Genomic DNA, 57,671 nt, shown 5'->3' with positions numbered 1-57,671 from the left:
TTGCAACGTCGTCGCGGTGTTCCCGACTCAGGTAGTACTCAAGGAAGCGCGCAGGGCTGACGCCTGCTGACTGCTCCACGATTTTCGACATGCTGCAGGCAGCCGCTTCAGCCATCAGGTCGGACTTGGACCCGAAGTGCTTGTAGAACCCGCCATGGGTAAAGCCTGCAGCGGCCATCAGATCCGCCACTCCAATCCCGTCGTACCCGTGCTCGCGAAACTGCACCGATGCCGTTTCGACAATGTGGGCGCGGTTCGCTTGTGCCTGCGCTTTGGTGACCCTCATGAGATGCCTCTATATCTGTGCGATCCAATAGGCACGCACTATAGCATTGATGTTAACCATCATTAAAGTTGTTGACGAATAAGATGCTGATCATCATCATTGCGGCAGGCCCAGGCAATCACCGTTTGGGCACCTCCATGATTCTTCTGCAAGAGAGCACTCACATGACCGCACTTCCTTCTGTTCTCATCACCGGCGCATCCACTGGCATTGGCACTGTCTACGCCGACCGTTTCGCAAGTCGAGGTCACGACCTTGTCCTGGTCGCCCGCGACAAGGCGCGTATGGAAACGCTTGCAGTACGCCTGCGTGAAGAGCACGGGGTTGCCGTCGACGTGCTGCAGGCTGATTTGACCCGCAATGAAGACCTGACCACTGTCGAAACACGTTTGCGCGATGACGCCCGCATCGGTGTCCTCATCAATAATGCCGGTGTTGCGCAGAGCGGTGGTTTTCTGGACCAGACGCCTGCCAGCATTGATCAATTGGTCACTCTCAACACCACTGCACTGACCCGGCTGGCCAGCGCCATTGCGCCACGGCTGGTGCAGGCGGGTGAGGGTGCCATTGTCAATATCGCTTCCGTAGTGGGCCTTGCGCCTGAGTTCGGCATGTCGATTTATGGCGCCACCAAAGCCTTCGTCGTGTTCCTGTCCCAAGGCATGAGTCTGGAACTGGCGGAAAAGGGCGTTTATGTACAGGCCGTGCTGCCGGCCGCAACCCGTACCGAGATCTGGGGGCGTGCCGGCATCGACATCAACACCCTGCCGGACATCATGGAAGTGCACGACCTGGTGGATGCAGCGCTGGTCGGCTTTGACCGTCGCGAACCGATCACCATCCCTCCGCTGCGTGACGACGCACGCTGGGATGCATTGCAGGCGGCGCGTCAGGGACTGCTTGGCGACATCCGTCAGGCCGAGGTTGCGCAACGGTATCAGCCCGCCTCCTGATGCCTTCTTGCTGGATAGACCCCACGTTCCATTTGCCAGCCATCAACATGTGAGTAAACAGCCATGAAGTTTCGTCATCTCGTAGTGGTCAGCGCCCTTGTGTTCTGGGCGCTTGCCGTGGCCTGGATGTTGATGGCTGAGCAGATGCTGGCGAACTGGGGTGTGGGTTTTTCCAGTGAGGCCGGGCTGGTAAGTCGTCGCGCAGCCGCTTTGTATCTGGGCGTCGGCGTAATGCTTTTTCTGGCCAGAGACGCCGGGCCTTCGGTTGCACGTTCGGCGTTGGTCGCAGGCTTCGTCACGGCCTGCCTGACGCTCGCCGCACTTGGGATCTTCGAACTGCTTTCAGGGCATGCCAATCCGGGGATTCTGGCGGCGGTAGCGATCGAAGTACTGTTTTCACTGGCCTTCCTGTTTGTTCAGCACCGTGAAAGACACCTCGTGCAATGACGCCACGTATGCAGCCGAGCCATTTGCATTTAAAGAGAACTGAACACCCATGAAAGCATTCATCATCGACGGTTATGGAAAAAAGGCAGTCGGTCGGATTGGCGAACGGCCCGACCCTGACATCGGACAAACCGACGTGTTGATCCAGATTCATGCGGCAGGCGTGAACATGCTGGACGTCAAAATCCGCAACGGCGAATTCAAACCGATTCTGCCGTACACGCTGCCACTGGTGCTGGGTAACGACGTGGCGGGCGTCGTGGTGGCGGTCGGGTCAGACGTCAAAGGCTTCAAGCCCGGTGATGAAGTGTACGCGCGTCCCGAACAGGAACGCATGGGCAGCTTCGCCGAGCTGATCTGCCTGCACGAGGAGTCTGTGGCGCTCAAACCGGCACACCTCACCATGGTGCAGGCGGCATCCGTTCCGTTGGTGGCGCTGACCGCCTGGCAAGTGCTGGTGGAAACCGCGAAGGTGAAGAAAGGCCAGCGCGTGTTGATCCACGCAGGTTCAGGCGGCGTCGGCACCATTGCCATCCAGCTCGCCAAACACCTCGGTGCCTTCGTCGCAACCACGACCAGCACTCAGAATGTCGAGTGGGTCAAGGCGCTGGGTGCCGATGTAGTGATCGACTACAAGGCCCAGCATTTCGAAAGTCTGCTGCAGGGCTATGACGTGGTGCTGAACAGCCTGGGCAGTGACGAACTGGAGAAGTCGCTCAACGTGCTGAAACCGGGCGGGCACCTGATTTCCATTTCCGGCCCGCCCACACCGGCATTTGCTGAGCAGCAGAAACTCAACCGGGTGCTGAAGCAGGTCATGCGCCTGTTGAGTTACGGCATCCGCAAAAAGGCCCGCAAACAGGGCGTTGCCTACAGCTTCGTGTTCATGCGCGCCAGCGGTGCTCAGCTCAAGGAAGTCACCAGGTTGATCGAGGCAGGGATCATCAAGCCGATTCTGGACCGTACGTTTGCGTTCCAGCAGACCGCCGATGCACTGGCGTATGTGGAGCAGGGAAGGGCCAAGGGCAAGGTCGTGGTGCAGCTGAGGTGATCAGGCCCCGGATGACGGGGCCGTCCGACTTGACTGCCGCTCAATACCGAGGCTTTAGCGCCTTCCAGTCAGGCTTGTACTTCTGCATCTGTTTCACGTCATCGCGCTGGCGGATACCGCAACTCAGGTATTGGTCGTTCAGCTTGCCGAGCTGGTCGTAGTCCAGTTCAAGCCCCAGGCCCGGTTCGCGGGTCAGTTTCACGCAGCCGTCGACGATAGGCAGTTTGCCGCCTTTGATGACTTCCTCGTCCGGCTCCTGCCACGGGTAATGCGTGTCGCAGGCGTAATCGAGGTTGGGCACGGAGGCGGCGACGTGGGTCATGGCCATAAGGCTGATGCCCAGGTGCGAGTTGGAGTGCATCGACACGCCCAGCCCGAACGTGTCGCACATTTTCGCCAACGCCTGGGTGTCGCGCAGGCCGCCCCAGTAATGATGGTCGGCGAGTACGATCTGCACGCTGTTCAACGCAACGCTGCGACGGAATTCGTCGAAGTCGGTGACCACCATGTTGGTCGCCAGCGGCAGGCCGGTCCGTTTGTGCAGTTCGGACATGCCGTCCAGACCGGGCGTGGGGTCTTCGTAGTACTGCAGATCATCGCCCAGCAATTCGGCCATGCGGATCGAGGTCTCCAGTGACCAGTTGCCGTTGGGGTCGATACGCAGCGGGCAGTTGGGGAAGGCTTTCTTCAGCGCCTTGATGCAGGACACTTCATGCTCCGGCTCCAGCGCGCCCGCCTTGAGTTTGATGCTCTTGAAACCGTAAGCCTCGATCATGCGCCGGGCCTGAGCCACGATCTGCTCTTCGCTCAACGCTTCGCCCCAGCTGTCCGGTGCATAAGGTGAGTCGGCGTGCTGTGCGTACTTGAAGAACAGGTAAGCGCTGAACGGCACCTGATCGCGAACTGCGCCACCGAGCAGGTCCACCAGCGGCACGTTTATCGAGCGTGCCTGCAGATCAAGAAACGCCACTTCGAAGGCCGAATAAGCGTTGCTGACGGCTTTGCTGGCGTGGGAGCCGGGGGCCAGTTCCGCACCGGCCAGACTCGCGGGCTTGTGGGCCGCCACAGTGGCCTGAACGATGCTGCGTAACTGGCTCAGGTTGAACGGGTCGAGGCCGATCAACTGGTTCTGTACCTGTTGCTGAATCGCCAGTGCCGGGGCATCGCCATAACTTTCGCCCAGGCCGATGTAACCGTTGTCGCTCTCGATTTCGATAATCGAGCGCAGCGCGAAGGGTTCGTGTATGCCACTGGCGTTGAGCAGAGGCGGATCGCGAAAGGCGATGGGGGTGACGGTGACTCGGATGATTTTCAAAGGGCTGTCTCCCGGTTGATCAGGGTTTGAGGCTTGAGCGGGGGCCGAGCGGGGCGTTCGTGTGCACTGTCGCCGGCTCAGCCCTGGACGGGCGGCGCGCACCACCTTTCGGCGTGGTGCGGGCAAAGAAGATCACGATGGCCGCCAGCAGCGAGGTGGCCGCCAGCCCATAAAGACCCCCTTGAATGGAGCCGGTGGTCTGCTCCAGAAAGCCAAACGCGGTGGGCGCAACGAAACCGCCCAGGTTGCCGATGGAGTTGATCAGCGCAATCACTGCGGCGGCGATGCGCGCATCCAGATAGCCCTGTGGAATGGGCCAGAACAGCGCCGACGCTGCCTTGAAGCCGATCGCAGCAAAGCAGATGGCGACGAAGGCAAAGACCGGCCCGCCGGTGGTCGACATGAACATGCCGAACGCGGCGATCACCAGTGTCACAGCGACCCACGCCTGCTGATGCTTGAAACGCGCCGCCAGGGCTGCAAAGCCGTACATGGCGACAATCGAGATCAGCCAGGGCACCGAGTTGAACAGCCCGACCTCGAAGTCGCTCAGGCTGCCCATCTTGCGAATCATGCTCGGCAGCCAGAACGTGGCGCCATAGATCGTCAGGGCCACCGAGAAGTAGATGAAGCAGAACAGCACGATCTGCCGATCCGCCAGCAATTTGAACACCGAAGGCCGTAGGGTTTGGGTGGCTTCTCGAGCGCGCTGCTCCTCGACGATGGCGTTGACCAGCGTGGTCTTTTCTTCATCTGTCAGCCATTTGGCTTCGTGAGGGTGCGACTGCAGCCAGAACCAGACGAAAACGCACAGCACAATCGAGGCAAAACCTTCGATCAGAAACATCCACTGCCAGCCATGCAGGCTCAGACCGCTGATGCCCAGTAACGCGCCGGACAGCGGGCCGGAAATCACCGAGGCGATGGCCGAACCGCTCAGAAACAGCGCCATGGCCTTGCCGCGGTCACTGGCGGGCAACCACTGGGTGAAGTAATAGATGATCCCCGGAAAGAAACCCGCCTCGGCAGCCCCCAGCACAAAACGCAGCACGTAGAAGCTGGTTTCACCTTGAACGAACGCCATGGCCATGGCGGCCGCGCCCCAGGTAAACATGATGCGGGTCAGCCAGGCACGTGCGCCGTAGCGTTGCAGCAGCATATTGGAGGGCACTTCAAACAACGCATAGCCGACAAAGAACAGACCGGCGCCCAGCCCGTAGGCGGCTGCGCCGATGCCCAGATCGGTTTCCAGATGGCTGCGCACAAAGCCGATGTTGACCCGGTCGATGTAGTTGACGATGAACATCACCACGAACAGCGGAAGTACGTGGCGCTTCACCTTGCTGGCCGCACGGGCAAGCACCGTGGGATCCGAAGCGTGAGGGACGGTATTCAAGAGGCAACTCCCGTTCATTGTTTTTTTGGGGATGAGCCGATCATGGACGCTGGGATTATTCCCGTCTAATCTAGATATTGATTTGATTGATACCTGGAATGAATCAATGTTCGAGCTGGCCCAACTGCGCTGTTTCACCACGGTTGCCACGGAATTGAATTTCCGAAGAGCGGCCGAACGTCTGAACATGACTCAGCCGCCGCTGAGCCGACAGATCCAGTTGCTCGAGCACAATCTGGGTGTCGAACTGTTCACGCGCAGCACCCGCAGCGTGGCGCTGACGGCCGCAGGGCGGGCATTTTTCCTCGAGGCGCAGACACTGCTTGAGCGTGCCCAGCAGGCGGCCATTTCGGCCCGGCGCTTCGCTGAAGGCGATATCGGCTCGGTAACCATCAGCTTCGTCGGCAGTGCGGTGTACGAATTCCTGCCCAAGGTAATCGCCGAGGCGCGGCTCAATCAGCCTCAGGTCAAGATATCCCTCACCGAAATGAATACCTATCAGCAGCATGAAGCGCTCAGGGCGCGGCGCATCGATCTTGGCATTGTGCGTGCGCCGTTGTTTCAACCGGGCTACGAGACCGAGTGCCTGGTGCGCGAGCCATTCGTGCTCGCGGTGCCGGGCAACCATCCGCTTGCCGGGGCTTCGTCGGTCGCGGTTGAAGATCTGGACGGCGCACCTTTCCTGATGTACTCGCACTCGGCCTATCCGCCGTTCAACGAGCTGCTGACCGGGATGTTTCGTTCGGCCCGCGTTGCCCCGGATTATGTGCAGTGGCTCGGCTCGTCGCTGACCATTCTGGCGCTGGTCAACGCTGGAATGGGCCTGGCGCTGGTGCCGCGCTGCGCGACCAATGTGGTGTTCAAGGATGTGGTGTTTCGCGAGATCGACCTGGGCGAGGGTGTGCAGAGTGAGCTGCATCTGGTCTGGCGGACCGACAATGACAATCCGGCCTGCATGATGTTGCTCGAAGCCATTCGGGCTGCGGTGAAGGTCGATATGAATATTTGAAGTTATTTATGCCGAAGACGCGTGTGGTTCATGGCCGTCTACTATCATTCGTTCAATCGATAGTCACCATCAAGAAAGGCAAGTTCTGTTTTTTCGGCAAAGGAGGAGGATGGCGTCATAGCCACTTGCTCCGTACAGAAGGAAACGAACGATGAATATTTTCAACCTGCTGACTTTTGTCGCTGTCTTGATCAGTGCGCCTCTGGCCATGTCGTCCGTTTCCGCTGCCACCCAACTCGATAACGCTCAGGCCTGCCACTTCCAGCCGGTAGCAGACAGCCCTGCCAGCCTTCAGCATTCGCAGTCGGTCGGCGTGCTGTACAGCGAGAACACGGTCAGTAACCTGGAGTACCTGACCAACTATCATGCCGTTGCCCAGCGCTCTGCCCGAAACCCTGCACTGGATTCCCGTATTCGCGACGCCTTCATCAACAGCTCCGACCCGAAGCTGGCCATCGACTGGCTCACCGGCTCTCTGAAGAAAGAGTTTGCCTCGGTGACCGTCTATGACAACCTCGACGCGGTGATGCAGGCGCGGCCTGACGTGGTGGTGATGCTCGACACCTATAACCAACTGGTGAGCAAGCGCAACAATCAGGTGCAAGCGCGTTATCTGGCCCGGTTCTACGATGCCAATCTGCAGTACATCGGCAAGGCAGAGGGCGCAACCGGTCAGGCAATGCCTTCGGTCTGGGTAAAGGGCAAGGCCGCCCCTGAAATCGCCGCGCAGATCGACCAGCAGCGCGAACTGCAGGTCACCGCCCTGAAGCAGTTCGATGCCTCGCTCAAGGCGCTGGTCATGCAGGCTGAGCGGGATCAGGTGGCTGCAAACTGATCCCCGCCGGATAACTCATCTCACGCGATCAAGGCTCTGTACCGTAAGGTCCAGAGCCTTTTGCATGTCCAGGCGCGCCGAACGACCCACGTCCTTGTCATGCAGCTTGAACTCCCGTTCGGACGGCAAAATCGGTGCAGTGAGGTCGTCGGCGCCCACCGGTTCGAAGTCATAGTTGCTGCCGATGGTCATGGCGCTGCGGCGCAACAGCATGCGGATCTGCTCGGGGGTGAGTCTGGGGTTGATCGACAGCATGGCAGCCACCATGCCTGTGACCATGGGCGTGGCGTAGGAGGTGCCGCAGTGCACCGCGCCCTGTTCGCCAGCCTTGGCCGTTGACGCCCGTGTACAGGCGGATGCCATGATGTCGACGCGCATATCCACGTTTGAAGACGCGCGCTTCTCGACGTAGGCCGGGTCATCCACGGCGACGTTATCGCGCTCGGTGCGCTGATGGCCGCCCACGACCAGCAGTTGATCCGTGATGAAGGAGGAGGGCAGTCGGTATTCGTCAGTGCTCGAGAAGGACGACCCATTACCCGCCGAGTTCACCACCAGCACATCGGGGTGCTTTTCGCGCAGCCAGAGAAAGAACTCCTCCAGCAGCTCTTCATAGCCGGACATCGCCAGCCCCGAACGGATCAGCGAGTCAACGTCATCCCCTTGAATATTCTTCGCTCCGATCCGGTGAATGCCCCAGCTCCAGTTCAACACCCTGACGCCGTCTTCGACCAGGTTGACCGAGGCTGCCACGTTGGCAGCGATGCCTGCGTCGGAGTTGCGTTCCACGATCACATCGAAGCCCTGGCTCGCGCCGTCCAGCGACCTCAGAAAACCCGTGTTGCCGCCTTCTGCGGTATTGGCTGCCAGGATGCCGGTCACGGTAGTGCCATGACCGTCAGGCCTGCGAGCGTCCCGGGCAAACACACAGGTGCGGGGTGCGCCGCTGTGACAGTCGCCTCGATAATCGGCAAAGTCCGGGGTGTCGAAGTCGACGTTGCGTTCGATGATACCGATGCGAATCGGCACCGGCTTGATGGGAGACACCTTGCCGGGAATCCGGCGCTGGTAGTAATTGACGGCATCCATGAAACGGTTGGCGGTCCATTGCTCACGCGTCGGTTTTTCCTGTTTGCCGTCCGAAGGCGGCGCCTCGCTTTCAGCGGCTTCGGCCTGGGACTCTTCGATGACGACGGCGTCGACACTGACTTCGCTGCCCATGCGCAGCACCATGGCATCGCGTTCCACCAGATTCTTTACCGGCAAGCGCAATTGCCAGGTATTGAGCGGTGCAATCGAGCCGACGACGGTAGCGCCGAATTTCCGGGCAATGCTCTGCGCTTCTTCGCGGCCGTCGAAACGCTCCTCGATGATCAGGCTGATCAGGTTCACATAGGTGGTCAGCCCGTCCATGTTTTTTGCGACTTCATCCGGTGTGGCGGCCAGCACATGACTGCCTGCCATGCTCAGCCAGACCGCGTTGCTGCCAGTACCACCCTGTTGCAGCCAGAGCGGGCCGCTCTGCCAGTCGGCATAGTTCAACTGCACCCGCAGACGGTCGCCGTCGCGCTGGATGGCGCTGTCGGGCAGGGTCTTGCCGCCCAGTCTGATTTCAACCGGGCCCTTGCCCATGCCTTCTGCGTCGAGACAGAACGTCTGCTGCTGGCGGTCGAGCAGGTCGTCACAACGTTGCAGGCGCTCGATGCGCAGCGTGTCATCGGCGAAAGCGGGCGATGAGCAGGCCAGGGTGGCAGCGACAAGCAGAGTACGGCTGAACATGCGGAAATCCTGAGCAGGGCGTGAAGTAGCCTTCTGACTGCCGGGCGTCTTACATGGTTCAGGGCTACCAGCGCGAGCCGATTGCCGTGCCCGTGCAGTGCGCTCGGGCACGGCGCTTGCCGTCAGCTCAGAGGAAGGTTGATCACTTGCGCAAAGTTGTTGGCGAAAGCGGTTTGCGACACGCCGGTCACGAACGAGACAGGCCTTGAGCCGCCGTCATTGACGATAACCTGACCACAGTGGTTGTCTTGATCGGAACGGGTAGTGTCGACCGACAGATACTCGGCATTGGTTTTGGTTGCGCTAATACCACCCGCCATCAGCAGGGTCGCCAGCGGGTCGAAGATAGGCACCGGCAGATTACCTTCGGCGTGCGTGCCGGACTTGGCCTCAAGCACTTTACGCACCAGTGTCGCGACCGGATCGGTCGCGGTGATCCGTGTCGAGTAGCCAGGGTCGAGGATCACCTGATTGCATGCGTCCAGCGGTACCAATGTGAGGGGCAGCGTCGAGCCGAATACCGTGTCGGCCGCCACGGCGTCCACAAATACATTCCACTCCGCATAATAATTGCTGGAATAAGCCGGACCCTGATCCCATTCAGGTTTCGCGTTGTTCAAACCTGCTACGTTGCCGTCAACATAAACGGCACCCGCCATTGCATAAATACCGTCGATGTTGGCGAAGTCGTTCGGATTTGTGCTCAGCGACAACATCTTTGCAATGTTGGTAAAGCCACCCAGCGAAAGAATCGTGACCGGCCCCGGGCTGTGCGTGATTGTTTCAAACAGAAATGTCCAGGCGGGCATTTCGCAAAGCACTGGAAGTTGTACAGGGTTCAAGGTTCCCAGCAGACCCATGACGCCGTTCATGTCGTTTTTGAAGTCCTGAGGAAACCGGTAGTCATACGCCGTCGGTCTATCCGTGCCGCAGGCAACGACAGCATCAAGCCGGTTGCCGATGCCCAGCAGATGCCGGGCGATGATCACGCCCCAGTTCAGATCGGTTTCGCCACAGCCGGTGACCGTGATGCCGACGATGTCGATATCCGGCCGTTTCATCAGGTAGGCAATGGACAGGACATCGTCCCAGCCCATATCGGTGTCGATAATAACTTTCCTGTTCATGTTACTTCTCCATGTACTTCGTAAAAGAGCCAGGAATGGCACGCAGGGACTGAAAACAGCCGGGCGCTGTAAAAACCTGTGTCATGAGTTCATTTTGGCGGTTTGGTTCAAATCATGCGGCACTTCAAGTCGGCCTGATATATACAACAGCTTCTGGTCTGCGTCGAGTGAGCGTGGCGCGGTAAAGTTGAAACCCCTTTAATTGAAAAGCCGCTTGAAAGTCGTGTTTTGTGTTAAAGAAAGAGTCGCCCTGGCCGAGAGCATGACAAGCGAGCCGCACGTTGCCCGGCCCGCATGAAATACAGCAAGCCACGTGCGCTTTGACTGTGGTAACAGAGAAGCCTTGCGATGCTGAAAAACCTGTTGGGTACTCTGCGTACCCTGATGTCAGTGCCCACCGATCACCCCCGGCTGCTCCGGGCCCAATACATCGCGTTGTCCCGTCAACTGCCGTTGATGTACTTCGTGCTGCTGGTCAACACTTGGGCGCTGGCGTTCACTCACCGTTCTGCGCCGTTGTGGCTGACCCTGCTGGTGCCGGGATTGCTGACGCTGGTGTGCGGGATTCGCGCTCGCATGTGGTTGCGTACAGTCAACAGGCTACCATCCGAAGCGACGATCCTGGCCACCTTGCGCAGCACCAATGGCCTGGCCGGAATCATTGCCGCTGCGTTCGCAGGCTGGTCACTGGCGCTGTACCCCTATGGCGATGCCTACGCACAGGCCCATGTCGCCTTTTTCATGGGCATCACGGTGATCGTGTGCATTTTCTGCATGATGCACCTGCAGCCTGCCGCGCTGACGACGGCGGTCGTGGTGAACGCGGCCTTCGTGGTGTTCTTCGCCTCGACCCACAACACGATCTTCATCGCCACGGCGGCGAACATCGTATTGGTGTCGATTGGCATGCTGATCATTCTTCGTTATCAATACCGTGACTTCACCAGCCTGGTAAATGTGCAGGTGCAGACCGAGCGACTGAGCAACGAAAACCTGCTGCTGGCCAATCAGGACAGCCTGACCGGATTGCCCAACCGGCGTCAGTTCTTCCAGACCCTGGACCTGGCCATGACCGATGCGCTGGCGCGTGGCACCGGGCTTGCGGTCGGCATACTGGACCTGGATGGTTTCAAGCCGGTGAATGATCTGTACGGTCATCGCACCGGCGACCAGCTGCTGATCATGGTTGCCGATCGCCTGAAGCAGTCGGCAAGCGACACGGTTCATGTGTCGCGGCTGGGTGGCGACGAGTTTGCGCTGGTCGTCAAAGGCGACATCAGCAGAGAAGCTTTGCTGGCCTTGGGCAAACGCCTGTGCGATCAGATGCATGAGCATTTCGAGCTGCTGGAAATGCCGATCCAGATCGGCGCGACCTTCGGTATTGCGACCTACCCGGCGACGGCCGACAACGCCACGCAATTGTTCGAGTACGCGGACTACGCGCTCTATCAGGGAAAGAATCACAACCCCGGCTCGACCTGCCTGTTTTCTGCCAGTCATCGTCAACAACTGCATGCTGATGGTGTGACTGAGCAGGCACTGCGGCGAGCCAGTCTGGAGACCGAGTTCTACGTGCTGTTCCAGCCCATCATGAACAGCCGGAGCAGGGAAACCGTCGCATTCGAAGCGCTTGCCCGCTGGAACAGCCCGGAACTGGGTGCCGTGTCGCCTGCGCGCTTCATCCCGATTGCCGAGCGTATCGGCATGATCAACAAACTGACTGCGCCGTTGCTGACCCATGCCTTGCAGAAGGCGCTGTCCTGGCCTGCACCCATCAGGTTGTCGTTCAACCTTTCGGCCCATGATTTTGCCACCTGCGAGAGTGTCAACCAGATCGTGGAGATCATCGAAAACAGTGGTTTCGACGCGTCGCGGCTGGATCTTGAAATCACCGAGACGGCCGTCATGAAGGACATCGCTCAGGTGCGGCAGGCGGTCAACCAGTTCCGGCAGTTGGGATGCGGGATATCGCTGGATGACTTCGGCACCGGTTATTCGAGCCTCAGCCAGTTGCACGCACTGGCCCTGACCAAGCTCAAGATCGACCGAAGCTTCGTGACCGGCGTTCACGACAACCCGGCCAGCTACAAGATCGTCAAATCCCTGGTGGCCTTGAGCATGGATATGTCGCTTGGTTGCGTCATCGAGGGCGTGGAGACACAGGAAGAACTCAACGCTCTGGAAACCCTTGGCTGCACGCTGGTTCAAGGTTATTTCTACAGTCCGCCGATCAGCTTTGAAGACACACTGAAGTGGATCGACACGCCGGATGGCGAACGCAGCTTCGGATGACTGTGCGATACCTCACGCCGTGCGTGAGCAAACAGCGGATCGTGTGAGGTGGCTTGCCGGCGATCTGCCGAAAACCGGCCGCAGAACCCACACGCCTGGTGTGTCAGATGAGATCCGGGCTGCCTCGTAGCCTGTCGCTGCCGTCGTAACCTCTTGGCGCTCCCATGCCCTTCGGGCTGAAGCAGGTGTCGCCGCTTCTTCCGGAGGACTCAGGTATTACGCAGCCTGGTGAGCGGTCAGTGTGCGGCCTGTTATGATGCACGCCTTCATTTCCTGGAACACCCTTTCATGAGCAGACCCGGCCAGACCGTTCTTGTATCGCTGCGCAAGATGATCGCATCAGGCGAACTGGCGGCTGGAGAGCGTTTGATGGAAGTGCCCACTGCCGAACGATTCGGCGTATCGCGTATGCCGGTGCGCATGGCATTTCGAACACTCGAGCAGGAAGGGTTGCTGGTGCCTTTTGGTGGTCGCGGGTTTCAGGTGCGTTCGATCAGTGCGCACGAAATCGCCGGAGCGGTTGAAGTTCGCGGGGTGCTCGAGGGGTTGGCGGCGCGGCAGATGGCTGAGATCGGTGTCAGTCAGCAAGCCCGGGATGAGCTGGAAATCTGTCTGGTTCAAGGGGATGCGCTGTTTGCCAAAGGCTTCGTGACCGAGGATGACCTTGAGGTTTATCACGACCTTAACATGCGTCTGCACCGGGTCATCGTCGAAGGCAGTGGCAATCCGGCGATTGCCGATGCGCTGGCGCGCAATGATCACTTGCCGTTCGCCTCGGTCACCGCACTGGCGGTGGATCGCAATGATCTGGTGCGTGAGTTCAGGCGTTTCAATTTTGCGCACATGCAGCATCACGCGGTGGTGGATGCACTGATCAATGGCCAGAGCGCACGGGCCGAAGCGATCATGCGCGAGCACGCCAACGCCACGCTGCGTTATGCCGAGATATTCGGCGCTGGCGTTCATGAGCGCATGAAGGTGATCCAGCGCTCCGACTAGTCAGAGGTCAATGACCAGCAATGGTGTTTTCGAGCGAGAGCAGCACGGGGTGAACTGATCATTGAGCGCCTGTTCGGCCTCGGTCAGAAACAGGTCGCGGTGATCGGGAACGCCCTTCAGTACTCGAGTCAGGCAGGTGCCGCAGACACCCTGTTCGCAGGAAAGTGGAATGTCGATGCCATTGCTTTCCAGCACCTGAGCGACGGTCTTGTCGGCCGGCACGCTGAACACCTGGCCGGTACTGCCGATTTCCACCGAAAAGCTGCCGTCGTTGCTGGTATCCACCGGCGCTGCGCTGAAGTATTCGCGATGCAGCTGGTGTTCCGGCCAACCCTGGGCATGAGCCGTGTCGAGAATATGCTGCATGAACCCGGCGGGCCCGCAGACATAGACTTGAGCGTCGGCATCCGGATCGGCCAGCACTGCCAGCGCATCCAGTCGGGTTTGCGGGCGATCATCGAAATGCAGGTTGACCTGATCGGCAAATGCCGACTGCGTCAGGCGCTCCACAAATGCTGCACGGTCGGCGGAGCGGGCACAGTAATGCAATTCAAAGGGTTCTTCGTGTTGCGCCAGATGTTCGGCCATGCACAGGATTGGCGTGATCCCAATACCACCCCCAAACAGCAGGGTTCGGCTGGCGCGCTCGGCAAGCGGAAACAGGTTTCGCGGTTCACTGATGCGCAGGTGAGTGCCTGGATGAAACTGTTGGTGCAGAATACGCGAGCCGCCTCGTGAGGCGGGATCGTTCAGCACGCCTATCAGGTAACGATGGCGTTCTGTGGGCGGGTTGCATAACGAGTACTGGCGAATCAGGCCGTCCGGCAGGTGCACGTCGATGTGCGAGCCTGCGGTGAAGGGCGGTAACAGGCCGCCGTCGGTCCGCACCAGTTCATAGCTGCAGATGTCCAGCGCTTCGTCCGTGCGCGATAACACAGTCACGTCGATCATGTCGCACCTCGGGTTCACTTCAGGTTGGCCACAGGGATCTGGTCGCCGTCGGCGGCCTGTTCGCTGGCGATCAGTCGCTCGATAATCTTGCGAGACTGCACGCCGCCCGCATCGATGTTTAGCTTGAGCAGCTTGCGATCAGGATGCTGGAGCAGGTTCTGCTGCTGGCGCTCGAGCATTTCCAGATCCTCGGTGAAGATTTTGCCCTGACCCTCGCGGATGCTCGCTGTCAGCGCCTTGTCCTGCGGGTTGAAGTTGCGCGCCATGCCCCAGAAGTACCAGATTGACGTGTCGGTTTCGGGGGTGATGAAGTCGACGACGATGCTTGATGCCTTGAATTCGTGAGGGGCGTTGTAGCCGCCTTTTCCGGCGTGGGCGACACCCACTTCAATGTGCACATGGCTGGGCGGTGTGAAACGGCAGATCTGCCAGCGGTCCACTGGCACGTCATCTGCCAGGTTGTTGCCGCGCAACGCCATTTTCCAGAACGGCGGCGGCATGATGTTTTCCATGTGCCGGGCAGTGACGACTTCTTCGCCTTCGACAGTGGTCACCGGCGGCGCCTCGTCGATCTCCTTCTGGCCGATGCTGGAGGCATGGACATAGGTTTCGTGGGTAAGGTCCATCAGGTTGTCGATCATCAGGCGGTAATCACATTGAATGTGAAACAGCCCTCCGCCGTACGCCCACTGATCACTGACTGCCCACTCCAGATGAGGAATCAGGGCAGGGTCGGCCTTTTTCCGATCACCCGGCCACACCCAAATGAATCCGTAGCGCTCGACGGCGGCAAAGGTCTTGTTGCAGGGGAAGCCCCGGACGCGCTGACCAGGCATGGCGACAGTCTGGCCGTCACCGCCCATCACCAGGCCGTGGTAACCGCAGACCAGTTGCCCGTTCTGGACAAACCCCAGCGAAAGCGGGGCGCCGCGATGCGGACAGAAGTCATCGAGAGCCACGACCTGTTGATTCTGATCGCGATAGAACACCATCTTTTCGTTGCAGATCTGCCTGCCGAGCGGCTGGTCAGTCACTTCATCCGCTGCACAGGCGACGTACCACGTATTTTTCGGATGCATGAGGATTCTCCACGGTTCGATTTTGTTTTTATGGATCCATCAGTTTCAGGTGGACGTGTGGCGTGGACTATTAATGCCACATAGCAAAGGAAAATAAAATGATTAAATTAATTAACTATTATTTAGTGGATCCATTGAGGCTTAGCGCGGTGCAGAGTGCCCCTATCAAAGCACTGCGTAATCTGACGCATGAACAAAACTTGTGTGATCAGACCCAACGGGACGTGAAGCGTCCCGGTCTGGATGTCCACGCTGGAGCGTGGGCATGATCAATGTGAGCAGGAGTCAGGGCTGCAATGCATCGCGCAGCAGAGGCGCGAGTTCATCCAGCAGGGTCTGGACGGAACGCAAGGCGCGGCAGTCGGGGCGGGTCAGGAGCCAGAGGTCGGTGCAGCAGCCTTCCAGCGGCGCGCTCAATTTCTCGACGCCTGGCAGCCCGCGAGCGGTGAAGTCAGTCAGCGCCGCGACACCGAGCCCGGCGGCGACCAATTGTGAAACGGCGGACATGCTGCTGCAGCGATACCGCGGTACCACGTCCGGAAATGCCTGATTGCGCCAGATCACGGAGGTGTGGTCCGGCATCGAGTCGTCAGGGCTGATCCACGGCACAGACGACGGTGTTGTTTGCAGTGCGTCACGAAATCCGGGCAACCCGCAGATGACGTATTCAGCCGTGCCGATACGCCGTCCAATCAGGTGTTCTGGCGGTGTGTTGGTCAGACGCAACGCGATATCGGCGTCCCGGCGGCTGAGGTTGGCGAAGGCGTTGGACGTTGCCAGTTCCAGCGTCAGGGCCGGGTAGTTCGGCATGAAACGGGCGAGGGCGGGCAGCAGCAGGTTGTGCAGCACGGCGTCGGTGCAGGTCAGGCGCACCGTCCCGCTCACCACGTTCTCGCCTTGTTGCAGGGCGATACGTGCAGCGTTCAACGCAAGCTCTGCGCGTTCGGCCTGTTCGGCCATCGCGCTTGCGGTATCGGTAGGTATGTAGCCTCGCCGGTTCTTTACAAACAGGGCGATACCCAGCGCAGCCTCGAGGCGTTTGATAGAGCGGAATACCGTGGAGATGTCGACGTTCAGCAACTCCGCTGCACGCGCCAGTGTGCGACCTCTGATCAGCGCAAGCACCAGAGAAAGATCCGAATGGCTGACTTCATATTGCATCGCTGCACAGTTTCCTTGCCTGAATGCCCATGTCGATTGCGTAGCTGACTATCCTAGACTGGTTTCAATGGCACTGGATAGCGGCTTTTTCACTTCAAACCCGGTGCTCAACCTTTCAAGCCAGGACCTGAATCATGTCTCGAATTCCTTTGATCGGCGTCAGCGCCTGCCGCCAGCAACTGGGCAAATATTCCTCGCACACAGCGGGCGACAAATACGTCGAAGCAGCGGGTTTTGCGGGAATACCCGTGATCCTGCCGGCACTGAATGTACCGATCGAACCAGCGCAGATGCTGGCGCATCTGGACGGTCTGCTGTTCACCGGATCACCGTCCAATGTCGAGCCTCATCATTACAACGGCACGCCGAGTATCGAAGGCACCGCGCATGATGTGTTTCGTGATCGCAACACGTTGCCGTTGCTCAGGGCCGCGATTGCTCAAGGCGTTCCGGTGCTGTGCATTTGCCGTGGGTTTCAGGAACTGAACGTGGCGTTGGGCGGCAGCCTGCACCAGCGTGTTCAGGACTTGCCGGGCTATCTGGATCATCGCGAGCCGCAGAGCGACGTGGTGGCCGAGCAATACGTGCCGCAACATGATGTTTCGGTGCAGCCGGGTGGCGTCCTCGAGTCTCTGGGCCTTGGGCCCGTCTTTGCGGTGAACAGCCTGCACAGTCAGGGCATTGATCGACTGGCGTCCGACCTGCGTGCCGAGGCCCTGGCTCCGGACGGGCTGGTAGAAGCCGTTTCCCTGCCCGGCGCTCCGGGCTTTGTACTGGGCGTGCAATGGCATCCCGAATGGGCATTCACGGAAAACCCGGTGTCACTGAAAATGTTCGAGGCGTTTCGTCAGGCGTGTCAGGTTTATGCCGGTGCACGGTCAGCGATCAACTACTGAGCCTTGCCGGCAAACGTGATTTAATATCCGACCTCATGGCTTCAGGCGCACTGCTGCGTCGAAGCCAAGTTTCTCGACCGGATATTTTTTCACATAAGGCCACTATGGATACGGGAGCACGACTCAAGCTGGTGCGTGAAAGCTACAAGCTGTCGCAACGCGAACTCGCCAGACGCAGTGGTGTGACCAATGCCACGATTTCCCTGATTGAACAGAACCGTGTAAGCCCCTCGATCAGCTCACTCAAGAAGCTGCTGGAAGGCATTCCGATGTCGCTGGCCGACTTCTTCACCTTCGATCAGCCACCTGGGCAGGATCAGTATGTGTTTCGAGGCGGCGACCAGCCCGATCTGGGGCGCAACGGCGTGCGTCTGTTGCTGGTAGGCGCGACACTGCCGACGCGTCAGATGCGCTTTCTGCGCGAGCAGTACGCGCCGGGTGCCGACTCGGGCGAAGAGCCCATCGTGCACAGCGAAGGCGAGGAGTGCGGTCTGGTCACGCGCGGTACGGTTGAGCTGACCATCAACGGTCAGATCAATATTCTCAACCCCGGCGATGGCTACTATTTCCCCACTACCTTGCCTCACCGGTTCCGCAACATCGGCCAGGATGAGGCCGAAATCATCAGCGCCAACACCCCCGCCAACTTTTGATCATTCCCTCCGGCTGCGCGTCAACGCAGACTCCAGGACACGCCCGCATAGACGCCCATGCCATCGCCGGGCGTCGAGCGCGCCACGTCGCGTCCTGCATCGTCGTAGCCCGGCGTTACCGTACTGGCATAGCGTCGATTGATCAGGTTGCGCAGGTCAAGCCACGTTTGCCAGTCATCCTTGGGCGAGGCGTAGCCGAAGGTCATCCCGAGCAAGGTGTATTGATCGGCGTAAAACGAATTGGCGTAGTCGACGGCGATCTTCGACGCGTGTTCGGTGTTCAAGCCGGCGTAAAAGCCTGTGGGATGGCTGTAACGCAACTCAGCCTGATAGTAATGGCGCGGGATGCCGGGGAGGGCGTTGTCGCCAAACCGGTCATCGTCCCGATAGTGAAAATCACTGAATGTGTACGCCTGACGCAAATCCAGCTTGCCGGCAGTCCCGTCTTGCCACAGCGGGCTGTCGAGGCTCAGCTCAACGCCGGTATGAACCGTCGGGCTGGCGTTGGATTCGGCAATCACCTGCGAAGAGGCTGTGCTCGCGGCCTGGGTTTCGACACTCAATAATTCATGCCTGACCTGCGAGTAATACCACCCCGCTTTCCAGTCACCCATCCATCCCCGGCCGCGCCCTCCGAGTTCCAGAGTAGTCGCGGTCTGGTTTTCAAGTTTCACGCCAACGCGTTGCAGTCCTGTCGCCGGGCCGCTTCCAGCGGGAAAGAACTGGTTCGAACCCCAGATCATCGACCACGCGTGAGGCGGCTCGACCGAGCGGCTCAGGTTGCCGTAGACCTGCAATTGCGGCGTAAAGTCATAGCGCAGGCCGAGGCGAGAGGCGTAGTCCCAGTCATGGGTGCTGACGGCTCCCTGGGTAGCGGGGTAGGTGATCTCGGTCTCACGACGGGTGTAAATGGCAGCAACGCCGGTGGTCAACCACAGGTCCGGAACCACTTCCAGATCGTTGCTCAACTGCAGAACGCTGTCCGACCCCAGATAGCTGTAGTCACGGGTTCTGGTACCTGGCGTGTAGTTGGCGGTGTTGCCAGCGGGTATGCGTACGAACTCTGACGCACCATTGTTCGGCAAGCCCTTGGTGGTGCGCAGGCCCAGTGTTGTGTTGCTTTGATGGCCGAACACTGTGTCCTGTCGAATGTAATTCAGCGTACCGCTGATGTCGGTGTAGGCGACCTTCAGGCGATTGGTGCCTTCGCGCAGGTCCATTGGATAGTCGTGATAGACCAGGCCGGTCTCGATTCTGGACCTGTCATCCAGGTAGATTGTGGTTTTGTTGCCCAGCCAGGTGCTGCCCGGTTGCAGGCGTTTGGAGTCACGGGCTGCGTTGAGCGCGTTGGCTGCACGTGGATCGTGGCGGATCTGCTCGCGGGTCAGGCGGCCGGGCGAATCGTTGTCGGTTTCGCGGTAACGAAAGAAGAAGCGGGTTTCCAGGTCAGGGCTGAAGCGATAGCCGACATTCGCGGCAATGCCCTTGCTGCCGCCTGCGCTGTGATCCTGAAAGCCGTCGTAGTTCGAATCAGTCAGGGCGACGTAGTAGTCCAGATTTCCCAGTGCATCGCCGGAGCTGATCTGCCGTTTGGCGTAACCGTGGCTTCCGGCTTCATAGCGTACCTGCAGGCGAGGCGCGTCATAGCCGGTGTGAGTAACGTAGTTGACCGCGCCGCCCAGTGCCAGCGATCCCAGTTCAAAACCGTTCGCGCCACGGCGCACTTCGACATGGCTCAGCCACAACGGCTCCTTGAGTTCGTACGGTGTGCCACCGGGGCCGGTGAGGGGCAACCCGTCGAGCGTTTCGAACAGTCCCGAGGCGTGCGCACCGGGTGCCCGGTTCAGCCCTGAACCGCGAACGGAAATCTTCGCGCCCTCGTTGTTGGCTGCCTTTGCGTAGACACCCGCCTGATAGCGGAATACGTCTTCGTTGGTGGCTACGTGCCCCTGATCAACCCGATTCAGGTCCACGGTGTTGGTGCCACCGGGCACGCTGCGCAAGGCATCACGCGCCGTTTCGGCAGGGCTCTGCACGGCGCTGCCGTCCACTTCGATGCTGGACAGGTTCACGGCCTGTTCCGCACGAACCTGAGTGGCGCAGGCAAGCGCCGTGGTCACGCCGAGCAGTTTCAGCACAGCGGCAAGCGGGAGGGGGGGAGTGTGTTGCACGTAAAGAGGCCTCTAGGCTGGGACCGTCACGCAATACGCTCGATGACGGTCATCGCAGAGCCGTGGCCATGCGTGTTCTGGGGACAGAGGTTTCGATGCCGGATATCCACAACGCGTCACGTCCCGTGAACGGTCAGTCACCACTGGTCGGTGTCCGGGCAAATTCCGACAACTATCCAGGCTGGCCTGTTTCGAAAATGACAGGCGCTGAATAAGGCGCGCCTTTCCAATCAGGGAGAGTTTTATGACTGATAACACCTGTGCTTGTCCGCAATGTGAATGCGCAATCGGCAAAGACACTGCGGTCGAACGTGACGGCCAGCAATTCTGCTGCGAGGCCTGCGCGAACCACCACGTCAATCATGAAAAATGCCACTCGCCGGGCTGCCATTGCGAACAGGCAGCTGAAGAAAAGCTGGATGGGGCAATTGAGGAAACCTTTCCTGCCAGTGATCCGATTTCGCCCTGATGCCCCGGCTTCAACCACCATGTTCAAAGGACACACTTGTGACTTTCTCAACGACCTGTCGCCGCCTGCGTAATCTGAACCATTTGGAGGCAGGCAAACGTATTGCTCTGTTGGCAACGCTGGCAGCGCTCTCGGCCTGCAACGCTGCCGATACACACCCGCCGGTCTCGTCTCCGGGGGCTGACAAAAAGGCCTCGACTGCTGTGCTTGAAACCGGAGCAGCGGTGCTTCAATCGCACCCGCCACTCGATGCACTGAACACCTACCTGGATGGCTTTCATTTCTACAGCGGCACGATTGAGTCGCAGATGGAGGCTCACCATTACTGCTCGATTCTCAACGAGGAGGTCATCCAGTGCGTGATTTACGACGGCAACGTCAAGGATGCGCATTTGATGGGCGTGGAGTACATCATCAGCGCCAAATTGTTCGACGGTCTGCCAACTGAAGAAAAAGCGTATTGGCACAGTCATTCCCATGAAGTGACGTCGGGTCAGTTGATCGCGCCTGGCATTCCGGGGCCTGCCGAACACGCGCTCATGAATAAACTGGTCAATACCTATGGCAAGACCTGGCACACATGGCACACCGACAAGGACAAGTCGCTGCCTTTGGGCGTGCCTCAGTTGATGATGGGTTTTACTCGCGACGGACAGGCCGACTCGCAGATGGTCAAGGCGCGTGACGAGCGCATGGGAAGGGACAGCGTTGCCGAGCGCGAATCGCGAAAGGACATCAAGCCTGAGCCGGTACTTCCCGGTGCAGATGCCTGGATGAACGGCAAGGTCATCCAGTTGCCTGATCCGAGCGGCACGGCGTCCCATCACCCGGCACCGGGGACGCAGGATAAAGGTACCAATAGCCGGTCATCCGCACCTTGAGTGGGAAGCACCCGCGCGGGTGCATTTGGACAAGGAGTTACTGCATGAATACCTTGAGTGAAGAGTTTGCGAACCAGGAGCTTTCACTGCTGGTGCCCCATGCCCTGTTCTTCGAAAGGGACGGCGCCACGCCCAACAGCCGGTTTCCGGTGCTTGTTTATGAACTTGCCGTTGACCCGGACAGGGATGTGGCGACAGCTTTCGAGCGTCTGTTCGCAAACAACGAATGGTCGCCACTCTGGCGGGATGGCGTATTCGACTACCACCATTACCATTCCACGGCCCATGAGGTGCTGGGCGTTGCCAGTGGGCAGGCCACACTGCGGCTGGGGGGTGAACGTGGCAGCGATCACCGCGTCAAGACGGGCCATGTGCTGATCCTTCCAGCCGGGACCGGTCATTGCTGCCTTGAGCAAAGTGAGGACTTTCTGGTCGTAGGTGCCTATCCCCGAGGCCAGGAAGACTATGACATTCAACGCGTCGATCCTGCTGTGTACGAACAGTCGGTCGCTCGAATTGCCAGAGTGAGCACGCCGACCACCGATCCGGTCACAGGGCAGGGCGGATCACTGATCCATACCTGGATTGATGACGAGCACGACGGAAGCTGACCCTCGCCGAATCAATGACAGCGGGATCGTCGAGCGGCAACTACCCTGATACGCGCCCGACCACTGTCTGCTCTTCAGGGGATCGTTATCAGCGCTTGGCCTCCACGTTCGGCGATTCCGAGCGACTCAGGAACGCTCTGGTAATTTCAGGCAAGTGCTCCCGCAGCCAGTCCGCCATGGCGATTTCCTGCTTCAGGATCTGCTCGCAGTCTTTGCGGATCTGAGGTTCGCCAGCTGCCTCTGCGGCCTCGATAAGCACTGTGTAGGTGGCGATTTCGATGTTCTCGAACACATAGCCACTCATGGCGCCTTTAACGACTTCATCGGACATCAGCATGCCGCCCAGTCCCTGTCCGATTGCCATCAGCTTTCCGCCGATGTCCTTGATGGTCGACGGACTGCTGTCCAGACGCGTGAGGCATGCTTCGACTTTCTGCTGTTGGCCCCGCGTTTCTTCAATGTGTTTTTCAATCCTTTTTTTGAGTACGGGATAGTGTTCCAGTCTTTCCGCCTGGGCCATCAGCATTTTTTCCGCTTGTTGCTCCATTGCGTGTGCGTCGCGAAGCCAGTCGATAAGGTTGTCCTGTCTGGTAGTTGTGCTCATGGTGCTTGACCTCTTCTGAGTGAGTGGCAAAAGGTAGAAAAATGCTGCGTTGAACCGGTTCCCAGGTTTGTCCGGCAGGGTGACGAATGGCCAGGGAGCAGGTATCAGCCCACCAAAACCTCGAGTTCCAGCCCTTGAGGGTTCATGCATTGCCAGCGCCACGCATCGGTCAACATGGCGTCAAGGTCATGTCGGGCCTGCCAGCCCAGTTCACGCCGTGCCTTGCCCGGATCTGACCAGCACTCGGCCACGTCACCTGCACGACGGGGCTCGAAGACAAGCGGCACCTTCACCCCCGAGATCCGTTCGAACGTTTTCACCACTTCAAGCACCGAATAGCCTCGACCGGTGCCCAGATTCCAGATGGAAACGCCGCGCTGATTGCCTATCCGGGCCAGCGCTTTCAAATGACCCTCGGCCAGGTCCATTACGTGCAGGTAATCCCGTACGCCGGTGCCATCAGGCGTCGGGTAGTCGCTGCCGAACACATGCAGGGCAGGGCGCTGCCGATTGGCGACCTGTAACAGGAACGGCAACAGATTGTTGGGCGTGTTGCGTGGCGATTCACCCAGCATTCCCGATGGATGCGCGCCGATGGGGTTGAAGTAGCGCAACAGGCCGATGGCCCAGCGCGGGTCCGAACTGGCGGCGCTCTTCATCACGTGTTCGGCCATGAGTTTGGAATGGCCGTAAGGATTGGTCGGCAGGCCCAATGCGCAGGTTTCATCCAGCGGCATGCGGACAGCTTCTCCATACACGGTAGCCGATGAGCTGAACAGCAGGTTGAAGACGCCAGCCTCGGCCATCGCCTGGCAGAGATTGACGCTGCCACTGACATTGGTCTCGAAATAGCGCAGTGGTTCACGCACGCTTTCGCCTACAGCCTTGAGGCCTGCACAGTGCACGACAGCGTCTATGGGGTATTCAGCGAACAGGGCATGCAGAGTGGCCTTGCTGCGAACGTCTCCAGGAATGAAGTCAAAATGTCTGCCGGTGATGTTTGCCACTCGATCAAGCGTTTCTCGCGAGCTGTTGCACAGGTTGTCCAGCACCAGCACTTCATTGCCGTGCTCAAGCAGCGCCAGCACGATATGAGCGCCAATGTATCCCGCACCACCGGTCACTAGGATCATGGTTGTCCTTCCTTTGCTTTTCGCGGCCTCGGGGAGAGGCGGGCTGACGACTCCGTCCCCTGGGATCAGGGCGTACGGTGTGTTTGCGAGCGAAAATCAGGACCCCATCGACCCAACAGCTCAGTGACGCACTGCGGGTACCAAAAAAGCATTCGCTTATGACTAGGGAAATTTCCCTGCCCACGAGTTCAACGAACTTTTCCCAGTGGCGCGTGCAGTTCATCGGGAGAAATGAACGGGTGGGTCTCAACGCTCTCAATACATTCAGTAAGGGTGGCAACAGCAGAGTCTTCATCGGGCTCAACGCGCATTGCCGCCTAGCTTTCATTAATGAATGCAGTCGAAGTTCAGCCCTCAAAGGCGCCCTTCAGATTCGTCCGGGCACTTTTTTACAAGAAGGGAAACTTCATGAACCGTGCAGAAGCGATTCATTCAGACCTGTCGACCGCATCGCAAGCCAGACACGACACACGCCCTGTTCTACTCTGTCTCTCCCATCTGAGGTGGGGGTTTGTCTACCAGCGTCCTCAACACATCATGTCTCGAATGGTCAGGGACTATGACGTGCTTTTCTTTGAAGAGCCGGTCTTCGCGGATTCCCCCGGCAATTGGCTTGAAGCCCTGCCGCAGGCCTCTGGCGTAACCGTGCTGGTGCCACATTTGTCTGGTGATCTGCCGCCTGAACAGGTGATTCGCACGCAACGTGAATTGCTTGATCGTTGGCTGGAACAGCATCCATCGAGCGAGTTGTTCCTGTGGTATTTCACGCCAATGAGCCTGGCGTTCACTGACCATCTCTGGCCGCAGGCAACGATCTACGATTGCATGGACGAACTGTCGGCATTCAAAGGCGCGCCGCCCGAGTTGATCGACATGGAGCAATACCTGCTGGAACGTGCGGACGTGGTTTTTACGGGGGGATACAGCCTTTGGAAGGCCAAGAAGGAACGGCACAACAACGTGCACTCCATGCCCAGCAGCGTGGACATCGAGCATTTTGCGACCGCGCGGCGTGGCTTGAGCGACCCGCCTGATCAGCAGGACATTCCGGGTCCGCGTCTGGGGTTCTTTGGCGTGATCGACGAGCGGTTCGACGTCGAGCTGATTCGTCAGGTAGCCAGTGCTCAGCCTCAATGGCAGTTCGTGTTGATCGGCCCTGTGGTCAAGATTGATCCGGACAGTCTGCCTCAATGGCCGAACATTCATTACCTGGGCGGCAAATCCTATGACGAGCTGCCAGCCTACCTGTCCGGCTGGGACGTGGCCTTGATGCCCTTCGCGATCAACGAGTCCACGCGCTTCATCAGTCCGACCAAAACCCCGGAATACCTGGCGGGCGGCTGCCCGGTGGTGTCGACACCTGTCACCGATGTGGTCAGTACTTATGGAGAAAGCGGCGTGGTGACCATTGCTGCTGATGCCTTGCAGTTTTGCGATGCGATCGAACGTGCACTCGGACGCGGCAAGTCCAGTGAGTTTTATGACCGTGCCGACGCCGTGCTTGCGGACAAATCCTGGGACAAGACCTGTGCAGCCATGCAGGAGCAGATCCAATGCCTGAAATAACGCTCGAGTCTGCCATCAACGTTTCGCAGCCTTACGATTTCATGATCGTCGGTGCCGGCTTTGCCGGCAGTGTGCTGGCCGAGAGACTGGCCGCAGGTCTGGGCAAGCGCGTGCTGTTGATTGATCGTCGCCCCCATATTGCCGGCAATGCGTACGACCATCTGGACAGCGCGGGCGTGCTCGTGCATCGCTACGGTCCGCATATCTTTCATACCAACGCCGAACGCATCGTGAGCTACCTCTCGCAGTTCACTGAATGGTACAGCTACGAGCACAGGGTCCTGGCGCGGGTCGATGGCAGGCTTGTACCCATTCCCATCAACCTGGATACATTGAATACGCTGTATGACCTGCAGATGGATGAACAGCAGGCCGAAGCGTTTCTGGCCGAACGCGCTGAGCCGGTGGGCATGATCAGGACCTCCGAAGATGTGGTGATCAATCAGATCGGACGAGAGCTGTACGAGAAATTTTTCAGGGGCTATACGCGCAAGCAATGGGGCCTGGACCCTTCGCAGCTGGACAAGTCGGTGACGTCAAGGGTGCCGACGCGCACCACGACCGACAGTCGCTATTTCACCGACAGCTTTCAGAAGATGCCGCTGCACGGCTATACGAAAATGTTCGAGCGCATGCTGGATCACGAACGGATCGACCTTGTGCTGGGCGTCGATTTCGCCGAGGTGCGCGAAGCATTGTCTTATCGGCATCTGGTGTACTGCGGTCCCATTGATGAATATTTCGGCCACTGCTACGGACGCTTGCCCTATCGCTCATTGCGCTTCGAGCACGAAACGGTTGATCAGGCTCAGTTTCAGCCCGTCGCGGTGGTCAATTACCCGGATGAAAAAGTCCCGTACACCCGCATCACCGAATACAAACACCTGACAGGGCAGCAGCATCCGAAAACCAGCGTGACCTATGAGTTTCCGACTGCGGAGGGCGATCCCTACTATCCGATACCACGTCAGGAGAACAACGAGCTGTACAAACGCTACAAGGCCCTGGCCGATCAGTCTGACGACGTTACGTTTCTTGGAAGGCTGGGCACTTATAAGTACTACAACATGGATCAGGTGGTGGGACAGGCGCTGGCCTTGTATCAGCGTCTTGCCGAAGTGCATGCACCTGCCGCGCCAGAGCTGAAACCGCGGCTGTTAAACGAGCAGCCAGCGGGGAATTGAGCATGCCAGGTTTGTTCAAAAGCTTTTTTATGGGCGGATTCGAGTGTTCGACTCACCGGCGTCGCGATGGCAAACGCCTCGACCTGCTGTATTCCACAGGGCATGCCCAATGGCCTGGCAAGGATTTCGCGGCCATGGAGAACTGTGCCATACGCACGGTGCGCAGTGGGCTGCGCTGGCACCTGATCGAAACGCGTCCGGGCGTCTATGACTGGGGCAGTCTGCTGCCCATGCTGCGGGCTGCGCGTGCTCAAGGTACCCAGGTGATCTGGGACCTTTGCCATTACGGTTATCCTGACGATGTGGACATCTGGCAGCCGCAGTTCGTGGAGCGTTTTGCGCGCTTTGCGACTGCTGCCGCACAGGTGATCAAGGACGAAGGCGACGCCATGCCGTTTTATTCGCCGATCAACGAGATTTCGTTCTGGAGCTGGGCGGGGGGCGATGTGGGGTATCTCAATCCTGGCGCGGAACACCGGGGCATGGAACTCAAGCATCAGTTGGTCAGGGCAAGCATCGCAGCGATTGAAGCCATACGAGGCGTGGCGCCTGGCGCCCGGTTTATACAGGCCGACCCGCTGATTCACGTTATGCCAGCCACGCGACGCAATGACGAGATCGAGGCCGCCGAGAATTACCGGCAGGCGCAGTTCGAAGCCTGGGATCTGTTGAGCGGACGCCAATGGCCGGGGTTGGGAGGGCGGCCCGAGTACCTGGACGTGCTGGGCGCCAATTTCTATCCGCATAACCAATGGATATTCAACGGTCGGCGTGTGATGCGCGGCGAGCCGGAGTACCGACCGTTCAGCGGCATGCTCCGTGAGCTGTTCGTCCGCTATGGCAGACCCATTCTGGTGTCGGAAACGGGCGCCGAGGATGAGCAGCGTGTGCCCTGGTTTCGTTACGTCACCGATCAGGTCAAAAAAGCCGTGCAGGCCGGTGTACCCGTGGAAGGCATCTGCTGGTATCCGATCCTGGATTATCCCGGCTGGGATGATGGACGATATTGCCCGGCCGGTCTGCTGGGCTACGCCGACGGCCAGGGTCAGCGTGCTGCATTTCATCCGTTGCAAGTGGCGATTCGTGAAGCGGATAAGATGTTCAAGACCCCGCACTCGTCGGTTCTGAATGCTGAAAGAGGCCGATGAAGCATGCGAAAAAGCGCTGCGACACCTCTGCCGGAACGTGCCGTACCCTTTTTGACCCGCTACGTGTTTCTGCGACCCTGGCATTTCGGCGCCATGCTTTTGTTGATCGTAGGCGCGGCCAGTTGTGCGGTGGCTGTTCAGTACGGCATGAAGATGCTGGTCGATGTGATGACCTTGGGCGACCGCAGAAGCGAGCACATCTGGTTACCGTTTTTTCTGTTCCTCGGACTGATCGTGGTCGAAAACCTGTTCTGGCGACTGGGTGGCTGGCTGGGTTGCAGTACGGTGGTCGCCAGTTGCGCCGACCTGCGGGTGGACCTGTTCAACCACCTGACCGGTCACCCGATGCGCTATTTCTCACAGCACTTCTCGGGATCGCTGGCCAATCGCATCTCATCGGCCGGTGCTGCTGCCGGTTCGATCTATGGCGGTCTGGCCTGGAAGATCATCCCACCTTGCGTCGACTTTCTAGGGGCGGTGGTTGTGCTGTACACGGTCAAGGTGGCGATGGCGAACGTGTTGATTCTATGTGTTCTTCTGGTCGCAGCGTTGATCACCGTGGTCGGAGTACGCGGTCGCTCGAAACATATCGATTTTGCCGCGCAGTCCGCCAGGGTTGGTGGCGAGATGGTGGATCTGGTCTCCAACATCTGGACCATCAAAGCATTCTCCGCCCGGGAGCGCGAACGCCAGCGGCTTGAGGCGTCCATCGGCATCGAGGCGCGCGCGCAACGACGCAGTTGGATTTATCTGGAAAAAGCCCGGGTGCTGCACGATATCTGCCTGTCGGTCATGGCGGGTGGAATGCTGGGATGGGCCATTCTGCTGTGGCGCGACAGTGCGGTCACGGCGGGTGACGTGGTGCTGGTCAGCGCGCTGACGTTCCGCATACTGCACGGCTCGCGAGACCTGGCGCTGGCACTGGTCGACACTTCACAGCAACTGGGCGTGATTGCCGATACGCTGCGCATCATCATTCAGCCTTATACCTTGAGTGATGCCAAGGCCGAGTTGAAACCCAGTCGGGGAGCAATCCGGATTATTGATGTGTCGTACCGCTATCCGGAAGGACGCCGTATATTCGAGCACTTGAATCTGGATATTCCCGCCGGGCAGCATGTCGGTATCGTTGGCTCTTCGGGCGCGGGAAAGTCGACGTTACTGAGTCTGTTACAACGTCTTGACGATGTCAGCAGCGGCGTCATTCTGATGGATGACCGCGACATCAGAGCCGTCAGCCAGGACAGTCTCAGGAAACAGATTGCTGTTGTTCCGCAAGAACCCACGCTGTTCAACCGCAGTATTTACGAAAACATCGCTTACGGGTTACCCGATGCACGTCATGAAGACGTTATTCAGGCATCGCGACAGGCTTATTGCGACGAGTTCATCCGCGCGCTACCGGAAGGTTACGACACACTGGTGGGCGAGCGGGGCGTAAAGCTGTCAGGTGGGCAGCGTCAGCGACTGGGTCTTGCCCGGGTCTTTCTCAAGAATGCACCGATCCTGATTCTTGACGAAGCGACGTCCGCACTGGACTCGCATTCCGAGGCCGTGATCCAGGCGGCTCTGGCCAAGCTGATGCACGGCAGAACCGTGCTGGTGGTGGCGCACAGGCTGTCCACCGTCGCCAATTTCGACCGGGTCATCGTCCTGCACGAAGGGAAGATCATTGAAGATGGACCGCCCATGCAACTGCGCAGACAAGGCGGTGTCTATGAATCGCTCTGGGTCGCTCAGACGCTGGTCGGCGAATGAATCAGGTTCTCCCGGCCCTATCCATATGCATATAATTCTGTTTTTTCAATACGGCATAGAACCCTTTCGAGGGTGTTGAAGTCGTAAGCGGTGAGTGCGTGCAGTCACGCTGATATTATTCTGGGAGTTCTGGCGTGTCGGAAAACAAGACCCGTGTCGACAATACGGCGAGCGGTAACATCTCCCATCAGGGAAAGGATATCTTCTTCGCAGCGGTAGAAACGACACGCATGCCGATGATCGTGACCGACCCCAACAGCGAAGATAACCCGATCATCTTCGCCAACAAGGCGTTTCTGGAAATGACCGGGTATGCCTCTGAAGAAATCATCGGTTCCAACTGCCGGTTCCTGCAAGGCCCGGAGACCGACCGCGCCGTGGTGAAGACCATTCGCGACGCTATTCATGAGCGCAACGATATTTCCACGGAGATTCTCAACTACCGCAAGGACGGTTCGTCGTTCTGGAACGCGTTGTTCATTTCTCCGGTGTACAACGACGCTGGCGACCTGATCTATTTCTTCGCCTCACAGTTGGACATCAGCCGTCGCCGGGACGCAGAAGAAGCCCTGCGTCAGGCACAGAAAATGGAAGCGCTCGGTCAACTGACTGGCGGGATCGCGCATGACTTCAATAACCTGCTGCAGGTCATGGGTGGATACATTGATCTGATCGGTACGGCGGCCGAGAAACCGACCATAGACATACCGCGTGTTCAGCGCAGTGTGCATCACGCCAAATCGGCTGTGGAAAGGGCGAGCACGCTGACCAAGCAGTTACTGGCGTTTGCCCGGAAACAGAAACTGCATGGTCGTGTGCTCAATCTCAATGGTTTGATATCCAGCACCGAGCCGCTGATCGAGCGAACCTTTGGTTCAGAAGTGACCATCGAGACCGATCTTGACCCCGCACTGAAGAACTGCCGTATCGATCCGACTCAGGCAGAAGTCGCGCTGCTGAACATTTTCATCAATTCGCGCGATGCCTTGATTGGCAGGCCAAACCCCAAGATTTTCATCGAGACGCGCAATCTGGTGGTCGATGAGCTGGCCAACATGTCTTATGACGGACTATTGCCGGGGCGTTACGTAAGCATCGCCGTGACGGATAACGGCATCGGCATGCCTGCGAGCATTCGTGACCGGGTGATGGACCCGTTCTTTACCACCAAGGAGGAGGGTAAGGGCTCAGGCCTGGGCCTCTCCATGGTGTACGGCTTCGCCAAGCAATCAGGCGGCGCTGCACGCATCTACACCGAAGAAGGCGTGGGCACCACGTTGCGCCTTTACTTTCCGGTCGATGAAGCCACTATCGCCAGTGAGTCGCCTCAGGCGTTGGAACAGCGGCAGCGGCTGGGCAGCAGCGAGCGTATTCTGATCGTGGAAGATCGCCCGGACGTGGCCGAACTGGCGAAGATGGTGCTGGATGACTACGGGTACACCTCAGATATCGTGCTCAACGCACGTGAAGCACTGAAAAAGTTCGAATCCGGCTGCACGTACGATCTTCTGTTCACCGACCTGATCATGCCGGGCGGTATGAACGGGGTCATGCTTGCTCGTGAGGTCAAGCGTCGCTATCCGAAAGTCAAAGTGCTGCTTACCACCGGTTATGCCGAGAGCTCGATAGAGCGGACCGATATCGGCGGCTCGGAGTTCGACGTGGTGTCAAAGCCCTGTATGCCTCACGATCTGGCCAGGAAAGTCAGGCAGGTATTGGACGGCCCGAATGGTATTGCCTGACCGATAATTGCCTTGTGCCCCGAAAAGCCTGATTTCGATCGGGCTTTTTCATGCGCGTTGATCCGGATCGCTGATGGATTCCTTCAGTGGAAGTTGATTGGATACGGCGAAGCCTCTTGCAGTTCAGACGTCATAAACTACCTGTTTGATATAAGCACTTTGTTATGAAACAACAGTCATCTGATGACCTGAAATAGATACAGTATTAAAGAGTTTTCAGATACACCCAAAAAAACAGCGTTGTTTGGAACATGGGTGAGACGTTCCGTTCCGTTGAGGGTTGAACAGATTTCGTAGAGCATTTGCTCTTCAAAAAAAGTTGTCGAAATCATTAAACTTATCCAACAGCCCTTGGGTCATTGGAGTGTAAGCCAAACAACTTAGCGTGTTCTGCCACTGACTCGAAGGATTACCACTATGATTCGCGATGACCGTATCGCCCCGGGCGCACCTGTCTATCAAGACACTCATGCCATGGCACCGTTGCTCAACCGTATTTCCTGGAGCGCGATTCTGGCCGGTGTAGTACTGGCCATGGTTGTTTCCTTGTTGTTGAATCTTTTGGGTACTGCCATTGGCACCGCCGCCATTGATCCCATGCAGGAAGCCAATCCGATGTCCGGCATTGGTACCGGTGCCGGCATATGGGTAGTAGTCAGTTCGGTCATCTCGTTGTTTGTCGGTGGCTGGGCCGCTGGCCGTCTGGCTCAGCGAGAAGGCGCTTTCCATGGTCTGCTGGTATGGGCGAGCGTATCGCTGATTACCATCTATCTGGTGACCAGCGCGGTAACAGGTGTGGTCCGTGGCGGCCTTAATCTGGCTGGCAGCGGCATGTCGGCACTGGGCAGCGGCATCGCTCAGGTTGCTCCTGCTGTGGGTAGCAAGATTCAGGATCAACTGCGTGAGCAAGGCATCGACTTCAATCTGGACGATATCCAGGGTGAAATCGAGACCGCCATGCGTCAGACCGGCAAGGCCGAGCTGAACCCGGATGCCATCAAGCAGGAAGCTCAGGCTACCCAGCAGGATGCGCAGAATACTGCTGAGCGCAGCGCGCAGAACCCACAGCAAGCCGATGAGCAATTGAGTGGTCTGATGGATCGCATCAAGGCCAAGGGCGACCAGGCGTGGGATGCCGCTGACCGTCAGGCGCTGGTCAATCTGATTAAGGCGCGTGGCATCAAGACTGACGCAGAAGCCAACCAGATCGTTGATCAGGCTCAGGCCAGCTATCGTCAGGCGTATGCCAAGTACCAGGAACTGAAAGCTCAGGCTGAACAGAAGGCACGTGAAGCGGCTGAAGTAACTGCCAAGCGCGTATCGCAAGGTGCATGGATTCTGCTGATTACTCTGGTGATCTCGGGTCTGGTCGCTGCCGGTGCAGGTGTACTGGGTCGTCGCACTCAGCCACCGGCCAAGGTTGTTGCCGCTGTCTGATACAGGTATTGAGCTAAACAGATGAAAAAAAGGGGGACGATCATCGTCCCCCTTTTTTTATTGTCTTTACGCACCTGCCTGTTCAATAAGAAGTTAGACAGTTACTACGCTGTTCGCCGCTCCAGGGGGCTCTTGAATATTATCAGTTCCTACTGATCGATTGTTCTGGCCAATACTTGTCTACGTAACTCTGAATTTCACGTCGCATGAAAGTCCCGGACTCATCGGCGCGTTCTTCCCAGCCGAATACGCACGCGGTGACAATACCGTCGAAACCGACGTTGGCCAGTGAAGAGAAGAAGACGTCCCAATCTATCTCGCCCTGATACATATCCATATGCTGATGCACTGTCACTTTGGCGCCGGGCGGATTGACGATATAGCGGAGTCCTGAAGAGGCCTTGTGGTTCCAGGTATCGGCAACATGCACATGCGCAATCATGGGGCCAGCTTGAGCAATCATCTTCGCCATGTCGTCGCCAAAGAAAAAGGTGTGCGGCGCGCAATACAGGAACCTGACGTGACTGGAGCCGATACTCTTCAGCATATCGAGCGCAGGCTGCAAGGTTTCGCACCAGTCTTCGGGATGCGGTTCGATATTCAGATTGACGCCCTGTCTTTCAAGTTCAGGCACCAGTTCCTCCATAGACCGCCACCACGCAGCTTCGCTGGATTCGTGGCTATGGCTGCCGCCGCAGCAGTTTGTTTTATGCCCTCGTTCGGGCGACGGCCCACGGCCGAATTCGGAGTTCATGGTGTCGCAGTCCAGTTCCACAGCCACTTGAATGGCCTGCTTCCAGTAGTCGACTGCCGTCGTACGTTCATCTTCGTGGGGGCTTGCCCAACGGTACATAGGCAGCAAAGACGCAACCTTCAAGTCATGGTCTTTCAGAGCTTTCTTGAACTCGGCGATGCGTTCCTTGTGCGCCCGAGGTCTCACCCACCAAGGCAGGAAATCCTCACGGGGCGACAGTTCCAGGTATTCGTATCCCATCTCTGCGGCTTTGCGGCACACCTCGGTCAGACTGAGATGGCGGTGCATATAGGGATCCAGGGCTATTTTCATTGTCATTCTCCAGTGGATGAACCTTGAGCAAAATCTGTCCGGCCTTGTGGGGGCCGGGACTCAGTAATCAATCCATATGCCGCCCTGATCAGCCGATTCCACGCAGCGTTGAACCCAGCGCACGCCTTCGACTCCTGCGTCTATGCCGGGATAACGCAATGATTGCAGCGTCGCCGCATCGCCACGGGCTGTGGCATTCATGGCAAGGGCAAAACGGTAATAAAGGTTGGACCAGGCCTCGAAAAGCCCCTCCGGATGCCCGCCACCGATACGATCGTCGAGCAGGGCGTCCGGGTGCAGATACCCCATGCCGCGCTCCAGTGTCTGGGCAGGCTGGCCTTGCACCTCGAAGCTGAGTTGGTTGGGACGTTCATCCCACCATTCCAGGCTGGCCCTCGAGCCGATCACCCGAACCTTCTGGCCGTGCATCGACCCGGCGTTGACCGCACTGGACCACAGCCAGCCCATGGCACCACCTTCGTACTCCATCAGCGTGTAGGCGTTGTCTTCAAGCGGTGCCCGACTTTTCACGAAGCTCTGTCGGTTGCACTGCAGCCGTTTGATTTTCAGCTCAGGCAACATGACTTCGGCGATGTACAGCGGATGGGTGCCCACATCGCCCAGTACATAGCTTGGTCCGGCAACGCTGGGGTCCACTCGCCACTTTGTGGCCTCGTTCTGCGTCTCGACCGGCGCGCTGTGAAAACCGTGTGCGAACTGCATGTGCACCATGCGAATCTCGCCGAGCTCACCTGCGGCGATCATCTGCCTGGCCTGTTCGATCAATTGATGGCCCGCGTAGCCGTAAGTCACGCCGACGATGCGTTGGTTGGCTTTGGCTATCTCCTTGAGCGTCTCGGCTTCTTCCAGCGTGAAGCACAGCGGTTTCTCACACACCACGTGCAGCCCGGCTTCGAGCGCCGCTTTGGTGATGCTGAAATGAGTGCCATTGGGTGTGGCCACGGAAAGGGCTTCGATGCCGTCCGGGCGTCGGGCTTCCTGCTCGATCAGCCGCAGGTAGTCTGAATAACAGCGCTCGGGGTCAACCCCCAATTGTTCGCCGAAAGCACGACCGCGCTCAGGGTCGATATCGAACGCTCCTGCAATCAGCGCGAAGTTTTGGTCACGCAGGGCCGCCGAACGGTGGATGTAACCGATCTGGCTGTTTGCTCCACCACCCACCATCGCCCATCGAACAGGGCGGGAAATACGCTTGCTGCCATTGATCATGGTCTTTTCCTTGTCAGAAACCGCAACGGGTCAGGTAGCTTCGGCTCTCGGTGACATCTGCCAGGCTGCCGCCGACATGACGTGGATCTCGTTCCTGCTCGACCGTGATGTAGCCTTGGTAATCCAATTCACGGATGAGCGTGCGCAGCGCGGGATAGTCGATGATGCCGCGCCCGATAGGGCACATCACGCCCTTGGCGCACGCGGCGAAGAAGGTGATGCGCTCGCCGAGTACCTGGTCGAACACCACCGGATCGATGTCCTTGAAGTGCAAATAATCGAGACGTGCCGCGTATTGGCGTAACGTGGCTGCCGGGTCCATGCCGGCGTAATAAAGATGCCCGGTGTCCAGGCACAGCCCGGCCACGTCTGGGTCGATGTGTTGCACCAGTTGCGCCAGCTCGTCGGCGAACTCGATGTAGCCCCCGGCGTGAGGATGAATCACGGCTCGCACGCCGTAGTTATTAGCGATGTCTGCGATTTTGCGGATATGCAGCATCATGACGGACCATTCGGCAGCGCTCAGACGCGGCGCCTTATTGGCGTGTCCGGCGGCGTAGTCGCGTTCTTCGTGTCCCCAGTCGATGATGACCAGATAGGGTTCGGGAAGGCGCGCCTCCTGCTGTTGCCTGGCAGGTCGCAACGCCTTGAGCAGCGCACAGATGTCGTTGGCCTGTTTCAGAAGCGAAGGCAGATTTGCCGGATCCACCAGATTGTCAAAGATCGTGCCCGCAACCAGGTGCAAACCATTGTCAGCCAGCGCACCGCCGAGTTCTTCGACATTCAGCGGAAGGTAGCCATAAGGGCCCAGCTCGATGCCCCGATAACCAGCCTGTGCAGCTTCGCTGAGCACCTGATGCCACGGGGGCAGGTAGGGATTGTTCACATCGTCTACACCCCAGCAGCAGGGGGCGGTTGATAAATGGATGGCCATTGGCTCACTCCGGCTGTTGTTATTGTTGTGTCACGGGGGAGGTGATCTATTGCATCTGGATGCTAGGTCGTCCTTCACAGCGCTGCTATAGTCCGGGCGAGGAAACTGTCAAAACCTTTCATCAACAGGTCAGGGACTTTCATTTCATGTCAGACCAGGATTCCGACCCACGTCGTCCCACGATGGCTGATGTGGCTCGAGAAGCCGGAGTCAGCCTGTCAACGGTTGACCGGGTACTCAACCTGCGCGCTACGGTCCGGGTCGACACGGCGCAGCGCATTTCGGCTGCCGCGCAACGTCTCGGCTTTCACGCCCGTAGTGTTATTGAGCAGCGGCTGCAGCACAGCCGTCCTGCGGTGAGGCTGGGGTTTCTGTTGCAGAAGAGCGGGGTGGCGTTCTATCAGGGGTTGGCACAGGCACTGGCGGATGCGGCAGCAGTCAGTCCACACGCGAGAGTCCGTGTGATGATCGGTTACCTGGACGACCTCAATCCGCGTGTGGTCGCTCAGCGCATTCTTGCCCTGGGCAAGGACGTCGATGCCTTGGGTGTCGTGGCCGCCGACCATACCGAGGTGCAGGACGCCGTTGCCGAGCTTCGCCTCAGCGGGATTCCGGTTCTGGCCATGATTTCTGAGCTGGGAAGCCATGCCGGTGCCGGCTTTGTCGGTGTGGACAGCCGCCGCATGGGGCGTGTTGCCGGCTGGTTCGTCAGTCGACTGGCTGAGCATCCCGGTCCTGTCGCCGTCATGGTCGGCAGTCAGCGGTTCCAGTGTCAGGAGTTGTGCGAGCTGAGCTTTCAGAGCTATATGGCCGAATCGTCCGGCGACTGGGAATTACTGGCTTCGCGTCTGACGCTTGAGGATGAAGAGTTCGCACGTGGCAACACGCTGGATCTGCTCACGGCATGTCCGGACCTGGCCGGTCTTTATGTGGCGGGCGGCGGTATCGAAGGGGTGGTCAGTGCGCTGGAAGAAATGCGCAGTCGTCGGGCACGCTTGCCGACGGTGGTGTGTCACGATTTGACAGACCTTACCCGGAGCGCCCTGCAAAGTGGTCTGGTGCAGGCTGTGTTGTCTCATCCGGTGGAAACACTCGCGAGGCGCTCCATGGACATGCTGATCGATGCCGTCGTTGCCACGAACAAGCCCGGCCGTGTCTTATTGTCGTTACAGACGGACGTCGTTGAAAGCGTTTGAACGTTACAAAGCAGGGAAGGGGGCACACGCATGTCTGCCCCCTGATTTGTTTACCGGAATCAGATGCTACCCGTGGCCTCACGCACGAAGCTTTCGTAAGTACGCAGAGGACGTCCGATGATGGCTTGCAAACGATCAACCGTTCCGTCGGCGGCCTGCATGCCGAACTTCTGGATACCCGACATCATCAGACGAAGGTCGTAAGCCAGCCAGGCCGGGATGTACGAAGCCATCTGTGCTTCAAAAGCTGCGACATCGTCACCGCCATAAACCACTTCGCGACCCAGCGCGGAGCTCCAGATTTTCGCCACTGACGGGCCGGTAAGAACCTGCGGGCCTACCAGCTCCAGCGTCAGACGCTCCAGTGTTGCGGGTGCCCGGTCCAGTCGCAGCAACTCCGCAACTGCAATATCGGCGATGTCACGTGCATCGATCATTGAGACGCCCGCATGACCGATCGGCATCGGGTACACCGAATAATCCTGAATCGTCTGTTGGACCATGCCTTCGTTCTGCATGAAGTAAGCCGGACGCAGAATGGTGGCAGCCACGTCGAGGGTTTCTATCATGCGCTCGACGGTATGTTTGCCGGTGAAGTGCGGAACATTCGTGAACCTGTCCGCGTGGATGACCGACAGGTAAACGATGCGTTTGATACCTTTCTCTTGTGCGAGATTCAGCGTGATGAGCGCCTGTGTTACCTCATCTGGCGTAACGGCGTTGAGCAGAAACAGCGTTCGTACCGAAGATAATGCAGCGCGCATTGAAGGCACGTCGGTCATATCTGCGACGACTTCGGTGACGCCAGTCGGGAAGCTTGCCTTGCCAGGTTGGCGGACGATTGCTTTGACTTCAGCGCCTGCAGCAGCCAGACGTTGGACGACGAGTGAACCGACAGTACCTGTGGCTCCGATGACGAGAATACTCATGGGTGAATCTCCTGCAATGAATACGTGATGAGGGCAGCAGGCAACTCCGCTGCGTTGAAGTCACGATATTGCGTTGCACAGGTAAAACGAAGACGCCACTATGTAGATACTCCGTCTCAAAAGTGGAACGCCATGAACCTCAACGCGCTTATCGACTTCGCACTCGTTGCCACCAACCAGGGGTTGGGAAAGGCAAGTCGCGCAAGTGGCCGATCAAAGGCGACGCTATCGCGCCGGATCGCCGAGCTTGAAGAGCAGTTGGGTGTCAGATTGATCGAGCGTAGCGCCCGCGGCCTGAAGCTGACCGAGGCCGGACAAGTGCTATTGAACAGGGCCGAGGGGCCACTGGCCGAGGTGGCTGAAGCCATGACAGCGGCGAAGGAGGGCGTGTCCATACCTCGCGGGCGCATGCGTATCGCGGCCCCGGTTCTGTTCTCGCAACTGGCGATGGGACGCATCGGAGCTGCTTTTTGCGCGGCTTATCCCGAGATTGAGCTGGAAGTGGTCGCCGAGGACCGTGTGGTTGATCCTGTCGAAGAGCAGTTCGACGCATGCATCCGGGTCAATCCTCGTCCGGACAGCAACCTGGTGGGGCGATGCTTTGCCAAGGATCGGCTCATCGCTGTTGCTGCGCCTGGAATATCAAAGCCCTCAACCAGCGCTATCACCCAGGTTGCGAGTATCGTCGCCTCCAATTTCCAACCCACTATCTGGAGCCTGGACGGCGGGGCGCTGAAACTGGAACCCATTCCACGACTGACATTTTCCTCGTTTCTCATGATCCGCGATGCAGCCATAGCCGGCGGCGGGGTGGCGCTCATTCCTCAATCCATCGTGTGGAATAACCTGGCCAACGGGGAACTGGTTCAATGGGGCTCTGCATCAGATGCCGAAGCTGAGCTTTGGGTGTTGCATACATCAAGACGTCTTGCGGCGCCGAAGGTGCGGGCGTTTGTCGACTTTATCTGTGCCAGATATCCGGACGCTTCATTGGTGTTGGAGGGTTAGGGCGGGTTGACACTGGATGCCCAATAATATAACTCAACTAAATGACTCTTTAGTTTAGTTATCAGTAATTTGCATATTAATGTCTGAGAGAATAGAGCAAAATTCTCTGTTTCTGAAAGCCTAAGTGGCTTACGCGTCTGAGGGGCATTGAGGTCAGCACGCGTATAAATGCAGAATATCAAAACCACTTTCAAGTAAGTCCGAGCACTTAAGGAGTATGCGAATGCCTGTCTATTTGGCAAGTGAACACGAATTGAATGTCGGACAGGCTTTGGTCGTCGAAGCTCCGGCACAAGAAGGCGCTTTCGTCGTAGTCTTCGAAGATGACGAGGACACCGGCTATTTCTATGCGATCGACACGGGTTCACAGGACAATCCCATCCAGGACGCGCTGCACATTTACAATGTGGCAGACGTCACTGACCGCGCAAAACCTTCAGCTATCAAGATTGGCTGGTCTCTGGATCACGCCAAAGCCGTCCTGCTTATTAACGATTATCCCCATGCAATATTCGATTTTCAGGCCAGACAAGGTTATTGCCGCACCGGATTCCCGCCACCAGCGGATAACGGCTGGTCAGTCGCCGGGCACGACTGGGACGATGCCGCGCTGCAGCTGTTTGCGTGATTACGACTTAAATACCCTTCATGCATTTGCGCACATCCTCATCGATCAGGTTATTGGGCTTCATGCATTCGCGCAGCGTTTTCACGTCCGCAGCTTTATCGAGTTCTCGGGAATTCGTGAGCGCTGGATTGGTTTGGTTGCTGCATTGAGGTGACCGGCTTGCGCCAGGCATCCCGGCGGTGACCTCACAAGCGAACGCGTTGCTCAGGGTTTGAATGTGCTTACCAAGTGGCTTCGCCACAAAAGTAATCGGACTGGCCGACCAGACAGGCAGACTGATACAGGCGAGAACGAACGCCAGAGTGCGATTCATGATTCATCCTTGAAAATGGTGCGGATGGCGATTGTCGAGGGGTTTGCAGTTGGTGTCGACTGAGGTGTGTTATGGAGCCGATGGATGTGGCTTTTGAAATGCGGTGTACCAGTGCCGTTATGGGATATGTGTACTGGCGCATAATGTATATTATGTTAAATTGTATCTGTTTTGACTGGCGGTGCTGCTGTTGTCCAATTCCACCAATCCCCGGTCGGTTTTGCAGAAAACCCCGTTTCCCCGAAAATCAACCGCTTGCCTTCTCATCCTCATGTTCCCCCCTGAGATAGCCTTTTCACTAATCACCGTTTCCCGCCTTTGAGCCCTGAAGCAACCCACTGACTGGCTAGCGTCGCACACGTCTGCTAAACGCAAGAGTACCAGCCAAACATTTTAGCTCGCGGGTTCGTCGATGGTGCGTCCGTTTATCCCATTCCCACTCTTTCCTCCGTATTCTCACTGGTACCCCAATCGGGAAGCCAGTTTCCCTAGTAACCTCCAGACCCTGGCTCGCTTTAATGAACTCGACGTTACGAGTCAGCCCTTTATCAGTACTTGGTACGCAGACTGTTTTCTCAACTGGATCGCCCACAACTGGAATCCCGCGACCCCGCACTTGCAGTACAACTCTTGCAGTACAACTCTTGCATTCAAGGCTTGGAGCGAATGCTCAACTGGAGCTTCGCGAATGGGCTCTGCTTACTGGATTGAACGCGCGCCGATTTCGAGGAGTACTCAGCTTTAATCCAAAACCCACCATCCGATTGGGAAGCACTTGGTAAGCAAACCCGCTACATCGGAACGCCCGCCAAGGACTTCCGGGACTGGCCAATCAATCCCAATTGGAAGCTCTTTCAGAGCAATCGTGGCGCAGACTCAACCGATAAAATTGATAAGAACGTGTGGAAACGCGAGATTCGCTGCGTCAAGCAGTTCTTGGATTTCTACCTCAAGGACGTGCAGGTCACGCATGAAAACGTAGCCGACCATGTCCCCGAAACGCTTTTATTCAGAGAGCCAAAACCCCGGGCCAGCCTCTCAGACGAAACCATAAACTGGATGCTGGGCGCGCTCCAGCGCCTCGACCTCAGCACGCACGATCTCCAGGTGATCACGATGTACCTGGTTGTCGCGAGGCACTCGATCCGTCCTATGTGGCAGGTGCTGGGTACTCCATCATCACCGGGACGTATCGACCAATTTTCCAGAAATGGCCAAGGTGTGTGGCAGGAGCCGCACCACAAGACCGGCCAGCCGACACCTCTACCGGCTGAGTTCGGCCGTGCATTCGAGCGTTACCTTAGTTACTTGAATATTGATCCCAGGGGCCGCTGCCTGCCTCAAGCCTTTTCTACAAAGAAAACCCGGCAGACGCGCTGGTCATCAAAGGGCTCTGGCGCATGACGTGCTCGATCAGGGAGAGCCTCGCCGACTTAGCGCAGGCGTCGAATAGTCCGGATATTGTCCGAGCGACTGACGACATCCGATTGCTCACCGCTGCGATGGTATCGAGTCGTGCGGTTACGAAACCGTAAGCATGCCCTCCCCTGATCCGCCGGCGCTGGTCAGTCGGAAACCGAGTTTGATCGTGCGCGCTACAGGGGAGTTACTGAGTTTTCGAGCGAGGTTGAGCCAGCCGCGGTGAGTGATGCGCTCACGTGGTGGGCGTGGCTGAAGCCCAGCTCTCGTGAATCAAGCCGCCCGCCAGGCGTGCGTCTTGACCCTGGCGGGCTTCGATCTTCACGCCTGCGCGCTCCGCTTAATTGCTTGGCTCACCTGAAGTATCAGTCAGAGCCAGAACCACTCAATTCAAAGGTGTTGCGCGATAATTACGGTAGCCATCCGCCGTCCTCTGGCATGGATGAGGGCCTGGTAGTCGCAACGATTTCGTCGTCCTTCCGCGTCACCGTTGCCAAGTAGCCCTCAGCCTTCAACACGGCAACCAACCGTTGGTTTGACTCCGTATTCTTTACCTTGATCTTCTTGACCTTGCCGTTCAAGGCTTTGAAGCCTTCGTCGTCGAGCGACGCTAAAGCTGCGGAAACGTCAGGCCACTTCATCCCTGGAAGGCATTGCGTCAGCATTTCAGAACGATGCTCCGGGGTGAGGCTTGCAGTCCGAACCAGTTGTTGCAGCACTGGGATTAGCGAATCAGCAAACCTCTCGCCCGCTTGGTTGGCCAGCTTAGACACACGGCCTAGTTCTGACACTGCCTCGGGTTTGCTTTCAATCGTCTCCAGGCTAAGCCCTGACAACATCTGAATCTTCTGAGTGAGTGGCAATACACTGCTTTTGCTCAGCGTTAGCATCGAGTCGAACTGGAGAGAGCCGATATCGATCTCAGCTCTGGCTTGAGGCCACCGCTCCACCAGGTACTGGCCTTCAAGATGTGGGCATTTATTCATTACGATGTCCCTGACTTCCGAGCTGTAAGGCAGAAACGATGAGGTGACCAGCATGGGCCAGCGTCCAGCAGGTACCGCTGCTGTGATCACTGATAGGTCTTGAAGCACGACGCCGCCGAGCAATGCTTTGAGCTCTTCGTTACTGAAACTTTCGGAGCTCAGCAGATACTGTTGCAGCGCCAAGTCTGCGTTCGTTGAACGCCACAGCTTGCCTTCCAGAGTCGATGCGTTTCGAGCAATGAATGCAGTGAATGCGGCTGCGGTTTCCGATCCGCTTTCATCGATCGAAACCTGGCCGTCGGACGCAATGACCTTCCCAAAGAAAATCCAGACGGCCTCAGCTTTCGCCGTCAGGCGATCGCTTTCAAATGCCTTTGCCCACAGATGCCTCGGAGCATCGGTGAGCTCTTGTAGGTCGCATGTAGTCTTGTCGAAGAGCTTTTCTACCAGGTCATCATTCCCGTCCAGCTCCGCCAGTAGACTCGCTAAGGACTCGCTGGATTCGTCTAGCACAGCTGGCTGATCCAACAACGCGGTGGCAAGCTCGTCAGCGCGCGATAGCAGATAATCGCCTAGCCCATTGATGCCCAGCGCCTGCAGCCTACGCAGAGATATAGTGCCTGCAATCGCAGGTTCGGATGCGGCGCCTTTGGAATCGCTCCCAGGTTCAGACTTTGCGCATATCAGCGTCAGCATTGGCAGGTTGATCTTGATGCAGTGCCAGTCGATCAGTTTTTCGAGATCCGCCAGACTCATTGCATTGCCCAGCGAGGCGAATTCGATCGGCAGGGCTCTGAGCCATGCCCAGGCTTCCTGATTGCTTTCCAGTCCTGGCATCAGTCGAGATGCATCTTCCAAGCGCTCAATCGTCGGCACCAGGTCGGTCAGCGCGTCATCCGCCAACGTCTTGAAATTGGCTTCCGACAGGCTGTCGACGATGGCGTTGACTAGCTGCTGACGGGAATCGCTTCCTTCAAAAATACTGCCGGCATCTGCGATGTCGCTCGCTTCGAAAAACCGTAGAAACAGCTTTGGCTCCAGGCGGTAAACAGCTTGGATAAAGCCGGCGAGTTCTGGCCGGCTCAAAAGCTCGTGAACTGCCAGAGCCATTCGCACGGTGTGCTCGTTTAAACCGCTTCTCAGCACGTGCCTTAACTGGTCGTCTGCTTCTGTGTGTGAGGGTCTGGTTGGTCGGGCAGCCAACCAGGCGATCAGATCGACGACGATGCCCCTGCCCTCGTCCAGCTCATCACTTTTCAGCTTTTCAAGTACGTTGTCCGGGTTGTCTACGGATCGGGATACCTCAGGCAGAACACCACGCCTGAGCGACAGGATCAGCTCTTTATCACCAGGCGTCAGCGATCCTTGATAGAAGTAACCTAGGTAGTCGGTATAGTCAGTATCGAGGAAGCCATGCTGCATCAGATAACTCACCACGTCCAAGCCCAGGAGCTTGTTCCTTACAACCTCGCCGTAGCCTTTCTTGACAGCGGACTTGAAGGACATCCTGTTGATCTGATCAGATTGCTGCTGCGCGGCTGCGATCTCATCCGCAATCGTGCTCTGCCGTCGTCCAAGTAAGGCATGGCGCCGCTTATAGGAGGTCGCGTTCAGCAGCTCTGCCGTCGGGACATTTCGAGATGAGTTTTTGAATATTCGCTGGTATTGATCCTCAGCATGAATTGAGAGGTTACCGGCTTGATTCATTAACACGTCGAATACCTTGTCGGTCACAAACTGCTGCGCCGTGTAACGAGTACCAGTGATTACGACATGGGTTGCCGTGTCTATATCGGCCAACCGAAGGAGCGTAAACCAGACGTAAGCCCTGAGTTCACTCACATTGTTAGCCATCTCGGACGCTTGATCGTCACGCTCGCGCCGCAACTCGTCTATCTGCGTGTCATACGCGCTCTTCTGCTGTGCCTTCCAGGCGTCTAGGCCCTTGATGACGCCATAAATCGCCCCCCTTCGCTTGACCAAGTCAGCATAGGCTGCCGGGTGGAGGTTACGGATCACGACGATGGCGAAAAGCTTGTCTGGTTCCAGTTCTAAGCTGCTGGCAAGGATATTCGAGAACATATCGAATTCATTGACGATATTCTTCACCAAGCGAAGGTCATCGATGTAATAGCAGACTGTCTCCACCAGCCGACGATCGAGGAACTCCCCCAACGGCCTCGATTTGAAGGTTCGAAGGTTCAGAAGCTCCATCATTTTTTCTTGGGAGTTTTCCGAGTTGATCACAGGGATCACGGGGACGATGAGGTCAAAAAACTTCGTTTTCTCGCCGACCACGAACATCTCATCACGTAGCGCATAGACGAAGTAGACCGGGCGTTTCACCTGGGGCGACTGCTTGATGATGAAATTGATCTCTCGCAACCGAGTGAACACGTCGTGAATGCCGAACCGGTCGAGATCCTCAATGATCACCACGTCAATGCTGCTGCGCTCAAAGCAGTAAATGATCTCGTCAATATTCTTGTGCAGTACGGAGCCATGGTGGGTGGTCTCCAGCTTGCCGCCTTTGAGTGTCAGCCCGTCAATGCTGAACAATGAAAGGAGTTTCAGTCCCCTGTGTAGCAGGAACACGCACCCAAGCGCGGCGATCCCCACGGCGAGTGAGCCCGGGATCAACAGCAGCCACTCCAGGAGCCAGGCAGGTTCAATTTTCGGCAGTTTCTCCGCGACCGGGATGTACAGTCTCAACCCTGCCAGGATGAGGAGGCCATAGCAGAGCGTTTTCCACCAGATCTTGAAGCCAGAGGCCTGGTCGATCCGCTTGAGACGGGTCTTGGGGAGTATCTTTGCAGGGACGGAGTACAGCAGTTGCTGGACGATGGTCTCCTCGATCCGTGCGACGAGATCGGACTCAGCCTTACTTTCTTCAGCCTTTGATTCGTGCCCGGCCTTGGTAGGTGGCACCGAAGGCCGTCCGGGTTCGGAGGGCGATGTTCCCTCCCCGGCCGCGCCGGCCTCAGTCACGAGTTCATAGGCTCCAGAGATTTCGTTGTCCTTCCCGAACGTGGCCAACGAAACGAACGCATAGACAAATTCTGGGTGGCGGTGGACAAAGGTTCGAAGCACGCTGCTCTTGCCTGCCCCGTACTCGCCAGTGATCGCGATGTTCCTGACCTGGTCGTTCCTAAGGCCGTTTAGCAACTCGCGCTCATACCGATTGATTTTCCCCGGCTCAATCAGTACAGGGGTGAGCGGCTCAAACAGGTTTTCATGAGCAGGCGCGGCCAGAAACGCACGTGCGGCCTTATAGGCGCTGACGGCTGCACGCGGGTAGCGATTCAAAGCGGCTATCTTGCGCCCTGTCGCGTTGCTGTAGACGGTATAGGCGGCTAACGCCCGGTGGTAGATGGCGCGCAAGCGAATGAACATCCGTGTCTCCAAACAGGCTGGTGGCTACCAGGCATTCATCTGCCGAAGACTGAACAATCGATCTTAGGTCTGAGCGGGAAGGCGAGCTTCTGGTGAGCCTCATAGGAAGCCTCAGATGATAGCTTACGGCCATCCTCCCCTGCTAACGCTTATTTCCCTGGAGCGACCTGATCGCAACCACAGCTCCCGAAACGACTACTGTGTCCAGCGCTCCGCGATGCATACGGCACATCGTCACAATCGGTTACAGTAGTGGCTCTCTGATTTTCTGGATCAGATGCACGCCGCGATTGAGCACGAGAAGCGCACGCCCTACCCCCTAGCCCACCGGCCCGGTTGCTCTGGGGTCTCTGCACCTGCGGCCGTATCTATCCAGAGAGCATGCTCATTTACGATTGGCAAAGGAAAGGCGCTCGATCACTCGCGGTCGGTGCTAGGAATGATGACAAGGACTTTAGTTTTCCCGTGGTGGGCCAGGTGGCTGCCATTTGCTTCACGCGGTGTCGCCGTTGATGACGCCGGCATCGATCTCGCCGGCCGTGCAGGCAGTGCGTATTTCCGCTGGCTAGAGATTCCAGAGCCACCTCAACGGGGCGCTTTTTGGCCCCTGAAGACAATCAGCATACGGACGCCCCGGGGAATCTATAGGCTTTGCTTCGACAACTCCCGCGACAGGGATCTGGCGTGGCAACAATTGAGCCAGGCCTGGTATGCACCGCGCATCACGGAGGTCTCGGAAAGGCTCGACTACTTTGAAGCGTTCCTGGCCCGGCCGACATACATCAGGTCGAGCCAATTGACGCCGATTCTCAGCGAGCTCGGAGCTTGGCGAGCCACCTTGCCGCCACTGCCATCCGTCGAGGCGCTGGCTGCCGAAAATCAAGCCACCTTCTTCGCCGCCCATCAACTGATCAACGATGCTGCGCAACGGCTTTCCCAATCACGTGAAGCCTATATCGCTGATGCTCTCGCCAAATATGAGACGCTGTTCAACACTGTTGAAACTAAACCTCTGTCCGAACAACAGCGCCGTGCTTGCGTGATTGATGAGGACAACAACCTGATCCTGGCCGGGGCTGGAACGGGCAAAACCAGCACCGTAATTGGTAGGGTCGCGTTCCTGGTACGCAGTGGCCAGGCCAAGCCTGAGGAGATTCTGCTCCTCGCCTATGGCAGTGCGGCTGTCGAAGAAATGCGTGAGCGCCTGGAGAAACGTCTCGGCGTGCAGGGCGTGACCGCTGATACTTTCCATGCGCTTGGGCGCCGGATCGTTGAGGGGTGTGAAGGTAAAAAGTCGCCACTCAGCCCGGGAGTATCAGTTTTTTTGTGTTCGGGCTGGTTAGCCTGCCGTCAGGCAGACCCTTGTTTTACCAGCTCGGTCTGGTAAAACGGTCTCCGTACAGGATCGCAAATTGATTCATTGCCACTTTCCAGTCGTGTGCCGCATGCCCCCAGTTGGCGGTAATGTTTCGCACCCCAAGCCATATCAGTTTCGTCGCGGCTTTATCGGTCGAGAAGTGCCCTCGAGTCTTGATGATCTTGCATAACTGGGCATTGATGCTCTCGATGGCATTGGTCGTGTAAACCACTTTGCGGATGCCCGCCGGGAAAACAAAAAACGGTATAACCCGATCCCAGGCGCGACGCCATGCAGCAACTACAGTCGGATACTGCTTGCCCCAAGGCCCGGCTTCAAAGGCGTTAAGCTCTTGCTCGGCTACATTGGCATTGATCGCCTGGTAGATCGGCTTCAGCGCTTTGGCCAATGCCCGACGTTTATCCCAAGCGGCATAGTCCAAGCTGTTGCGGATTAGATGCACGATGCAGGTTTGCAGCGTCGTCGCAGGAAAAACCGCTCCCAAAGCCTCCGGTATTCCTTTGAGGCCATCCGTGACGGCGATCAGAACATCTTCAACGCCACGAGTCTTGAGGTCGTTGAACACCTTCATCCAAAACTTGGCGCCCTCGGTGCTCTCGATCCAGATACCCAGAATATCGCGAGTGCCATCGGGCAATACGCCTAGAGCCAGATAAATAGCCTTGTTGCGCACTAACCCCTCGTCCCGGATTTTGACCCGTAGCGTGTCGAAGAAAATCACCGGATACATCGGTTCCAAGGGGCGTTGCTGCCAAGCGCCGACCTCTTCCATGACCGCATCGGTGACTGAGCTGATGAAGTCATGGGACACGTCAGTTCCATACTGCTCAGACAGAAAAGCGCGGATCTCACGCACCGTCATGCCCCGGGCGTACATGGCAATTATCTTGTCGTCGAAGCCTGTAAAACGGCGTTCGTGCTTGGGGATCAGGATCGGGGCGAAGCTACCGTCGCGGTCTCTGGGGATATCCAGACGTAGTGGCCCGTCGTCGGTAAGAATCGTTTTGCCACTCTTGCCATTGCGCTGATTGGTCGATTCCTCAGGGCGCTTCGCGCCCTGAGGATAACCGAGGTGGTGACCCAGCTCGGCGCTTAACGCGCGCTCGATCAGCGCCTTCTTGAACGCCATGGAGGCGTCCTGAATGGCTTCGGCACTCATCGGGACTGTGACAAACTGCTCGATGAGTTCTTGGGGAATCGAGGGTAATTCCCTCGCTGTTGCACTGTCGGACTTCTTTTTGGTCGGCATAAATGCACCTCTAGCTACATGTTATGTCCGAACACAAAATTTCTGACAGTCTCAGGAGGACGAGCTCCGATTGTGCAAGCACCTCTTCGCTTACACCACTATATGCCTTGTATATCAGCTGATGCAGCCCGGACGTGGCCCGCCTTCTTTCTTCCAGATGCTCACGCTCTGCCTGATCGCGCGCCTTCTGCCCTCCCCAGCCGAAGAGGCTGGCCGCGACAGCGCCAGTAAGACCTATGACCGCCGCTGCACCAGCTGCCCACCCGAAAGGGTTCCAGGCGTTGATGGCCGCAAAGCTCCCTAATGCGCCAATTGCACCTGCCAGTACACCGCCTCCCTTTATCGCCCAGGCGCTGTACTTCCAACCACTGCCCGCATCACCGTCGATCGTGCATCCTTGAAATTGAATATCCATTTCCAGCTTGGCGTCACTGAGTGACAGTCGCGCTTTCGCTTGAAGAAACCGCAAGCCGCGCACCAGCACGGACTGCGCTTGCTCGCTAATTTCTTTCTCATCGAAACATTCTGCCCTGATGTCGTCCGAAGAAAGCTTTTCGCGACGTTCGAATGCAACGCGGACAATGCGATCGGCTTTACTAAGCGAAGCGTGGCGTAGGTTGCCCAAAGTGGTGCCAAGCATTAGTGAGATATGTTGAGCGTACTCCCCCTCCTGCGGCGCCTGAAACCTTCCGCCTCTGATCTGTTCAAGTTCAGTCAACAAGTCCAGGTCACCAATAGCGAGAGTTTTTTTTCTATCCAAATCATCTAATGCGGGATAGCCTACGAGCTCCAGCGTCGGTTCCAGCATGCTCCTTTCTAGTGACTCGGCACCCACAAGAGACTCACGCCTGACTTCGTCGATAGCATGAAAGCACCCCTTAACTGGTCATTCAGGCAGCCTAGCCGAATATCCACCGCCGCATCGGTGATCACCGACACCAACAGATCTTCAAGACGCGGATAATTAGACCATTGCTCCAAACTATCACAGCTGTACATGTCCCTTTGTTTGGTCAGGCTTTCAAGATCAGGGCCTTCAAATGGCATTGACGCCCGAGCGAAGACAGCACGCATGGAGCTGACCGCAACAACCGGTACGTCATTCACGCCGAGACGCGACAGCTCATCTCGGATATTGGTCGCATGCTCGCTGACTGCTCGTGAAAGATTACCGCGGGCCATTGGTGCGGACACGCGGCTTGGCATTCTCCACATAGCGTTTCGCGGATTGAGTACTGCGATGGCCGGTTTGCGATACTCGCTGACCCACGCGGCAAACTTGGCAAACTCATCTGCCTGCTGGCTTTGGCTGTCAAAGCAGACCAGAACAAAATCGGCAACCTCGACTGCCTTACGGGCCCGCGCTTCAAGATCTTTGCGCGAGTTATTCCGTCCCCACCCGTTGATGCCCGGCGTGTCGTAGATCAAGCATGCATTCCAGGCGAGTGGTTGAACGTCCGTTGTCCAGTCACTTTCACCTTGGGAAACAATTGATCCGTTACCTCGCGTGAATGCGGTGATCAACGAGCTCTTTCCCGCCCCCGTAAGACCAAAAAGCACGATATTGAATGTACTCAGTGCATTTCGTTGGCGCTCAACGAGATTCAGGATCGATCCACGCTTTTCGTTCAGAATGTTAGCTAACGTCTGGGCTACGTCGCCTTCAGCGTCCGGTACTCGCTGAGAGAGCGCAAAGTCTGCCGTCTTACTCGTCTGGGCCAATACAGAAGCAACACGCCTGCTGAGCTTGCTCACCTCGTCCTGGCTTTTCGCGACCGAATCTGCGGTCGCCTTGGATAATACGTCTTCAGGGGCCTCATTTGGTTTGCTCATGGCAATACCTCCGCCTTCAATGCGCAGGAACCACTGAGTGCGGATTTGATAGCGTTAAGCTGGGAATAATTTATCCGATGCAGAAATTGAACGCGGCCTGAGATACACCGGGCAGTACAAGCCATACAATCACTTCCTTGTCGAAACGCGCTTAAGCCCAAGAGGCTAACGAGGTACCTGGCAGAATGATAGCGTCTACCGCACGCTGCGAGATAGCCGTTGGTATTCTCATTCGCGGGTCGGCGAGCACTCAAACCCTCGGGTTTGGCGCGATGAATCCCTACCGTTATCCCAGGTTTCGGATCTTCAGGGATGACCCGCTCAGGGGCTGATGTGTAGTGGCGCCAGCTCGGCAGCAGGTAGCCAAACATGCGGCAGCAATTTCTGCACAGCTCCTAGTTTCTTCGATGAAGCCGTCTCGCTACTATGTGGCCACCTGCCACGGGTGCCCCGGGCACCGATCTGCTCGAAAGGATTCAAGATGATTAGAAGGTTCCGGCTTGAGCAAAAAGGCCGATACGAGAAGCTGGTGATTGCTCAACGGCTCTCGGACATGCTGGATAAGTTCCTGAGCGGGCAGCCTGCACCGTTGTGCATTGGTGCGGAGCAAGGCGGTATCGCTCAGTGGGATGACGTGATCATCGAGCACACTGACGATCACTGGGAGCATCTGCAGATCAAGCGGCAAGCCAGTTGCTTCAGCAAAAAAGCCGTCGACAAAAGCTATTACTTAACAGTGAAGCCTCGCAAGCCCGCGAAGAAAGACCCTGCCACGGAGTCGGACGATGGTGAGCAGGCCGAATCAGAGCTTGAGAAGGTGATGATTAGCCTGGCGAGCTTGCAGTTGCCGACTCCTGGAGTAAAGCCGTCAAAACGCACCTTCACGTTGACGCTTCCTGGGCCAGAGGTAGTGATCAAGGGGAGGATTCAGAAAGAGCTGATCACCATTAATCACTTGCGCGATGTCTGGGATCTCTGCAGGAAGGATGGTGTCAACCTGGCAGCATTGGCGCAGCGCAATGACGGCCCTACCCAGCTCGTTTACACCTGGCTCACAACATGGTGCGGGTTCAGGGACTGGGCTCATGTTGTGGAGAGAATGCGGATTCTCAAAATTGACTGCATCGGTGTTGAAACTACGCTCGAATCTTCAGCAGAGGCATCGCTCGACAGGCATTTCACGGACGCCAAATCCACGCTCGCTATACTGATGGACTACATTTCAGGGAGCACGACCGACACCAACGCAATCAGCTGTCATCACGCGGCGAAACATCTGCACAAGAAGCGTCGATCCGGTTTTCAGACTTGGACGCAGTATCTGGCCACCCCATCGCCTGGTCGAGGATGGAATGTCGCCGGCACGCACGACTTGGACAGCGAGGCAACTAACAGTCATCCCGCGAACCAGGTCGTTTTCCACCATTGGGCAGATGGCTCGCTAAATAGAAAGCTTCATGTTCACGCCAGCTATACGCGCCCTGTTCCCGAGACTCTCGCCCTGCCCTCCGCCATTTTGCGCTTGGCCCTGCACCTGAGCCCCGGCAGTCACTGCATGCTACTTGGTGAGCCAAAGTGGCGTCAGGGGGCATACGACGAGTTAGGAAGCACCCTGGGCATTGACGAAGATGATCTGGACGGACTTTCGTGGCATGCCAACTCTGAAGCGCTTTCCTGCGTCCTTGGCCGGGATCTTCCGTCGCACGGCGACGCCCGCGCCGAATCAAGTGTTCTGTACGACACAATGGATGATGTCGTATGGCTGCAATTGCAGAGCTGTATTGAGAAACGCCTGGGGAAAATCAGAGATTCTGAATTGCTCGATGTCATGGAATCCAAATGGCAGGTTTGGCGCGCGGAGCTATCGGCAGACAAGCTAAGCCGCCAGCAACTCTTTGAACAGCTCATGTATCCCAAAACCGAGGGCCTTGATCCCAAGCACGCTTTGCGCATCGGCCCTCGCACCGTGCACCTCATGGAGACAGCGATCATCATCCTGTTGTTGGTATGCGTAGGCCTTGGGAAAGATGATGGCGATTGGCGCTCCATTCCAGAGATCGGTGATGTGCTCAGTATTGCGGTGCGGCATTGGTCTGGCAAAGCCTCCGATAAATATGGCCCTCGGCGCTTGATTGACGACAGTCTGCGTGAGGTGCTCGGTAAGTCGACCTCCGCGGTGGTCATCTTGGCGGGAGTCGAGGGGTCAGCAATCACCATGACTGATTCAAGCATGGCTGACGACCCCGCGGTAGGGCATAGCATGGCTGTCGAGCGCCAGCCACGGCTGACATTCACCCGTTTCGAAATTTACCGACAAATGCAGTTTGGGACGCTCGCCTCGCTCAACACCTATGTACAAAAGCAATGGGACGCGTGGCGGATATCGCGTGAACAAGCCGTTGAAACCTGCGGGAAGGGATACTGATCATGGTTACGCTTGAAGAACTGGCTACGGCCACCGCCCAGCGCGCGGAGGGCCGGTATGAGATACGTCTGCTGGATAAAGATGAGCTTCCCGAGGTGGAACACTCTTCCACTGTCATGCGGCTCAGGCGTGCTGGCATAGATAAGGCCGGCTGGCGAACTGTTTTATTGATCGAGCTTCCCTCCTTCGCCGTCCAGAGTGCTCACCATTGGGCTGCGAACGTGCGGGATGTGTTACCGGAACCCGAAACCTCTGATCTCTACATGTTCCTTGTTATAGGTCAGGTTTCCAACGATGAGGCGACCCGCATCGAGACTGACGATCGCTTCTGCCGAAAAGTCGTCGTGCGCCAGCTTGAAACGGAGTCAGAATTCCTCGACCGCACCTTCCTTGCATCCCTCGAGCCGCCTGGGAACGCCGAATCGCTCAGCGACCCCTTAGTCTCGGCCTTAAAAACACTTACTTCGACGCATATATGGACTGAGACACTGGTTCCTGCCTGGCGATCCGAGCTTCTCTCAAATGCAAACGGCGCTGATGTCGTCAAAGCGTTGCGCGACTCGATGACTGCTAGTAAGGATCAACAATGAGCCAATTGAATTCCATCACACTGTCCAATCTGCGTAAGTTTGGGAGTGACGTCACCATCGAGTTGAGCCCCGGTGCCACGATTTTGCTCGCGCCCAACGGCACGGGTAAAACCACCGTATTCGAGGCCATTGAGTTCGGGCTCACGGGCAAGATCGCGCGGCTCCAAGACATTGAGCACGTTATCCGGGATGAGGAAGCCTTTGCGCAGGTCAGTTTGAATTTTGCAGATCTCACCGCGACCGCCAAAGTCACTTCAGACGGTACGGTTGTCCAAGATGGAAACCTAACGGCGCTTTTCCCTGGTGTTCCTGAAGGAGATGTTCCGTTTCTCCTGCGACTGACGCATCTTTTGGATCAGAGAGAAAGCGACTGGATCGTCCAGGCCGCTGATACCCAGGCCGGTTCACAGCTGGCAAAGCTACCGCTCGGGCGCGAAGGGTCTCGCGCCCGCGCCGCCCTTCCGTCAGTTCGTCGGGCTTTGAAAGATAATAAAAGTCGCGAAGAGGAAGTGTTGAGGGATTTCGAGAGAGAACTCAACGACTGGAACCGCCTGATCCAGGAGCGTGACGTAGCTTCAGCGGGTGCGGTCGGGGCATTGCGCCCGCGGGATCATCTTGCGGCAGCTATCGCCAACGCAGCAACCCGGACGCAAAGCCTGGAACAGATTCCACCCGGCTTGTTGTCGGAGCCTGTCAACCAGGACTCACTGGCTCTCGCCCACTCTGCCCTGCTGGATGTGCTGCGGACCAAAGTCGAGCGTACTCAAGCTTTGATTGTCGGCTTGGCAGAGGCGGACGGTCTGGTTGTGAGTTTCGGGACTGTGCGGTCTCGGCTCGATACGCTCAGTATCCAACTGGTAGCTGCACTTGAGCAGCTCAACAATCACGCTACGCTTCGATCGTCCAATCTTGCGTTGCAGCAGGAGCATCAGAAGCACATTGCACTCGCGCAGGAGGAACTTCTGGGTGTCGCGAACAATTTGGAACGGTTGGTTAATCAGGACGGAGCGAGGAACCATCTCGATCAGCGGAATCGGGCGCTAACTGAGGCGGCGACTCTCGTAAGTGACATTGAACGGCGCTTTGTGATGCTTCGAGAAAAGCATGAGCGTAACCTGCAGGTCAGAAATCAGCACGCTCAGCTGGATGCCCAACTTCAGTCACTGAACGAGACTGAGAAACGGCTCCGCGACGGCGAACGTCTGGTTGTTGAATGGGAAGCTATCGAGCGTCAGTTACAGGAATCCCGCGACCAAGCAGACGGTTTCGAGGGTGCCCTTGCCCTCGCAGGTGGGGTATTGACTGAGAAACGGGCTGCACATGAGTCCTGCAAGGCAGCTGAAGCCGCAGCACGCGCTCATTTTCAAGCATTGAGCGCCTCCGCCGATGCGATTCGCCAGGCAGTCGCTTTAATTGCGGAGCATCTGCCCCTAGGTCAGGACAATTGTCCGCTTTGTCTATATCCGCATGGCGCAGCCGAGCTGCAGATTCGTGTTGCTCAGGCGCTCCAAGCGATAAATCCCAGCCTAACATTGGCCGATCAACAATTGCGAGTCGCTGCAGAGGCATTGGCCGTGAGTGGTGGTGAACTTGCGTCAGCCCTTGCAGCGGTGAGGGACTGGCAGACAAGGCTTACCGACCTGAACAATGTGCTTGATGCGCTGGATCGCAAGACTGCCCAGTTCCGCATCGATCCCATACTGGCTAGCGATTCGGTGTCATTGGCCAAAGAGACGCTGAGGGTGCAGTTTGATAGCGTTGTCGCATCTCGCAAAAGTGTAACGGAGCGCCGTTCTGGCCTGGAGCCGTCAGTGCCGCAGGACGTGTTTGAGTATGCCCAGCACACGTACGAAGGTGCTGCGGTCGAGCTCGACCAAGCGCGGGTGCAGCATATAGAAGCCGTAAGCCGACGCGATCAAGCACTCGCTACCTTGTCCAGTCTCGTTTCAGGCAGCGCAGTCACTCATACGCTTGAGGATCTAACAGTCCAAAAAAGTCAGATTGATGCACAGATAAGTGAGCTCAAGGGTCGCGTGGATGCGCTTCAGACAACGCTAGCCGCCCAGGAAGATAACCATGCGGTGCTCAACAATGAGTGTAGAAGCACTGAGGAAGCGATCAATCATGCCCAATCTCAGCTCGCAACGTTCCGGGCAGCCTGGCAACGGCTCGGTTTATCGGGAGATCCGCTAACTGAGGCCATCCAAGCTCGCGCCAGCACCTTGAAGAGCACGCTGGCCGATGTCCAAAGCCACCTGGCAGCCATGGAAAACCTCGGCGTGGAAGTCTCCGCCTGGGCCAAGCTCAATGAGTCGCAGCTTGCACAGCGTCTTCTCGACGCCCAGCGACTTGGTCGCACTGAAGAAGAGTTCGCCACGCATCTCAACAACTCAATCGCGCTGGCTCGGAGCTCACTGTCACAGCTATCGCAGTTGTCGGATGCTATGGATACGCTTGAGGACTCGCTAAAAAAAGAGATCGATAACGTCCAGAAGCATGTGAGCAAGGTAGTACCGCGGTGGCAATCGCTGCTAAAACGAGTCGTGCGCGAGTCGAGATTCCACGAGGCTAGCCTCAACTTCTTCACCTACTACAACAAGGAGCGGGCTGAAGTTCTGGTACCCCTTGGCGGTAAGTCGGCGCCGGTGCCGGACGTTGCGAGTGAAGCCCAGTTGACGGATCTTCAGCTGACTTTCCTCCTGTCCATGGCCATGAGTCATCAATGGTCACCTTGGAAGGCGCTGTTGCTTGATGATCCCACTCAGCACCACGACCTAGTGCACGCCTCCGCGGTGTTCGATCTGTTGCGTGACTATATCGTCGACCACCGATTCCAGGTCGTGATTGCGACCCATGACGCCTTGCAGGCGCGATACTTTCTGCGCAAATTGCAGAATGACGGTATCGATGCCAAGATCTGGACGCTGGTACCGACGGAAGACGGTGTAACTGCCGAGGAAGGACAGTCGGTTCACCGCAGCCGTATAGCGTCATCCCCGCGATCTGAGTAAAGCTCCGTTATGAGAGGCCAAGCGGGTATGCTTGGTCTTTCATGCCTCAGCTAGCCAGCGCCAGCCTCGAACTTCCGCCATCCGCCAATGCCCTGCGGCGGAACAGAGTAACCGGCCAGTGAAAACACCTTCAAAATTCCAGCATTAAGGCCGATGGTGTCCGCCTTTTTTTAAAGCGGACGCGATCACCCTTATCGCCAAGACTTCCATGGGCCAACGAAGCTCTTACCAAAGCCTGAAGTTGCTCGTTATCGAGTTTGACCTCCGATCCGTGCCGAATGCCGGGCCAGTAAAACTTGCCTTGATTCAATCGTCGCGCCGCCAGTCAGGTAAGCGCCTCCCCGGTCACGACGATACCAAGCACAGCAGAGTTTGCTCATATATTGACACGTAAATCGCTTGAATCAACGGGTGGAACATCACGAAGTTTCTGAAATTAATGGATGGAAAATCACGATTTATTTTGTTTCTTCAGCGGAAAAACCATAAAGAATTCCACTCATTTATCGAGGAACTGGGTTTGACCTAGGAAATACTGGCTTTTGGGGGATTTCCACTAAATCGCGATTGGCGCACTTCGCTTTTCCCCGACGGCGGATAATTCAGCACACTCTTCGAGTGCCGCGCGTTCTACTCAGTGATTCATGCAGCAATCCGACCAACTCGTGAAGTGAGAAAATCGAGACGGTTGCAGCGTCCATCTCCTGCGGCCAATCATGAAATCCCCGTAGCCATACCGCTTGCATTCCTGCCGAGCAAGCGCCCGGGTAGTCATTAACAGGATGGTCGCCCACGAACCAACATTCTTCAGGCCTTACTTGCAAATGCTCTGCCGCTGCCAGAAAAATCGCGGACGCCGGCTTGGTGGACCCAACCTTTTCAGAGCTGAAAATCGCATCTATCTGAGAAGCAAATGGCAAGCAGGCAACTGATCGCTTAAGATCTGCGGTGTGTGCGTCACGCTCCAAGCCAACTCATGAGCCAAAATGTGCCCAATTGCTTGGCGGATAAAGAAATGCCGAACCCGCTTTTAAATAGCCTCCATTATCTACTTGGCCGATCAACCGGACGATCTTCTGACTGTCACCATCGACGACGAGGCCAAAGTCTTTCAAGAAGCACTTCACGTACCGTTCAATACTGAGCGCCC

General features: G+C 57.4%; 48 protein-coding genes (2 of these 48 only partly in view). 26 read left to right on the top strand and 22 right to left on the bottom strand.

Going from position 1 to position 57,671, the window contains the following annotated elements; genetic code table 11:
* Positions 1-286, bottom strand: partial view of a TetR/AcrR family transcriptional regulator gene (locus tag JTJ32_RS06870; protein ID WP_184322673.1) — the 5' end (the start) only. Its footprint begins 353 nt before the window's first position; the window shows 286 of its 639 coding nt (coding positions 1-286); its start codon is at positions 284-286; the stop codon falls past the left edge of the window.
* Between the two features lie 164 nt (positions 287-450).
* On the opposite strand from JTJ32_RS06870, the gene JTJ32_RS06865 reads away from it, so the two are divergent.
* The 3 genes from JTJ32_RS06865 (at position 451) to JTJ32_RS06855 (ending at position 2,737) form a co-directional block, all read left to right on the top strand.
* Positions 451-1,239 (top strand): SDR family NAD(P)-dependent oxidoreductase, encoded by a 789-nt coding sequence (locus JTJ32_RS06865; RefSeq protein WP_210041535.1) that lies wholly within the window; start codon positions 451-453, stop codon positions 1,237-1,239.
* A gap of 63 nt (positions 1,240-1,302) precedes the next feature.
* Positions 1,303-1,686 (top strand): hypothetical protein, encoded by a 384-nt coding sequence (locus JTJ32_RS06860; protein ID WP_210041534.1) that lies wholly within the window; start codon positions 1,303-1,305, stop codon positions 1,684-1,686.
* A gap of 49 nt (positions 1,687-1,735) precedes the next feature.
* Positions 1,736-2,737 (top strand): NADP-dependent oxidoreductase, encoded by a 1,002-nt coding sequence (locus JTJ32_RS06855; RefSeq protein WP_210041533.1) that lies wholly within the window; start codon positions 1,736-1,738, stop codon positions 2,735-2,737.
* Between the two features lie 40 nt (positions 2,738-2,777).
* Here JTJ32_RS06855 and JTJ32_RS06850 read toward each other — a convergent pair whose 3' ends face one another.
* Positions 2,778-4,052 carry a glucarate dehydratase family protein gene (locus tag JTJ32_RS06850; RefSeq protein WP_210041532.1) on the bottom strand — a complete coding sequence of 425 codons (1,275 nt, stop codon included), beginning with the start codon at positions 4,050-4,052 and terminating at the stop codon, positions 2,778-2,780.
* A 19-nt stretch (positions 4,053-4,071) separates the two neighbouring features.
* On the bottom strand, positions 4,072-5,415 hold the full coding sequence (locus JTJ32_RS06845; RefSeq protein WP_210041832.1) for an MFS transporter: 1,344 nt from the start codon (positions 5,413-5,415) through the stop codon (positions 4,072-4,074).
* A 139-nt stretch (positions 5,416-5,554) separates the two neighbouring features.
* Between JTJ32_RS06845 and JTJ32_RS06840 the strand changes: the two genes are divergently transcribed.
* On the top strand, positions 5,555-6,457 hold the full coding sequence (locus JTJ32_RS06840; protein ID WP_099227581.1) for a LysR family transcriptional regulator: 903 nt from the start codon (positions 5,555-5,557) through the stop codon (positions 6,455-6,457).
* A 151-nt stretch (positions 6,458-6,608) separates the two neighbouring features.
* Positions 6,609-7,292 (top strand): ATPase, encoded by a 684-nt coding sequence (locus JTJ32_RS06835; protein ID WP_099227580.1) that lies wholly within the window; start codon positions 6,609-6,611, stop codon positions 7,290-7,292.
* A 15-nt stretch (positions 7,293-7,307) separates the two neighbouring features.
* On the opposite strand, the gene JTJ32_RS06830 is transcribed toward JTJ32_RS06835, so the two are convergent.
* Both JTJ32_RS06830 and JTJ32_RS06825 read right to left on the bottom strand, forming a co-directional pair.
* Complete coding sequence (locus tag JTJ32_RS06830; RefSeq protein WP_210041531.1) at positions 7,308-9,071, bottom strand: S8/S53 family peptidase; 1,764 nt, start codon at positions 9,069-9,071, stop codon at positions 7,308-7,310.
* A gap of 122 nt (positions 9,072-9,193) precedes the next feature.
* Positions 9,194-10,198, bottom strand: a complete 1,005-nt coding sequence (locus tag JTJ32_RS06825; RefSeq protein ID WP_210041530.1) for a nucleoside hydrolase — start codon at positions 10,196-10,198, stop codon at positions 9,194-9,196.
* Between the two features lie 348 nt (positions 10,199-10,546).
* Here JTJ32_RS06825 and JTJ32_RS06820 point away from each other — a divergent pair, with 348 nt between their 5' ends.
* Both JTJ32_RS06820 and JTJ32_RS06815 read left to right on the top strand, forming a co-directional pair.
* Positions 10,547-12,490 (top strand): putative bifunctional diguanylate cyclase/phosphodiesterase, encoded by a 1,944-nt coding sequence (locus JTJ32_RS06820; protein ID WP_210041528.1) that lies wholly within the window; start codon positions 10,547-10,549, stop codon positions 12,488-12,490.
* Between the two features lie 288 nt (positions 12,491-12,778).
* Positions 12,779-13,489, top strand: coding sequence for a GntR family transcriptional regulator (locus JTJ32_RS06815; protein ID WP_099227576.1), 711 nt, complete (start codon positions 12,779-12,781; stop codon positions 13,487-13,489).
* Here the strand turns inward: JTJ32_RS06815 and JTJ32_RS06810 are convergent, their stop codons facing one another.
* The 3 genes from JTJ32_RS06810 to JTJ32_RS06800 form a co-directional block, all read right to left on the bottom strand.
* On the bottom strand, positions 13,490-14,440 hold the full coding sequence (locus JTJ32_RS06810) for a PDR/VanB family oxidoreductase (RefSeq protein WP_210041526.1): 951 nt from the start codon (positions 14,438-14,440) through the stop codon (positions 13,490-13,492).
* Between the two features lie 14 nt (positions 14,441-14,454).
* A complete protein-coding gene (locus tag JTJ32_RS06805; RefSeq protein ID WP_210041524.1) occupies positions 14,455-15,519 on the bottom strand; it encodes an aromatic ring-hydroxylating dioxygenase subunit alpha in 1,065 nt (354 codons plus the stop codon).
* 285 nt (positions 15,520-15,804) lie between these two features.
* On the bottom strand, positions 15,805-16,680 hold the full coding sequence (locus JTJ32_RS06800) for a LysR family transcriptional regulator (RefSeq protein WP_210041522.1): 876 nt from the start codon (positions 16,678-16,680) through the stop codon (positions 15,805-15,807).
* A 134-nt stretch (positions 16,681-16,814) separates the two neighbouring features.
* Between JTJ32_RS06800 and JTJ32_RS06795 the strand changes: the two genes are divergently transcribed.
* The gene (locus JTJ32_RS06795; RefSeq protein ID WP_099227572.1) at positions 16,815-17,576 is read left to right on the top strand and encodes a gamma-glutamyl-gamma-aminobutyrate hydrolase family protein; all 762 of its coding nucleotides are present in this window, start codon (positions 16,815-16,817) and stop codon (positions 17,574-17,576) included.
* A 104-nt stretch (positions 17,577-17,680) separates the two neighbouring features.
* On the top strand, positions 17,681-18,229 hold the full coding sequence (locus JTJ32_RS06790) for a cupin domain-containing protein (RefSeq protein ID WP_099227571.1): 549 nt from the start codon (positions 17,681-17,683) through the stop codon (positions 18,227-18,229).
* Positions 18,230-18,249: 20 nt separating this feature from the next.
* Here the strand turns inward: JTJ32_RS06790 and JTJ32_RS06785 are convergent, their stop codons facing one another.
* Positions 18,250-20,367 (bottom strand): TonB-dependent receptor family protein, encoded by a 2,118-nt coding sequence (locus tag JTJ32_RS06785; RefSeq protein ID WP_210041831.1) that lies wholly within the window; start codon positions 20,365-20,367, stop codon positions 18,250-18,252.
* Between the two features lie 277 nt (positions 20,368-20,644).
* Between JTJ32_RS06785 and JTJ32_RS06780 the strand changes: the two genes are divergently transcribed.
* Genes JTJ32_RS06780 through JTJ32_RS06770 form a run of 3 tightly spaced genes read left to right on the top strand, consistent with a single transcriptional unit; the run spans position 20,645 to position 22,361 of the window.
* Positions 20,645-20,869: a metallothionein gene (locus JTJ32_RS06780; protein WP_099227570.1), complete on the top strand. Its 225-nt coding sequence runs from the start codon at positions 20,645-20,647 to the stop codon at positions 20,867-20,869.
* 38 nt (positions 20,870-20,907) lie between these two features.
* Positions 20,908-21,750: an OBAP family protein gene (locus JTJ32_RS06775; protein ID WP_210041521.1), complete on the top strand. Its 843-nt coding sequence runs from the start codon at positions 20,908-20,910 to the stop codon at positions 21,748-21,750.
* Between the two features lie 44 nt (positions 21,751-21,794).
* Positions 21,795-22,361 carry a cupin gene (locus JTJ32_RS06770; protein ID WP_210041520.1) on the top strand — a complete coding sequence of 189 codons (567 nt, stop codon included), beginning with the start codon at positions 21,795-21,797 and terminating at the stop codon, positions 22,359-22,361.
* An 88-nt stretch (positions 22,362-22,449) separates the two neighbouring features.
* Here JTJ32_RS06770 and JTJ32_RS06765 read toward each other — a convergent pair whose 3' ends face one another.
* Positions 22,450-22,965 carry a ferritin-like domain-containing protein gene (locus JTJ32_RS06765; protein ID WP_099227568.1) on the bottom strand — a complete coding sequence of 172 codons (516 nt, stop codon included), beginning with the start codon at positions 22,963-22,965 and terminating at the stop codon, positions 22,450-22,452.
* Positions 22,966-23,069: 104 nt separating this feature from the next.
* Positions 23,070-24,098 (bottom strand): UDP-glucose 4-epimerase GalE, encoded by a 1,029-nt coding sequence (gene galE, locus JTJ32_RS06760; RefSeq protein WP_210041519.1) that lies wholly within the window; start codon positions 24,096-24,098, stop codon positions 23,070-23,072.
* A 408-nt stretch (positions 24,099-24,506) separates the two neighbouring features.
* Here galE and JTJ32_RS06755 point away from each other — a divergent pair, with 408 nt between their 5' ends.
* From JTJ32_RS06755 to JTJ32_RS06730, 6 genes are all read left to right on the top strand, one after another.
* The gene (locus JTJ32_RS06755; protein WP_210041518.1) at positions 24,507-25,664 is read left to right on the top strand and encodes a glycosyltransferase family 1 protein; all 1,158 of its coding nucleotides are present in this window, start codon (positions 24,507-24,509) and stop codon (positions 25,662-25,664) included.
* On the top strand, positions 25,652-26,848 hold the full coding sequence (glf, locus tag JTJ32_RS06750) for a UDP-galactopyranose mutase (RefSeq protein ID WP_184322689.1): 1,197 nt from the start codon (positions 25,652-25,654) through the stop codon (positions 26,846-26,848). Before JTJ32_RS06755 ends, glf begins: the two co-directional genes overlap by 13 nt.
* Positions 26,849-26,850: 2 nt before the next feature.
* On the top strand, positions 26,851-27,996 hold the full coding sequence (locus JTJ32_RS06745; RefSeq protein ID WP_210041517.1) for a glycoside hydrolase family 1 protein: 1,146 nt from the start codon (positions 26,851-26,853) through the stop codon (positions 27,994-27,996).
* 3 nt (positions 27,997-27,999) lie between these two features.
* Entirely contained in the window at positions 28,000-29,754 is a 1,755-nt protein-coding gene (locus tag JTJ32_RS06740; RefSeq protein ID WP_210041516.1) for an ABC transporter ATP-binding protein, read from the top strand.
* A 134-nt stretch (positions 29,755-29,888) separates the two neighbouring features.
* The gene (locus JTJ32_RS06735) at positions 29,889-31,496 is read left to right on the top strand and encodes a hybrid sensor histidine kinase/response regulator (protein WP_184322692.1); all 1,608 of its coding nucleotides are present in this window, start codon (positions 29,889-29,891) and stop codon (positions 31,494-31,496) included.
* A 417-nt stretch (positions 31,497-31,913) separates the two neighbouring features.
* Positions 31,914-32,933 (top strand): hypothetical protein, encoded by a 1,020-nt coding sequence (locus JTJ32_RS06730; protein ID WP_210041515.1) that lies wholly within the window; start codon positions 31,914-31,916, stop codon positions 32,931-32,933.
* 142 nt (positions 32,934-33,075) lie between these two features.
* Here JTJ32_RS06730 and JTJ32_RS06725 read toward each other — a convergent pair whose 3' ends face one another.
* The 3 genes from JTJ32_RS06725 to JTJ32_RS06715 are packed head-to-tail and all read right to left on the bottom strand — an operon-like array spanning position 33,076 to position 36,163.
* Entirely contained in the window at positions 33,076-33,999 is a 924-nt protein-coding gene (locus JTJ32_RS06725; RefSeq protein WP_210041513.1) for a sugar phosphate isomerase/epimerase family protein, read from the bottom strand.
* Positions 34,000-34,059: 60 nt separating this feature from the next.
* Positions 34,060-35,229 (bottom strand): Gfo/Idh/MocA family protein, encoded by a 1,170-nt coding sequence (locus tag JTJ32_RS06720; RefSeq protein ID WP_184322695.1) that lies wholly within the window; start codon positions 35,227-35,229, stop codon positions 34,060-34,062.
* 13 nt (positions 35,230-35,242) lie between these two features.
* The gene (locus JTJ32_RS06715; RefSeq protein ID WP_210041512.1) at positions 35,243-36,163 is read right to left on the bottom strand and encodes a TIM barrel protein; all 921 of its coding nucleotides are present in this window, start codon (positions 36,161-36,163) and stop codon (positions 35,243-35,245) included.
* A 146-nt stretch (positions 36,164-36,309) separates the two neighbouring features.
* On the opposite strand from JTJ32_RS06715, the gene JTJ32_RS06710 reads away from it, so the two are divergent.
* Positions 36,310-37,359 (top strand): LacI family DNA-binding transcriptional regulator, encoded by a 1,050-nt coding sequence (locus JTJ32_RS06710; RefSeq protein ID WP_184322697.1) that lies wholly within the window; start codon positions 36,310-36,312, stop codon positions 37,357-37,359.
* A gap of 59 nt (positions 37,360-37,418) precedes the next feature.
* Here JTJ32_RS06710 and JTJ32_RS06705 read toward each other — a convergent pair whose 3' ends face one another.
* Complete coding sequence (locus JTJ32_RS06705; RefSeq protein ID WP_210041511.1) at positions 37,419-38,288, bottom strand: SDR family oxidoreductase; 870 nt, start codon at positions 38,286-38,288, stop codon at positions 37,419-37,421.
* Positions 38,289-38,420: 132 nt separating this feature from the next.
* On the opposite strand from JTJ32_RS06705, the gene JTJ32_RS06700 reads away from it, so the two are divergent.
* Positions 38,421-39,296 carry a LysR family transcriptional regulator gene (locus tag JTJ32_RS06700; RefSeq protein WP_210041510.1) on the top strand — a complete coding sequence of 292 codons (876 nt, stop codon included), beginning with the start codon at positions 38,421-38,423 and terminating at the stop codon, positions 39,294-39,296.
* Positions 39,297-39,519: 223 nt separating this feature from the next.
* Positions 39,520-39,924, top strand: a complete 405-nt coding sequence (locus JTJ32_RS06695; RefSeq protein WP_099227554.1) for a DUF2251 domain-containing protein — start codon at positions 39,520-39,522, stop codon at positions 39,922-39,924.
* Between the two features lie 7 nt (positions 39,925-39,931).
* Here the strand turns inward: JTJ32_RS06695 and JTJ32_RS06690 are convergent, their stop codons facing one another.
* Entirely contained in the window at positions 39,932-40,237 is a 306-nt protein-coding gene (locus JTJ32_RS06690) for a hypothetical protein (protein ID WP_210041509.1), read from the bottom strand.
* Positions 40,238-41,137: 900 nt separating this feature from the next.
* On the opposite strand from JTJ32_RS06690, the gene JTJ32_RS06685 reads away from it, so the two are divergent.
* A complete protein-coding gene (locus JTJ32_RS06685; RefSeq protein WP_210041508.1) occupies positions 41,138-41,641 on the top strand; it encodes a hypothetical protein in 504 nt (167 codons plus the stop codon).
* A 425-nt stretch (positions 41,642-42,066) separates the two neighbouring features.
* Here JTJ32_RS06685 and JTJ32_RS06680 read toward each other — a convergent pair whose 3' ends face one another.
* Entirely contained in the window at positions 42,067-46,035 is a 3,969-nt protein-coding gene (locus JTJ32_RS06680) for a YobI family P-loop NTPase (RefSeq protein WP_210041507.1), read from the bottom strand.
* 439 nt (positions 46,036-46,474) lie between these two features.
* Here JTJ32_RS06680 and JTJ32_RS06675 point away from each other — a divergent pair, with 439 nt between their 5' ends.
* Positions 46,475-47,422, top strand: a complete 948-nt coding sequence (locus JTJ32_RS06675) for a UvrD-helicase domain-containing protein (protein WP_236059208.1) — start codon at positions 46,475-46,477, stop codon at positions 47,420-47,422.
* On the opposite strand, the gene JTJ32_RS06670 is transcribed toward JTJ32_RS06675, so the two are convergent.
* The 3 genes from JTJ32_RS06670 to JTJ32_RS06660 are packed head-to-tail and all read right to left on the bottom strand — an operon-like array spanning position 47,403 to position 50,495.
* On the bottom strand, positions 47,403-48,662 hold the full coding sequence (locus JTJ32_RS06670) for an IS256 family transposase (RefSeq protein ID WP_210041506.1): 1,260 nt from the start codon (positions 48,660-48,662) through the stop codon (positions 47,403-47,405). The genes JTJ32_RS06675 and JTJ32_RS06670 overlap by 20 nt on opposite strands.
* A gap of 10 nt (positions 48,663-48,672) precedes the next feature.
* A complete protein-coding gene (locus tag JTJ32_RS06665) occupies positions 48,673-49,470 on the bottom strand; it encodes a hypothetical protein (protein WP_210041505.1) in 798 nt (265 codons plus the stop codon).
* A gap of 8 nt (positions 49,471-49,478) precedes the next feature.
* Complete coding sequence (locus JTJ32_RS06660) at positions 49,479-50,495, bottom strand: GTPase (protein WP_210041503.1); 1,017 nt, start codon at positions 50,493-50,495, stop codon at positions 49,479-49,481.
* Between the two features lie 481 nt (positions 50,496-50,976).
* Here JTJ32_RS06660 and JTJ32_RS06655 point away from each other — a divergent pair, with 481 nt between their 5' ends.
* Genes JTJ32_RS06655 through JTJ32_RS06645 form a run of 3 tightly spaced genes read left to right on the top strand, consistent with a single transcriptional unit; the run spans position 50,977 to position 56,521 of the window.
* Positions 50,977-52,920, top strand: a complete 1,944-nt coding sequence (locus tag JTJ32_RS06655) for an ABC-three component system protein (protein ID WP_210041502.1) — start codon at positions 50,977-50,979, stop codon at positions 52,918-52,920.
* A 2-nt stretch (positions 52,921-52,922) separates the two neighbouring features.
* Positions 52,923-53,510, top strand: coding sequence for an ABC-three component system middle component 1 (locus JTJ32_RS06650; RefSeq protein ID WP_210041501.1), 588 nt, complete (start codon positions 52,923-52,925; stop codon positions 53,508-53,510).
* On the top strand, positions 53,507-56,521 hold the full coding sequence (locus JTJ32_RS06645; RefSeq protein WP_210041500.1) for an AAA family ATPase: 3,015 nt from the start codon (positions 53,507-53,509) through the stop codon (positions 56,519-56,521). The genes JTJ32_RS06650 and JTJ32_RS06645 overlap by 4 nt, the downstream gene beginning before the upstream one ends.
* A gap of 602 nt (positions 56,522-57,123) precedes the next feature.
* Here JTJ32_RS06645 and JTJ32_RS26340 read toward each other — a convergent pair.
* Positions 57,124-57,489: an HAD family hydrolase gene (locus JTJ32_RS26340; protein WP_268963792.1), complete on the bottom strand. Its 366-nt coding sequence runs from the start codon at positions 57,487-57,489 to the stop codon at positions 57,124-57,126.
* 6 nt (positions 57,490-57,495) lie between these two features.
* A protein-coding gene (locus JTJ32_RS26335) for a hypothetical protein (RefSeq protein ID WP_236059207.1) crosses the window boundary here: on the bottom strand, positions 57,496-57,671 show its 3' portion. The gene runs 175 nt beyond the window's last position; only the last 176 of its 351 coding nucleotides appear in the window; the start codon falls outside the window, past its right edge; its stop codon occupies positions 57,496-57,498.

It is taken from the genome of Pseudomonas alliivorans, assembly GCF_017826695.1.
Lineage (GTDB): Bacteria > Pseudomonadota > Gammaproteobacteria > Pseudomonadales > Pseudomonadaceae > Aquipseudomonas > Aquipseudomonas alliivorans.
Note: the sequence above shows the minus strand (reverse complement) of the source record. Positions and strands in the feature narration are given on the sequence as shown.

Excerpts from the sequence above, each read along its gene's own strand:
- JTJ32_RS06865 (WP_210041535.1), top strand. The coding sequence starts at position 451 with ATGACCGCACTTCCTTCTGTTCTCATCACCGGCGCATCCACTGGCATT.
- JTJ32_RS06860 (WP_210041534.1), top strand. The coding sequence starts at position 1,303 with ATGAAGTTTCGTCATCTCGTAGTGGTCAGCGCCCTTGTGTTCTGGGCG.
- JTJ32_RS06855 (WP_210041533.1), top strand. The coding sequence starts at position 1,736 with ATGAAAGCATTCATCATCGACGGTTATGGAAAAAAGGCAGTCGGTCGG.
- JTJ32_RS06840 (WP_099227581.1), top strand. The coding sequence starts at position 5,555 with ATGTTCGAGCTGGCCCAACTGCGCTGTTTCACCACGGTTGCCACGGAA.
- JTJ32_RS06835 (WP_099227580.1), top strand. The coding sequence starts at position 6,609 with ATGAATATTTTCAACCTGCTGACTTTTGTCGCTGTCTTGATCAGTGCG.
- JTJ32_RS06830 (WP_210041531.1), bottom strand. The coding sequence starts at position 9,071 with ATGTTCAGCCGTACTCTGCTTGTCGCTGCCACCCTGGCCTGCTCATCG.
- JTJ32_RS06825 (WP_210041530.1), bottom strand. The coding sequence starts at position 10,198 with ATGAACAGGAAAGTTATTATCGACACCGATATGGGCTGGGACGATGTC.
- JTJ32_RS06820 (WP_210041528.1), top strand. The coding sequence starts at position 10,547 with ATGCTGAAAAACCTGTTGGGTACTCTGCGTACCCTGATGTCAGTGCCC.
- JTJ32_RS06815 (WP_099227576.1), top strand. The coding sequence starts at position 12,779 with ATGAGCAGACCCGGCCAGACCGTTCTTGTATCGCTGCGCAAGATGATC.
- JTJ32_RS06810 (WP_210041526.1), bottom strand. The coding sequence starts at position 14,440 with ATGATCGACGTGACTGTGTTATCGCGCACGGACGAAGCGCTGGACATC.
- JTJ32_RS06805 (WP_210041524.1), bottom strand. The coding sequence starts at position 15,519 with ATGCATCCGAAAAATACGTGGTACGTCGCCTGTGCAGCGGATGAAGTG.
- JTJ32_RS06800 (WP_210041522.1), bottom strand. The coding sequence starts at position 16,680 with ATGCAATATGAAGTCAGCCATTCGGATCTTTCTCTGGTGCTTGCGCTG.
- JTJ32_RS06795 (WP_099227572.1), top strand. The coding sequence starts at position 16,815 with ATGTCTCGAATTCCTTTGATCGGCGTCAGCGCCTGCCGCCAGCAACTG.
- JTJ32_RS06790 (WP_099227571.1), top strand. The coding sequence starts at position 17,681 with ATGGATACGGGAGCACGACTCAAGCTGGTGCGTGAAAGCTACAAGCTG.
- JTJ32_RS06780 (WP_099227570.1), top strand. The coding sequence starts at position 20,645 with ATGACTGATAACACCTGTGCTTGTCCGCAATGTGAATGCGCAATCGGC.
- JTJ32_RS06770 (WP_210041520.1), top strand. The coding sequence starts at position 21,795 with ATGAATACCTTGAGTGAAGAGTTTGCGAACCAGGAGCTTTCACTGCTG.
- JTJ32_RS06765 (WP_099227568.1), bottom strand. The coding sequence starts at position 22,965 with ATGAGCACAACTACCAGACAGGACAACCTTATCGACTGGCTTCGCGAC.
- galE (WP_210041519.1), bottom strand. The coding sequence starts at position 24,098 with ATGATCCTAGTGACCGGTGGTGCGGGATACATTGGCGCTCATATCGTG.
- JTJ32_RS06755 (WP_210041518.1), top strand. The coding sequence starts at position 24,507 with ATGAACCGTGCAGAAGCGATTCATTCAGACCTGTCGACCGCATCGCAA.
- glf (WP_184322689.1), top strand. The coding sequence starts at position 25,652 with ATGCCTGAAATAACGCTCGAGTCTGCCATCAACGTTTCGCAGCCTTAC.
- JTJ32_RS06745 (WP_210041517.1), top strand. The coding sequence starts at position 26,851 with ATGCCAGGTTTGTTCAAAAGCTTTTTTATGGGCGGATTCGAGTGTTCG.
- JTJ32_RS06740 (WP_210041516.1), top strand. The coding sequence starts at position 28,000 with ATGCGAAAAAGCGCTGCGACACCTCTGCCGGAACGTGCCGTACCCTTT.
- JTJ32_RS06730 (WP_210041515.1), top strand. The coding sequence starts at position 31,914 with ATGATTCGCGATGACCGTATCGCCCCGGGCGCACCTGTCTATCAAGAC.
- JTJ32_RS06725 (WP_210041513.1), bottom strand. The coding sequence starts at position 33,999 with ATGAAAATAGCCCTGGATCCCTATATGCACCGCCATCTCAGTCTGACC.
- JTJ32_RS06720 (WP_184322695.1), bottom strand. The coding sequence starts at position 35,229 with ATGATCAATGGCAGCAAGCGTATTTCCCGCCCTGTTCGATGGGCGATG.
- JTJ32_RS06715 (WP_210041512.1), bottom strand. The coding sequence starts at position 36,163 with ATGGCCATCCATTTATCAACCGCCCCCTGCTGCTGGGGTGTAGACGAT.
- JTJ32_RS06710 (WP_184322697.1), top strand. The coding sequence starts at position 36,310 with ATGTCAGACCAGGATTCCGACCCACGTCGTCCCACGATGGCTGATGTG.
- JTJ32_RS06705 (WP_210041511.1), bottom strand. The coding sequence starts at position 38,288 with ATGAGTATTCTCGTCATCGGAGCCACAGGTACTGTCGGTTCACTCGTC.
- JTJ32_RS06700 (WP_210041510.1), top strand. The coding sequence starts at position 38,421 with ATGAACCTCAACGCGCTTATCGACTTCGCACTCGTTGCCACCAACCAG.
- JTJ32_RS06695 (WP_099227554.1), top strand. The coding sequence starts at position 39,520 with ATGCCTGTCTATTTGGCAAGTGAACACGAATTGAATGTCGGACAGGCT.
- JTJ32_RS06690 (WP_210041509.1), bottom strand. The coding sequence starts at position 40,237 with ATGAATCGCACTCTGGCGTTCGTTCTCGCCTGTATCAGTCTGCCTGTC.
- JTJ32_RS06680 (WP_210041507.1), bottom strand. The coding sequence starts at position 46,035 with ATGTTCATTCGCTTGCGCGCCATCTACCACCGGGCGTTAGCCGCCTAT.
- JTJ32_RS06675 (WP_236059208.1), top strand. The coding sequence starts at position 46,475 with ATGATGACAAGGACTTTAGTTTTCCCGTGGTGGGCCAGGTGGCTGCCA.
- JTJ32_RS06670 (WP_210041506.1), bottom strand. The coding sequence starts at position 48,662 with ATGCCGACCAAAAAGAAGTCCGACAGTGCAACAGCGAGGGAATTACCC.
- JTJ32_RS06665 (WP_210041505.1), bottom strand. The coding sequence starts at position 49,470 with ATGCTGGAACCGACGCTGGAGCTCGTAGGCTATCCCGCATTAGATGAT.
- JTJ32_RS06660 (WP_210041503.1), bottom strand. The coding sequence starts at position 50,495 with ATGAGCAAACCAAATGAGGCCCCTGAAGACGTATTATCCAAGGCGACC.
- JTJ32_RS06655 (WP_210041502.1), top strand. The coding sequence starts at position 50,977 with ATGATTAGAAGGTTCCGGCTTGAGCAAAAAGGCCGATACGAGAAGCTG.
- JTJ32_RS06650 (WP_210041501.1), top strand. The coding sequence starts at position 52,923 with ATGGTTACGCTTGAAGAACTGGCTACGGCCACCGCCCAGCGCGCGGAG.
- JTJ32_RS06645 (WP_210041500.1), top strand. The coding sequence starts at position 53,507 with ATGAGCCAATTGAATTCCATCACACTGTCCAATCTGCGTAAGTTTGGG.